At 61.1% G+C, this 55,290-nt stretch carries 57 protein-coding genes (2 of these 57 only partly in view); 28 read left to right on the top strand and 29 right to left on the bottom strand.

Annotation, left to right across the window (positions count from 1 at the left end; translation table 11 throughout):
• The 3 genes from FBY04_RS16575 to FBY04_RS16565 form a co-directional block, all read right to left on the bottom strand.
• Positions 1-839: the 5' portion of a GMC family oxidoreductase gene (locus FBY04_RS16575; protein ID WP_145315819.1), read on the bottom strand. 757 nt of this gene lie to the left of the window's left edge; only the first 839 of its 1,596 coding nucleotides appear in the window; the start codon lies at positions 837-839; the stop codon falls past the left edge of the window.
• 168 nt (positions 840-1,007) lie between these two features.
• Complete coding sequence (locus FBY04_RS16570; protein WP_145315818.1) at positions 1,008-1,553, bottom strand: twin-arginine translocation pathway signal protein; 546 nt, start codon at positions 1,551-1,553, stop codon at positions 1,008-1,010.
• Between the two features lie 28 nt (positions 1,554-1,581).
• The gene (locus FBY04_RS16565; RefSeq protein WP_084322455.1) at positions 1,582-3,012 is read right to left on the bottom strand and encodes a coniferyl aldehyde dehydrogenase; all 1,431 of its coding nucleotides are present in this window, start codon (positions 3,010-3,012) and stop codon (positions 1,582-1,584) included.
• A gap of 146 nt (positions 3,013-3,158) precedes the next feature.
• Between FBY04_RS16565 and FBY04_RS16560 the strand changes: the two genes are divergently transcribed.
• Positions 3,159-3,830 (top strand): TetR/AcrR family transcriptional regulator, encoded by a 672-nt coding sequence (locus FBY04_RS16560; protein WP_084322453.1) that lies wholly within the window; start codon positions 3,159-3,161, stop codon positions 3,828-3,830.
• A gap of 32 nt (positions 3,831-3,862) precedes the next feature.
• Positions 3,863-4,717: a sulfurtransferase gene (locus FBY04_RS16555; protein ID WP_084322451.1), complete on the top strand. Its 855-nt coding sequence runs from the start codon at positions 3,863-3,865 to the stop codon at positions 4,715-4,717.
• A gap of 92 nt (positions 4,718-4,809) precedes the next feature.
• On the opposite strand, the gene FBY04_RS16550 is transcribed toward FBY04_RS16555, so the two are convergent.
• From FBY04_RS16550 to FBY04_RS16530, 5 genes are read right to left on the bottom strand one after another with little or no spacing between them, the layout of a single operon-like run.
• Positions 4,810-5,637, bottom strand: coding sequence for an AraC family transcriptional regulator (locus FBY04_RS16550; RefSeq protein WP_145315817.1), 828 nt, complete (start codon positions 5,635-5,637; stop codon positions 4,810-4,812).
• A gap of 4 nt (positions 5,638-5,641) precedes the next feature.
• Positions 5,642-6,640 (bottom strand): hydrolase, encoded by a 999-nt coding sequence (locus FBY04_RS16545; protein ID WP_145315816.1) that lies wholly within the window; start codon positions 6,638-6,640, stop codon positions 5,642-5,644.
• Between the two features lie 55 nt (positions 6,641-6,695).
• Positions 6,696-7,307, bottom strand: a complete 612-nt coding sequence (gene rsmD, locus FBY04_RS16540) for a 16S rRNA (guanine(966)-N(2))-methyltransferase RsmD (RefSeq protein ID WP_084322447.1) — start codon at positions 7,305-7,307, stop codon at positions 6,696-6,698.
• Positions 7,307-8,797, bottom strand: coding sequence for a pitrilysin family protein (locus FBY04_RS16535; protein ID WP_084322445.1), 1,491 nt, complete (start codon positions 8,795-8,797; stop codon positions 7,307-7,309). The genes rsmD and FBY04_RS16535 overlap by 1 nt, the downstream gene beginning before the upstream one ends.
• Positions 8,790-10,145, bottom strand: a complete 1,356-nt coding sequence (locus tag FBY04_RS16530) for a pitrilysin family protein (protein ID WP_145315815.1) — start codon at positions 10,143-10,145, stop codon at positions 8,790-8,792. Before FBY04_RS16530 ends, FBY04_RS16535 begins: the two co-directional genes overlap by 8 nt.
• Positions 10,146-10,489: 344 nt before the next feature.
• Between FBY04_RS16530 and ftsY the strand changes: the two genes are divergently transcribed.
• The 4 genes from ftsY to rpoH all read left to right on the top strand — a co-directional run bounded on the left by ftsY (position 10,490) and on the right by rpoH (position 14,649).
• Positions 10,490-11,995, top strand: coding sequence for a signal recognition particle-docking protein FtsY (ftsY, locus tag FBY04_RS16525; protein ID WP_145315814.1), 1,506 nt, complete (start codon positions 10,490-10,492; stop codon positions 11,993-11,995).
• Positions 11,992-12,663, top strand: coding sequence for a cell division ATP-binding protein FtsE (ftsE, locus tag FBY04_RS16520; protein WP_020295825.1), 672 nt, complete (start codon positions 11,992-11,994; stop codon positions 12,661-12,663). Before ftsY ends, ftsE begins: the two co-directional genes overlap by 4 nt.
• A complete protein-coding gene (ftsX, locus tag FBY04_RS16515) occupies positions 12,660-13,682 on the top strand; it encodes a permease-like cell division protein FtsX (RefSeq protein ID WP_084322439.1) in 1,023 nt (340 codons plus the stop codon). Before ftsE ends, ftsX begins: the two co-directional genes overlap by 4 nt.
• A gap of 112 nt (positions 13,683-13,794) precedes the next feature.
• Positions 13,795-14,649: an RNA polymerase sigma factor RpoH gene (rpoH, locus tag FBY04_RS16510; protein ID WP_007897890.1), complete on the top strand. Its 855-nt coding sequence runs from the start codon at positions 13,795-13,797 to the stop codon at positions 14,647-14,649.
• A gap of 192 nt (positions 14,650-14,841) precedes the next feature.
• On the opposite strand, the gene mtgA is transcribed toward rpoH, so the two are convergent.
• Positions 14,842-15,564 (bottom strand): monofunctional biosynthetic peptidoglycan transglycosylase, encoded by a 723-nt coding sequence (mtgA, locus tag FBY04_RS16500; protein ID WP_084322437.1) that lies wholly within the window; start codon positions 15,562-15,564, stop codon positions 14,842-14,844.
• Between the two features lie 74 nt (positions 15,565-15,638).
• Between mtgA and FBY04_RS16495 the strand changes: the two genes are divergently transcribed.
• The 4 genes from FBY04_RS16495 to trmB all read left to right on the top strand — a co-directional run bounded on the left by FBY04_RS16495 (position 15,639) and on the right by trmB (position 18,015).
• Positions 15,639-16,010, top strand: coding sequence for a DUF423 domain-containing protein (locus tag FBY04_RS16495; protein ID WP_084322435.1), 372 nt, complete (start codon positions 15,639-15,641; stop codon positions 16,008-16,010).
• Positions 16,011-16,224: 214 nt separating this feature from the next.
• Entirely contained in the window at positions 16,225-16,425 is a 201-nt protein-coding gene (gene thiS / locus FBY04_RS16490) for a sulfur carrier protein ThiS (RefSeq protein ID WP_007897898.1), read from the top strand.
• A gap of 60 nt (positions 16,426-16,485) precedes the next feature.
• On the top strand, positions 16,486-17,280 hold the full coding sequence (locus tag FBY04_RS16485; protein ID WP_017341285.1) for a thiazole synthase: 795 nt from the start codon (positions 16,486-16,488) through the stop codon (positions 17,278-17,280).
• A 9-nt stretch (positions 17,281-17,289) separates the two neighbouring features.
• A complete protein-coding gene (gene trmB / locus FBY04_RS16480) occupies positions 17,290-18,015 on the top strand; it encodes a tRNA (guanosine(46)-N7)-methyltransferase TrmB (protein WP_084322431.1) in 726 nt (241 codons plus the stop codon).
• A 122-nt stretch (positions 18,016-18,137) separates the two neighbouring features.
• Here the strand turns inward: trmB and FBY04_RS16470 are convergent, their stop codons facing one another.
• The 9 genes from FBY04_RS16470 to FBY04_RS16430 all read right to left on the bottom strand — a co-directional run bounded on the left by FBY04_RS16470 (position 18,138) and on the right by FBY04_RS16430 (position 24,868).
• Positions 18,138-18,461 (bottom strand): DUF3392 domain-containing protein, encoded by a 324-nt coding sequence (locus FBY04_RS16470; protein WP_145315811.1) that lies wholly within the window; start codon positions 18,459-18,461, stop codon positions 18,138-18,140.
• Between the two features lie 22 nt (positions 18,462-18,483).
• Positions 18,484-19,689: a radical SAM family heme chaperone HemW gene (gene hemW / locus FBY04_RS16465; RefSeq protein WP_084322427.1), complete on the bottom strand. Its 1,206-nt coding sequence runs from the start codon at positions 19,687-19,689 to the stop codon at positions 18,484-18,486.
• Positions 19,686-20,282: an RdgB/HAM1 family non-canonical purine NTP pyrophosphatase gene (gene rdgB, locus FBY04_RS16460; protein ID WP_084322425.1), complete on the bottom strand. Its 597-nt coding sequence runs from the start codon at positions 20,280-20,282 to the stop codon at positions 19,686-19,688. Before rdgB ends, hemW begins: the two co-directional genes overlap by 4 nt.
• Positions 20,279-20,713 (bottom strand): DUF4426 domain-containing protein, encoded by a 435-nt coding sequence (locus FBY04_RS16455; RefSeq protein ID WP_084322423.1) that lies wholly within the window; start codon positions 20,711-20,713, stop codon positions 20,279-20,281. Before FBY04_RS16455 ends, rdgB begins: the two co-directional genes overlap by 4 nt.
• A 26-nt stretch (positions 20,714-20,739) precedes the next feature.
• A complete protein-coding gene (gene metW, locus FBY04_RS16450) occupies positions 20,740-21,360 on the bottom strand; it encodes a methionine biosynthesis protein MetW (RefSeq protein WP_027926558.1) in 621 nt (206 codons plus the stop codon).
• A 7-nt stretch (positions 21,361-21,367) separates the two neighbouring features.
• Positions 21,368-22,507: a homoserine O-acetyltransferase gene (locus tag FBY04_RS16445; RefSeq protein ID WP_084322421.1), complete on the bottom strand. Its 1,140-nt coding sequence runs from the start codon at positions 22,505-22,507 to the stop codon at positions 21,368-21,370.
• Between the two features lie 207 nt (positions 22,508-22,714).
• Positions 22,715-23,305, bottom strand: coding sequence for a YggT family protein (locus FBY04_RS16440; RefSeq protein ID WP_017341276.1), 591 nt, complete (start codon positions 23,303-23,305; stop codon positions 22,715-22,717).
• A 10-nt stretch (positions 23,306-23,315) separates the two neighbouring features.
• Positions 23,316-24,134 (bottom strand): pyrroline-5-carboxylate reductase, encoded by an 819-nt coding sequence (proC, locus tag FBY04_RS16435; protein WP_084322419.1) that lies wholly within the window; start codon positions 24,132-24,134, stop codon positions 23,316-23,318.
• Between the two features lie 35 nt (positions 24,135-24,169).
• A complete protein-coding gene (locus FBY04_RS16430; RefSeq protein ID WP_084322417.1) occupies positions 24,170-24,868 on the bottom strand; it encodes a YggS family pyridoxal phosphate-dependent enzyme in 699 nt (232 codons plus the stop codon).
• Positions 24,869-24,925: 57 nt separating this feature from the next.
• Here FBY04_RS16430 and FBY04_RS16425 point away from each other — a divergent pair, with 57 nt between their 5' ends.
• Positions 24,926-25,960: a type IV pilus twitching motility protein PilT gene (locus FBY04_RS16425; RefSeq protein WP_084322415.1), complete on the top strand. Its 1,035-nt coding sequence runs from the start codon at positions 24,926-24,928 to the stop codon at positions 25,958-25,960.
• Between the two features lie 103 nt (positions 25,961-26,063).
• Here FBY04_RS16425 and FBY04_RS16420 read toward each other — a convergent pair whose 3' ends face one another.
• Positions 26,064-26,681, bottom strand: coding sequence for a C40 family peptidase (locus FBY04_RS16420; protein WP_084322413.1), 618 nt, complete (start codon positions 26,679-26,681; stop codon positions 26,064-26,066).
• Between the two features lie 250 nt (positions 26,682-26,931).
• On the opposite strand from FBY04_RS16420, the gene FBY04_RS16415 reads away from it, so the two are divergent.
• Positions 26,932-27,363 carry a TM2 domain-containing protein gene (locus FBY04_RS16415; protein ID WP_084322411.1) on the top strand — a complete coding sequence of 144 codons (432 nt, stop codon included), beginning with the start codon at positions 26,932-26,934 and terminating at the stop codon, positions 27,361-27,363.
• 112 nt (positions 27,364-27,475) lie between these two features.
• On the opposite strand, the gene FBY04_RS16410 is transcribed toward FBY04_RS16415, so the two are convergent.
• The 7 genes from FBY04_RS16410 to gshB all read right to left on the bottom strand — a co-directional run bounded on the left by FBY04_RS16410 (position 27,476) and on the right by gshB (position 33,483).
• Positions 27,476-28,747: a dihydroorotase gene (locus FBY04_RS16410; RefSeq protein ID WP_084322409.1), complete on the bottom strand. Its 1,272-nt coding sequence runs from the start codon at positions 28,745-28,747 to the stop codon at positions 27,476-27,478.
• Positions 28,744-29,748, bottom strand: coding sequence for an aspartate carbamoyltransferase catalytic subunit (locus tag FBY04_RS16405; protein WP_077046050.1), 1,005 nt, complete (start codon positions 29,746-29,748; stop codon positions 28,744-28,746). The genes FBY04_RS16410 and FBY04_RS16405 overlap by 4 nt, the downstream gene beginning before the upstream one ends.
• Before the next feature lie 27 nt (positions 29,749-29,775).
• Positions 29,776-30,279: a bifunctional pyr operon transcriptional regulator/uracil phosphoribosyltransferase PyrR gene (pyrR, locus tag FBY04_RS16400; protein ID WP_145315810.1), complete on the bottom strand. Its 504-nt coding sequence runs from the start codon at positions 30,277-30,279 to the stop codon at positions 29,776-29,778.
• Positions 30,280-30,362: 83 nt separating this feature from the next.
• Positions 30,363-30,800, bottom strand: coding sequence for a Holliday junction resolvase RuvX (ruvX, locus tag FBY04_RS16395; RefSeq protein WP_003195067.1), 438 nt, complete (start codon positions 30,798-30,800; stop codon positions 30,363-30,365).
• A complete protein-coding gene (locus FBY04_RS16390; RefSeq protein WP_084322404.1) occupies positions 30,800-31,372 on the bottom strand; it encodes a YqgE/AlgH family protein in 573 nt (190 codons plus the stop codon). The genes ruvX and FBY04_RS16390 overlap by 1 nt, the downstream gene beginning before the upstream one ends.
• A gap of 183 nt (positions 31,373-31,555) precedes the next feature.
• Positions 31,556-32,452, bottom strand: a complete 897-nt coding sequence (locus FBY04_RS16385; protein WP_145315809.1) for an energy transducer TonB — start codon at positions 32,450-32,452, stop codon at positions 31,556-31,558.
• A gap of 77 nt (positions 32,453-32,529) precedes the next feature.
• A complete protein-coding gene (gene gshB, locus FBY04_RS16380; RefSeq protein ID WP_084322402.1) occupies positions 32,530-33,483 on the bottom strand; it encodes a glutathione synthase in 954 nt (317 codons plus the stop codon).
• A gap of 336 nt (positions 33,484-33,819) precedes the next feature.
• Here gshB and pilG point away from each other — a divergent pair, with 336 nt between their 5' ends.
• The 15 genes from pilG (at position 33,820) to madM (ending at position 51,272) form a co-directional block, all read left to right on the top strand.
• Positions 33,820-34,224, top strand: a complete 405-nt coding sequence (gene pilG, locus FBY04_RS16375; RefSeq protein ID WP_027926573.1) for a twitching motility response regulator PilG — start codon at positions 33,820-33,822, stop codon at positions 34,222-34,224.
• A 60-nt stretch (positions 34,225-34,284) separates the two neighbouring features.
• Entirely contained in the window at positions 34,285-34,650 is a 366-nt protein-coding gene (gene pilH / locus FBY04_RS16370) for a twitching motility response regulator PilH (RefSeq protein WP_008068134.1), read from the top strand.
• A gap of 10 nt (positions 34,651-34,660) precedes the next feature.
• Positions 34,661-35,209, top strand: a complete 549-nt coding sequence (locus FBY04_RS16365) for a chemotaxis protein CheW (RefSeq protein ID WP_084322401.1) — start codon at positions 34,661-34,663, stop codon at positions 35,207-35,209.
• A 155-nt stretch (positions 35,210-35,364) separates the two neighbouring features.
• Positions 35,365-37,422, top strand: a complete 2,058-nt coding sequence (locus tag FBY04_RS16360; protein ID WP_084322400.1) for a methyl-accepting chemotaxis protein — start codon at positions 35,365-35,367, stop codon at positions 37,420-37,422.
• A gap of 37 nt (positions 37,423-37,459) precedes the next feature.
• Positions 37,460-43,465 (top strand): Hpt domain-containing protein, encoded by a 6,006-nt coding sequence (locus FBY04_RS16355; protein WP_145315829.1) that lies wholly within the window; start codon positions 37,460-37,462, stop codon positions 43,463-43,465.
• On the top strand, positions 43,458-43,913 hold the full coding sequence (locus FBY04_RS16350; protein ID WP_084322398.1) for a chemotaxis protein CheW: 456 nt from the start codon (positions 43,458-43,460) through the stop codon (positions 43,911-43,913). The genes FBY04_RS16355 and FBY04_RS16350 overlap by 8 nt, the downstream gene beginning before the upstream one ends.
• A 147-nt stretch (positions 43,914-44,060) precedes the next feature.
• Positions 44,061-45,731 (top strand): malonate decarboxylase subunit alpha, encoded by a 1,671-nt coding sequence (mdcA, locus tag FBY04_RS16345; protein ID WP_145315808.1) that lies wholly within the window; start codon positions 44,061-44,063, stop codon positions 45,729-45,731.
• The gene (locus tag FBY04_RS16340; protein ID WP_145315807.1) at positions 45,731-46,588 is read left to right on the top strand and encodes a triphosphoribosyl-dephospho-CoA synthase; all 858 of its coding nucleotides are present in this window, start codon (positions 45,731-45,733) and stop codon (positions 46,586-46,588) included. The genes mdcA and FBY04_RS16340 overlap by 1 nt, the downstream gene beginning before the upstream one ends.
• The gene (locus FBY04_RS16335) at positions 46,588-46,887 is read left to right on the top strand and encodes a malonate decarboxylase subunit delta (protein ID WP_008026217.1); all 300 of its coding nucleotides are present in this window, start codon (positions 46,588-46,590) and stop codon (positions 46,885-46,887) included. Before FBY04_RS16340 ends, FBY04_RS16335 begins: the two co-directional genes overlap by 1 nt.
• Entirely contained in the window at positions 46,880-47,731 is an 852-nt protein-coding gene (locus tag FBY04_RS16330; RefSeq protein ID WP_084322396.1) for a biotin-independent malonate decarboxylase subunit beta, read from the top strand. Before FBY04_RS16335 ends, FBY04_RS16330 begins: the two co-directional genes overlap by 8 nt.
• The gene (mdcE, locus tag FBY04_RS16325; protein WP_084322395.1) at positions 47,728-48,531 is read left to right on the top strand and encodes a biotin-independent malonate decarboxylase subunit gamma; all 804 of its coding nucleotides are present in this window, start codon (positions 47,728-47,730) and stop codon (positions 48,529-48,531) included. The genes FBY04_RS16330 and mdcE overlap by 4 nt, the downstream gene beginning before the upstream one ends.
• A complete protein-coding gene (locus FBY04_RS16320; protein ID WP_145315806.1) occupies positions 48,525-49,136 on the top strand; it encodes a malonate decarboxylase holo-ACP synthase in 612 nt (203 codons plus the stop codon). The genes mdcE and FBY04_RS16320 overlap by 7 nt, the downstream gene beginning before the upstream one ends.
• Positions 49,133-50,044 (top strand): malonate decarboxylase subunit epsilon, encoded by a 912-nt coding sequence (gene mdcH, locus FBY04_RS16315; RefSeq protein WP_145315805.1) that lies wholly within the window; start codon positions 49,133-49,135, stop codon positions 50,042-50,044. Before FBY04_RS16320 ends, mdcH begins: the two co-directional genes overlap by 4 nt.
• Before the next feature lie 65 nt (positions 50,045-50,109).
• Positions 50,110-50,502, top strand: a complete 393-nt coding sequence (gene madL / locus FBY04_RS16310; RefSeq protein WP_145315804.1) for a malonate transporter subunit MadL — start codon at positions 50,110-50,112, stop codon at positions 50,500-50,502.
• Between the two features lie 5 nt (positions 50,503-50,507).
• Complete coding sequence (gene madM / locus FBY04_RS16305; RefSeq protein ID WP_145315803.1) at positions 50,508-51,272, top strand: malonate transporter subunit MadM; 765 nt, start codon at positions 50,508-50,510, stop codon at positions 51,270-51,272.
• 88 nt (positions 51,273-51,360) lie between these two features.
• Here the strand turns inward: madM and FBY04_RS16300 are convergent, their stop codons facing one another.
• The gene (locus FBY04_RS16300) at positions 51,361-52,275 is read right to left on the bottom strand and encodes a LysR substrate-binding domain-containing protein (protein WP_145315802.1); all 915 of its coding nucleotides are present in this window, start codon (positions 52,273-52,275) and stop codon (positions 51,361-51,363) included.
• Between the two features lie 244 nt (positions 52,276-52,519).
• On the opposite strand from FBY04_RS16300, the gene FBY04_RS16295 reads away from it, so the two are divergent.
• Positions 52,520-53,137, top strand: coding sequence for a hemolysin III family protein (locus FBY04_RS16295; protein ID WP_084318553.1), 618 nt, complete (start codon positions 52,520-52,522; stop codon positions 53,135-53,137).
• 110 nt (positions 53,138-53,247) lie between these two features.
• Here the strand turns inward: FBY04_RS16295 and FBY04_RS16290 are convergent, their stop codons facing one another.
• Positions 53,248-53,967, bottom strand: a complete 720-nt coding sequence (locus FBY04_RS16290) for a 16S rRNA (uracil(1498)-N(3))-methyltransferase (RefSeq protein WP_084318550.1) — start codon at positions 53,965-53,967, stop codon at positions 53,248-53,250.
• 191 nt (positions 53,968-54,158) lie between these two features.
• Positions 54,159-55,290, bottom strand: the 3' portion of a protein-coding gene (locus tag FBY04_RS16285) for an adenosylmethionine--8-amino-7-oxononanoate transaminase (RefSeq protein ID WP_145315801.1). 275 nt of this gene lie beyond the right edge of the window; the window shows 1,132 of its 1,407 coding nt (coding positions 276-1,407); the start codon falls outside the window, past its right edge — the gene reads right to left on this strand; its stop codon occupies positions 54,159-54,161.

Here is a 55,290-nt window from a genome sequence, read left to right as displayed (position 1 = left end):
TCCGAGCGCAACAGTAGTGCTGGGCTGTTGATCCCGCCGCCGGCCAGCACGTAATGCCGCGCCTTGACCGTGATCGTCTTGCCCGTGGGGGCGACGCAACGGTCGTCCATCGCCACACACTGCAGGCTCGTCACCTTGCCGTCCTTGATCACCAGTTGTTCAGCGCGGGTCAGGTAAATCAGCTCGCCGCCCTTTTCCAGGGTCGCCGGAATCGTCGTCACCATCATCGATTGCTTGGCGTTGGTCGGGCAGCCCATGCCGCAATAACCGAGGTTCCAGCAGCCACGCACGTTGCGCGGGATGACGTGCCAGGTGTAACCGAGCTTCTCGCAGCCCTTGCGGATCACGTCGTTGTTGGCATTGGGCGGAACCATCCACGGTGCGACGCCGAGACGCTGTTCCACTTTCTCGAACCATGGCGCCATCTCCGCCGGGCTGTGGCCTTTGACGTTGTGCTCCCGGGCCCAGTGTTCGAGCGTCGGGTCCGGGGTGCGAAAGCTCGATGTCCAGTTGATCAGTGTGGTGCCGCCCACGGCCCGACCTTGAAGGATAGTGATCGCGCCGTCCTTGCTCATGCGGCCGATGCCTTCCTGATAGAGGCTGGTGTAGGCCTGGTCTTCGAGCATTTTGAAATCGCTGCTGGTCTTGAGCGGGCCTTCTTCGATCAGCAACACCTTGTAGCCGGCGGCGCTGAGGATTTCGGCCGTCGTCCCGCCACCGGCGCCGCTGCCGATGATCGCTACATCCGCTTCGAGGGTCAGGTCCTCGGTCAGTTGCGCGCCGTTGTGGGTTTTCCAGCCGCGGGCCATGCCTTCGCGGAACGGATCGGGTACGGGCATGTTCGGGTTCTCTTATTGTTTTTGGGTTTTGTGGTGATGCGGCTGGCGCTTTCGTCGGAATGCCGCCCAGACCAAGCCCGCTCCCACAGGTTTTGAGTCGTTCACAAAAGGGTGGCCCACCTCGGATCCTGTTGGAGCGGACTTGCCCGCGAAGGGGGCGACTCGGTCTCAAACCGTGGGAGGCCCGGGATACCCGCAATGCGCCCACGATTCCGTCCGGCTGTACCACGCCATCATCACCAGTTGCAGCAGCGAGCTGTGCCCCATGCGCAACAGGCTCAGCGAGCTGTTTTCCCAGCGATCAAGAAAATGCCGGATCTCGTCGGCACTGGCGTTTTCCCAACTGCCCCAGATCCCGGTCAGCGGCCCACGCGTCACGGCCATCCCCAGCACATCGAACAATTGCCGGGTCAGCTTGAGCATTTCCGGCGACAGGTGATTCAGGCTGTTATCCAGGCAGTGCAAGGTCTGGTCGACCGCCATCGGAATTTTTCCGGCGAACACGGCGCCATCGAGCATCACCGGAATCAGCGCCCGCAAAAACAGTAGATCGCCGCTGCGCAGCATCGTGAAACCGTCGGCCGGAATGCTCGACGAACAACCGCTGAGGCTCGCGCCCAACCCGGCCGTGGCCAGGAAAGCACTCGCGCCGAGGCTGAATTTAAGCAGGCCGCGCCGTGACAGCGCGGGTGTAGCGGACAGGCCTGGGCTCATTATTGTTATTACCCGATGGATTTGATCGTTAGCGGATAAACAGCTTCTGGATCAGTTTCTGGATGGATTTGCCGTACGGCGGGTAGATCAGCTTCGCCGCGTTGAAACGCTGTTTGATCAGTACACCTTTGGCCTTGCTGAAGGTCAGGAAGCCTTCGTGGCCGTGGTAATGACCCATGCCCGAGGCGCCGATGCCGCCGAACGGCATGTCGTCCTGGGCAACATGCAGCAACGTGTCGTTCAGGCACACGCCACCGGAATGGGTCTCGTGCAGGACGCGGTTTTGTTCGCGCTTGTCGTAGCCGAAGTAATACAGCGCCAACGGACGAGGTCGCTGGCTGATGTAGGCAAACGCTTCATCCAGGTCCTTGTACGGAACGATCGGCAGCAAAGGGCCGAAGATTTCATCCTGCATCACCATCATCTCGTCCGTGACGTTGAGCAGCAGGCTATGGCTCATTCGGCGGCCCTGACCCTGGTCGAACAGCGGGATCAGCAGCGCGCCTTTGCTGGTGGCATCGCTGATGTAGCCGTTGAGCCGGGCCAGTTGTCGGTCATTGATGATGGCGGTGTAGTCCGGGTTGTCAGCCAGTGTCGGATAAAATCCGCGAACCGCCTGGCGATAGGCTTCGATGAAAGAGCCTACGCGGTCTTCCGGCACCAGCACGTAGTCCGGGGCCACGCAGGTTTGTCCGGCGTTGAGCGTCTTGCCGAACGCGATGCGTTCGGCGGCATCTTTCAAGGGCACGTCGCGGGAAACGATGGCCGGGGATTTTCCGCCGAGTTCCAGCGTCACCGGCGTCAGGTTTTCGGCCGCTGCGCGCATCACATGCTTGCCGATGCTGGTGGCACCGGTGAACAACAAGTGATCGAAACGCAGGCGAGAGAACGCCACGCCGATATCGGCCTCGCCGAGCACCACGCACACCAGGTCTTCGGGAAAGATCCGGCCCAGCAATGCCTTGAGCAGCAAGCCGGTGGCGGGGGTCGACTCGCTGAGTTTTAGCATCACCCGGTTGCCCGCCGACAATGCGCCCACCAAAGGGCCGATGGCCAGGTACAGCGGGTAGTTCCAAGGGACGATCACCCCGACCACGCCCAACGGCTGATAAACGACTTTGGCCGAGGCGGGCTGAAAGGCAACGCCGACTTTGCGCCGTGAAGGCTTCATCCAGCCATTGAGGTGCTGACTGGCGTAATGAATGCCGTGCAGGCTCGGCATCAGTTCGGCGAGCAGGGTTTCATCGGCGCTGCGATGGCTGAAGTCCTGACTGATGGCGTCAATCAGCGCCTGGCGTTCAGTGCTCAGCAAATCCCGCAAAGCCTTGAGCCATTGCTGGCGCTGCGCCGCGGGCGGCATCGGGTTGGCGGCATAGGCTGCGCGCTGGGCGTCGAACAGGGTTTGGAGCTCTTCCAGTGGCTGCTGCAGATTCTGGAGGTAGGCAATTTCAGCAGTCATGGTCATCTCCGGATTTATCGTTGTGACGAGCTTTTTAGAGTCTATACTCTATAAAGTCAAATACCATCCTGGCGCCGTGTTGTTTTATCCACGGGCGGATAGGTCGTAAGATGCCCGTCAACGCCCTCTGAATTAAAGCTCAAGCCATGGCCCCACGGATCAAAACCAGCGAGCGCATCGTGCAGAACAGCCTGGAGCTGTTCAATCAGCAGGGCGAACGCAGCGTCAGCACCAACCACATTGCTGCCCATATGGAAATTTCCCCGGGCAACCTGTACTACCACTTCCCCAACAAGCAGGCGATCATCGCCGTGTTGTTCAGTGAGTACGAAAGCCTGGTCGACAGCTTCCTGCGCCCGCCCCAGGGGCGCGCCGCGACAGTGGAGGACAAGCGTTACTACCTCCAGGAGTTGCTGGCAGCCATGTGGCGCTACCGGTTTTTGCACCGCGACCTCGAGCACCTGCTCGACAGCGATCCGGAACTGGCCGCCCGTTATCGGCGTTTTTCCCAGCGCTGCGTGATCCAGGGCACGGCGATCTACAAAGGGTTCGTCGAGGCCGGCATCCTGGAAATGGACCGGGTGCAGATCGAGTCCCTGACGCTCAATGCCTGGATCATCCTGACGTCCTGGGTGCGTTTCCTGTGCACCACGCGGGAGAACTCCAATCACCTGAGCGAACAGGCGATAAAGCGTGGGGTGTACCAGGTGCTGGTACTGGAAGCAGGGTTTGTCACGGATCAATCCCGCGATGCGGTAAACGCCTTGTTCGAGGAGTTTTACGTGCCGTTGGCGCAAGCCCTGGAAGAAGTACAGTAGGATCAGACATCGCCTAATTACTGGAGCCCGTTATGCCCATTGCGCAATTGATCAGCCCGCAAGCACTGGACCTGAAAAAGGAGCAGCCGGGGCTGGTGATTCTGGATTGTCGTTTTGCCCTCGACGACCCGGATTACGGCCAGCGCAGCTATGCCGAAGGGCATATCGCCGGGTCGAGTTTTGCCGATCTTGAGCGCGACTTGAGCGGGGCAGTGATCAAAGGGGTGACCGGGCGCCATCCGTTGCCCGAGCCTGAAGACTTGATCGAGCGTTTGCAGACCTGGGGCATCAATGCCGACAGCGATGTGGTCTTGTATGACGACGGTCCAGGCGCCTACGCGGCGCGGGCCTGGTGGTTGCTGGCCTGGCTGGGCAAGCGCGATGGCGTGTTCATCCTCGATGGCGGGCTCAAGGCCTGGCACGCGGCGGGTTTGCCCCTGAGCCTCGATGCTCCCGGTGTTGAACGTGGCACCTTTACCGGGACGCCGGACAATGCGCTGGTCCTGAGCGCCGAACAGCTTCAGCAGCGTCTCGGCCAACCCGAGCTGACCTTGCTCGATGCCCGGGCCTTGCCGCGTTTCAAGGGCGAAGTGGAACCCATCGACCCGATTGCCGGACACATTCCCGGGGCGCAATGCGCGGCGTTCACCGACAACCTGGGCAGCGACGGGCATTTCCTGCCGGCCGATCAGCTCAAGCAGCGGTTTGCCGCGAAACTCGGCAATCGCTCACCGACTGATCTGGTCGCGTACTGCGGCTCCGGCGTGACGGCGTGCCATAACCTGTTCGCCTTGTGCCTCGCGGGTTATCCGTTGGGTTCGTTGTATGCCGGGTCGTGGAGCGAGTGGATCAACGAGCCTGCGCGAGGCATCGCCACCGGCGAATAACACAATCCCCTGTAGGAGCCGGCTTGCTGGCGATAAGGACGCTGCGGTGTTTCAGACAGACCGGGTTGTCCCAATCGCCAGCAAGCCGGCTCCTACAATAGAGCTCTGCGATACGCCCCCGGCCCCACCCCGTAAACCTGCTTGAACTGGCGATTCAGGTGACTCTGGTCGGCAAACCCCAATTGCGTAGCCACTTCCAGCGGTAAACATCCACTCTGCAATAACCTTCGTGCCCGGGCGATGCGTTGCTGTATCAGCCAGGTGTGCGGTGGCATGCCTGTGGCGCGGCGGAATACCCGGGCGAAGTGGAACGGCGACAGGTTCACCGCTGCCGCGAGTTCTTCCAGCGACGGCGGTGCCGCCAATTGCGCCTGCAGCAGTTCCTTGGCCAAGCTCACCGCCCGGTGTTCCTTGCCAGGTTTACCGGCGTTCGGGACGGCGGCGTGACGTTGCAGCAACGACAGCATCATTTCCCGCCAGGCGGTCTGCTGTTGCAGGGCGGTGGACGGCGTTTCGAGCAGGCGATGCAGTTGGCAGAAACCCTTCACCAGATCGGGATCGCGATACAGCGTTGCGCCAAATGCGGGCAAGGTGTGGGTCGGCAGTTCCAGCTCGGTCAGCAGCGAGAGAATCTGCTCGCTGTCGGGATAAAACGCCCGGTACAGCCAGCCGTCCTCCGTACCCTTGTGACCGGTGTGCAATTCATCCGGGTTGATCAACACCAGCGTGCCGCTGCCCGCCAGGTGTTCGGCGCCGCGATAGCGATAACGCTGGGCGCCGGCCATGATCATGCCGATCACGTAACCGTCATGCACATGGGGGGCGAAACGGTGTTCGATGTAGCGCGCGGACAACAACTCGACCCCGGCCAACGGTGCCGTTTGCCAGAAACGGATCGACTCGCCCTGATCGGTATCCATCGGTTTACCCGCGACCCACGGCGGCCAGCCACTGCGGGATGCGCCGTTCCAGGTAGTAACCCGGTTGCCGGAACGTGCCATCGACGAAGCCGACATGCCCGCCCTTGGCTTGCAGCTCGAACTGGGTGCAGGCGGACAATTCCTCAGCGGACGGCAGGCTGTGAGGAAACACAAACGGGTCGTCGGCAGCATGGATGATCAGCGTCGGCGTACGAATTTCCCCAAGGAAATAGCGGCTCGAGGCGCGGCGATAGTAATCCTGTGCATCGGTGAAGCCATGCAGCGGCGCGGTGACCCGGCCATCGAAATCCCAGAAGGTGCGCATGTTTTCCAGCGAGCCCAGGGCGGCCAGCTTCACCAGGCCATCCTCGCGTCCGTCATGCTGGAATTGCCGTTGCTTGTTCTTGATGTAGGTGACCATCTCGCGCATGAAGTGCGCCTGATACACCTTCGAGAACCCCTGGCCGATACGGTCGGCGCATTGATCGAGCCGAAACGGCACCGACACCGCCACAGCGCCGAGCACGCCGCTGTCGCTGCCGGTCTCACCCAGGTGTTTGAGCAAAACGTTGCCACCGAGGGAATAACCGACCGCGTACAGCGGCGCGAGCGGCCGTTTGGCCCGCAGGTGTCTGATGGTTTCGGCGAGGTCTTCACTGGCGCCGGAATGGTAGCTGCGAGGCAACAGATTGGGTTCGCCCGAACAGCCGCGCCAGTTCAGCGCAACACTGGCCCAGCCCAGGGTGCCCAGCGCCTTCTGCACACCGGCCACGTAAGGCGAATTGGAAGAACCGGTCAGGCCGTGCAACACCAGCACCAGCGGTGTATCGGCGCTGTGCGGGCCGTGCCAGTCCAGGTCAAGAAAGTCGCCATCCTCGAGCCACAAGCGTTCGCGCTCGCGTTCGATGTGCGTGGTTTTGCGCCATAGCGGTCCCCACAAGGTTTGCAAGTGCGGGTTGCCAAGGCCGAAGGCAGGGGTGAAGCGTTCTGGCGGAAAAGACACGATGGCTCTCGATACAGCGGTGCGCAACCTGTGCGCACCTTTTCAGGCCGGTCGGTTAACCGGCGATCTCTGTCATACGTTGCCACAACGAGTAGTAGACGCGCCCGGATTTTTGCTCGCGGTGCAGGCGCCAGTTGGCCGGCAAACCGAGTGTTGAGGGGGCTGTTTCGCTTTCGGTGTACACCCAGGCGTCGTTCGCCAGCCATTGGCGCTCTTCGAGCAGGGTGCAGACGGTAGGCAACAGGTTCTGGTTGAACGGCGGATCGAGGAACACCAGGTCGTAAGCGACCGCTGGCTGGGTTTCCAGGTAGCGCAGGGCATCGGCCGTCTGAATCTGGCCGGTGGTGCAGCGCAGGGTGCCCAGATGTTCCTTGATGCTTGAGACCGCGATGTTGCTGGCGTCCAGCGCCTGGCCCATCGCCGCACCACGGGACAGTGCCTCGAGGAACAACGCGCCGCTACCGGCGAATGGGTCAAAGACCTTGGCCCCGGGCACATACGGTGCGAGCCAGTTGAACAAGGTTTCACGCACGCGATCTGGCGTGGGGCGCAGGCCCGGTGCATCGGGGAAGCTCAGCTTTCGGCTGCCCCATTCACCGCCGATGATGCGCAGTTGGTTCACGCCGTTGTGCACGTTGTGAACAGGTTTTTTAGGACGAGTGGCCATTAATGCTCCGGAACCCCGAGCGGCTGCTCGGCAGGTTTATCAGTAGGGGCCGGTAACGGCTTTTGCGGCACGGTCGGGCCAGCGCTGACGATGACCATTTTGTCCGTACTCAGGTGTTTGTTCAGTGCGGTTTTGACTTGCTCGACGGTCAGGCTCTGGGACTGCTGCATGAAGTCCTCCAGATGGCTCAACGGCAGGTTGTAGAAACCCATCGCGCCGAGCTGGCCGACGATATCGGCATTGCTGGCGGTGGACAGCGGGAAGCTGCCGGCCAGTTCACGCTTGGCGTCGTCGAGCTCTTTCTCGGTCGGTCCGGTTTTAAGGTAGTCGGCGAGTACGTCCTGCACCAGTTTCAGCGTGCCTTCGCTCATCTCGGCGCGGGTTTGCAGGTTGATCATGAACGGGCCGCGCGCCTGCATCGGCGTAAAGCCCGAATACACGCCGTACGTCAGGCCGCGCTTCTCGCGCACTTCGCTCATCAAACGGGTGCCGAAGCCCCCGCCGCCGAGGATCTGGTTGCCCATGGACAGCGCGGCGTAATCCGGGTCGTCACGGTCGATGCCCAGTTGCGCGAGCATCAGGTTGGTCTGCTTGGACGGAAACTCGATGTGGCCAATGCTGGCTTTCGGCTCGACCGGTTGCGGCAGTTTCGCCAATGCAGGGCCTTTTGGCAGCGCGCCGGAGACTTGCGCAGCAATCGCCTCGGCCTCGGCGCGAGAAAGGTCACCCACCAGCGCAATCACCACGTTGCCCGCGGCGTAGGCTTTCTCATGGAAAGCCTTCAGCTGAGCCAGGGTAATCGCTGGAACGGTTTTCGCCGTGCCATCGCTGGAATGCGCATACGGGTGGTCGCCGTACAAGCGGTTCATCAGCTCGATGCTGGCCAGTTTGCCGGGGTTCTGTTTCTGGTATTCGAAGCCGGCGAGCATCTGGTTCTTGATGCGCGCAAATGAATCGGCGGGGAAGGTCGGTTTGCCGACAACTTCAGAGAACAGTTTCAGCGCAGGCTCGCGTTTGTCGGCGGCACTGAGGCTGCGCAACGAGGCCAGTGCCATGTCCTTGAACGCGCCGTTGCCGAAGTCGGCACCCAGACCTTCGAAGCCCTGAGCGATAGCGCCGACATCTTTGCCGGCCACGCCTTCGTTGAGCATCGCGTTGGTCAGCACGGACAGTCCCGGCGCATCGCCGTCCTGGCTGCTGCCGGCAGCGAAGATCAGACGCATGTCGAACATCGGCAACTCGCGGGCTTCAACGAACAGCACCTTGGCGCCTTCGGCGGTGTTCCAGGTTTGCACGTTGAGCGAACGGCGGCTCGGTGCCTTGCCGTTGAGTTCGGCCAGCGATTGCAGTTTCTGGCTGGACTTGGCCTTGTCAAAGGCTTCGCTGGCGTTGGAGTGGTCGGTCTTCAGGAAATAGAAGGCCGCGGAGCCAATCAATGCGACAGCGACCAGGCCGATCAGGGCCAGGCGTGGTTTTTTACGCTCACTCATGAGTCGTCTCCAGTGGCAGGACATGGGCGACGCTGAGACGTTCGCGGGTGAAATACAGCTTGGCGGCTTTCTGGATGTCTTCTGGCGTGACGCTTTCCAGTTCGGCCAGTTCGGTGTCCATCAGTTTCCAGGACAGGCCGACGGTTTCCAGTTGGCCGATGGCGGTGGCCTGGCTGGTGATCGAATCACGCTCGTAGACCAGACCGGCAATCACTTGAGCCCGCACACGTTCCAGTTCTTCGGCGGACGGCGCGGTGGTTTTCAGCTGTTCGAGCAACTTCCACAGGCCTGCTTCGGCCTGGGCCATGGTTTTCTTTTTCTGAGTGTTGGGCGTCGCCGACAAGGTGAACAGGCTGTCGCCGCGGGTGTAGGCGTCGTAGCTCGACGAGCCGCCGGACACCAGTTCTTCGCCGCGTTCCAGTTGCGTCGGGATGCGGCCGCTGTAGCCGCCGTCGAGCAAGGCCGAGATCAGGCGCAAGGCGTGGACCGAACGCTTGTCTTCGGCGGTGGCGATGCTCGGTACGTTGAAGCCCAGCATCAGGCTCGGCAGTTGCGTCTGCACATGCAGAGTGATCTGGCGTTCGCCGGGCTCGGCCAGTTCGACCGGTTTTTTCGCCGGCGGTACATCACGCTTGGCGATCGGACCGAAGTAGCGCTGTGCCAGGGTTTTCACTTCGTCCGGGGTCACGTCACCGACGACCACCAGCGTGGCGTTGTTCGGCACGTACCAGGATTGGTACCAGTGGCGCAGCTCTTCGACCTTCATGCGGTCGAGGTCCGCCATCCAGCCGATGGTCGGCGTGTGATAGCCGCTGGCCGGGTAGGCCATGGCCTTGAAGCGTTCGTAGGCCTTGGACATCGGCTTGTCGTCAGTGCGCAAGCGGCGTTCTTCTTTAATAACCTCGATCTCGCGGGCGAACTCGTCGGCCGGCAGGCGCAGGCTGGCCATGCGGTCGGCTTCGAGCTCGAAGGCCACGCCCAGACGGTCGCGGGCCAACACTTGATAGTAGGCAGTGAAGTCGTCGCTGGTGAAGGCGTTCTCTTCCGCGCCGAGGTCGCGCAGGATCAGCGAGGCTTCGCCGGGGCCGACTTTCTCGCTGCCCTTGAACATCATGTGTTCCAGCGCGTGGGACAAACCGGTTTGCCCCGGTGTCTCGTAGCTCGAACCGACCTTGTACCAGACTTGGGAAACCACCACCGGCGCACGATGGTCTTCGCGCACGACGACCTTCAGGCCATTGTCGAGGGTGAATTCGTGGGTGGGTTGCGGATCGGCAGCGAGGGCTGAGAGTGGCAGACAAACTGTGCTGAGCAGCAGGCCTGCAGCGCGGCGGGCTAGAGCATTCATTCGTTTTTTAAACCTGTTGAGCTGCCCGCTTGGTCTTAGCGTCGGCGGGCGAGAGGGTGCTAGGATACTGATCCGTTTTACTGGCGGCCACGCCTATCAGGCCATAGCGTTTGATCAGGTTGTATGGGTTTGCGGCAGAAGGCTACGTTTTATCAACTAAACTCCACCTTTTCGCCGATTTTGCCGCATCAGTCCTTCGTGAAATCGTTTTTGTAAGGCGCCATTTGCACCTCTACAAAATGTTGCGCGTGAACAAGCTGGGTCAATCGCAGTCTGTTCTGCATCGAATATTTATTTGCCGAGGCGCCCTTTGGCGCGTCGCTACCGTGAGATAGCCGTCCTCCATGTTTGGTTCCAACGACGACAAGAAAGCACCAGCTGCGGCTGGCGAGAAGAAAAGCCTGTTCGGATGGCTGCGCAAAAAGCCGCAGGAAACCGTCGTCGAACAGCCACAGTCACATCCTGAGCCAACGCCGGCGCCTGTCATAGAACAAGAGCTGGCGCCGATCGTCATGCCGAATGCCGAGCCGGTGCTGCAGCCGGTGGTTGAGGCACAGGCTGAGGCCCTGGTCGAACAGCCGCTGACGCCAGCCGCCGAGCCGTGGCTGACATTGCCGGTGGCGGAAGAGCCGGTGGCATTGGTCGAAGACGAATTGGCACCGCACATTACGCCGCCGATTCCAGCGCCGACTGCGTTCGCGCCTGAGCCGATTCAGGCGCCGGTGGTTGAACCGATTGTCGAGCCGGTTAGTGTGGCCGCCGAGCTTGCGCCGGTTGTTCCAGAGCCTGTGACTCCTGCATTCGTTGCTCCGGCTGCTCCTGTTGTTCAAGCGCCTGTGCCGGTCGTCGCTCCCGTTGCCGCCGCGCCTGTCGTGCCGGTCGAAACGCCCGCACAGCCTGCGCGCACCGAGGAAACCAAGGCCGGGTTCTTCGCCCGCCTCAAGCAAGGCCTGTCCAAGACCAGCGCCACCATCGGCGAAGGCATGGCTGCCCTGTTCCTGGGCAAGAAGATCATCGATGACGAGCTGCTCGAAGACATCGAAACCCGTTTGCTGACCGCCGACGTGGGCGTCGAAGCCACTTCGGTGATTATCCAGCGCCTGACCCAAAAGGTTGCGCGTAAAGAGCTGGCGGACGCCGACGCTCTGTACAAATCCCTTCAGGCTGAACTGGCTGCAATGCTCAAACCGGTCGAGCAGCCGCTGAAAATCACCTCGCAGAACAAGCCGTTCGTGATTCTGGTCGTCGGCGTCAACGGCGCCGGCAAGACCACCACCATCGGCAAACTGGCGAAGAAACTGCAACTCGAAGGCAAGAAAGTCATGCTCGCGGCGGGCGATACCTTCCGTGCCGCGGCGGTCGAGCAATTGCAGGTCTGGGGCGAGCGCAACAAGATTCCTGTGATCGCCCAGCACACTGGCGCCGACTCGGCTTCGGTAATCTTCGATGCGGTGCAGGCCGCCAAGGCCCGTGGCATTGACGTGTTGATCGCCGACACTGCCGGTCGTCTGCACACCAAAGACAACTTGATGGAAGAGTTGAAGAAGGTTCGCCGGGTTATCAGCAAGCTCGACGCTGACGCACCGCATGAAGTGCTGCTGGTGCTCGATGCCGGCACCGGGCAGAACGCGATCAACCAGGCTAAACAATTCAACCAGACCGTCGAACTGACAGGCCTGGCGCTGACCAAGCTCGATGGCACCGCCAAGGGCGGAGTGATTTTCGCCCTGGCCAAGCAGTTTGGCCTGCCGATTCGCTACATCGGCGTCGGTGAAGGCATCGATGACTTGCGAACTTTTGAAGCAGAACCCTTTGTCCAGGCACTGTTTGCCGAGCGGGAGCGTTCATGATTCGTTTCGAACAGGTCGGTAAACGCTACCCGAACGGTCACGTCGGCTTGCATGAGCTGAGCTTTCGAGTCCGTCGGGGCGAGTTCTTGTTTGTGACCGGCCACTCCGGCGCCGGTAAAAGCACCCTGTTGCGGCTGCTGCTGGCGATGGAACGTCCGACCACCGGCAAATTGCTGCTGGCTGGCCAGGACCTCGGCACCATCAGCAATGCGCAGATCCCTTATCTGCGTCGGCAGATTGGCGTGGTGTTCCAGAATCATCAGTTGCTGTTCGATCGCACGGTGTTCAACAACGTCGCGCTGCCGTTGCAGATTCTTGGTTTGTCCAAGGCCGAAATCGCCAAGCGTGTGGATTCGGCATTGGAGCGTGTGGCGCTGTCGGATAAAACCGACCTGTACCCCGGCGACCTGTCCACCGGCCAGCAACAGCGCGTCGGCATCGCCCGCGCCATCGTCCACCGTCCGGCATTGCTGCTGGCGGATGAGCCGACCGGTAACCTCGATCCGCGTCTGGCCGCCGAGATCATGGGCGTGTTCGAAGACATCAACCGTCTGGGCACCAGCGTGCTGATCGCCAGCCATGACCTGGCCCTGATTGCTCGCATGCGTCATCGCATGCTGACCCTGCAACGCGGCCGACTGATCGGCGACGGGGAGGCCGGCGTATGAGTGCAACACGCAGCCCCAAGGTTTCCGAGCGCGTGGCGCCGAAAGCCGCCGACCCGCAACCGCAGAAGAAAAAACGCGACGATGACGACGGTCCGGATTTCGCCACGTTGTTTCGCGCCTGGGTCGAAAGCCATCGCGCCAGTCTGCTGGACAGTTTGCGTCGCCTGGGCAAACAGCCCATCGGCAGTTTCTTCACCTGCATGGTGATGGCGGTGGCCCTGAGTTTGCCGATGGGCCTGTCACTTTTGCTAAGTAACGTGGAGCGTCTTGGCGGCTCCTGGCAGCGTGCGGCGCAGATTTCCCTTTACCTGCAACTTGAAGCCAGCACGGCTGAAGGCGAGTCGCTGCGTGACCAGATCAAAGGCATTCCGGGCGTAGCTGATGCTGAATATGTCGGCCGCGATCAGGCACTGGAAGAGTTTCAGCAGCAGTCCGGTCTGGGCGAGGCGCTGAAGGAATTGCCGGAAAACCCGTTGCCAGGCGTGGTATTGGTGACGCCGAACGAAGTCGACAAACCCGCGCTTGAAGCATTACGACAAAAACTTTCCGAGTTGCCGAAGGTACAACAGGCACAACTTGATCTAGTCTGGGTAGAGCGTCTGGCAGCCATTCTCAAGCTGGGTGACCGTTTCGTCTTCGGTCTGACCGTGCTTCTGGTTTCTGCATTACTTTTGGTGATAGGCAATACCATTCGTCTTCATATTGAAAACCGCCGCACAGAGATAGAAGTGATTAAACTCGTGGGCGGCACTGACAGCTATGTGCGCAGGCCCTTTCTGTATATGGGCGCGCTGTATGGCTTTGGTGCGGGGATACTTTCCTGGGGTGTATTGGCGTTCGGCCTGAACTGGCTGAACGATGCAGTTGTCGGGCTGGCCGGTTTGTATGGCAGTGATTTCGCACTGGCCGGGGTGCCGGTTGCCGACGGTCTGTCTCTCTTGCTTGGCGCGGTGCTGTTGGGGTATATCGGTGCATGGATTGCAGTCGCACGCCACCTGAGGGAGCTTGCGCCTAAGTAGTATCATTTTGCTCGTATTGACCTTTCAGCGTTTTTGGGAACTTGTCTTTCGGTTTCCGGTCAATTTTCGCAGTGCTGAACTGCACGAGTTTGTAAGTCGGAGGTTTTTTCGTATGACCAATTCTTTGCAACCTGCATATGCTCTGGTCCCGGGTGCGAACCTGGAGGCCTATGTGCACACCGTCAACAGCATTCCTTTGCTGACGCCGGAGCAGGAGCGTGAACTGGCCGAGAGTCTCTATTATGAGCAGGATTTGGGGGCGGCTCGGCAGATGGTGCTCGCCCACCTGCGTTTTGTCGTACATATCGCCCGTAGCTATTCCGGCTACGGCCTGGCTCAGGCTGACCTGATCCAGGAAGGCAACGTCGGCCTGATGAAGGCCGTGAAGCGCTTCAACCCGGAAATGGGTGTGCGTCTGGTCTCGTTCGCCGTGCACTGGATCAAGGCGGAAATCCACGAGTTCATCCTGCGTAACTGGCGCATTGTGAAAGTCGCGACCACCAAGGCCCAGCGCAAGTTGTTCTTCAACCTGCGCAGCCAGAAGAAACGTCTGGCGTGGCTGAACAACGAGGAAGTCCACCGTGTGGCGGAAAGCCTCGGCGTAGAGCCGCGGGAAGTGCGCGAAATGGAAAGTCGCCTGACCGGTCATGACATGGCTTTCGACCCGGCCGCAGAAGCGGACGACGACAGTGCTTTCCAGTCGCCGGCCAACTATCTGGAAGACCACCGGTACGACCCGGCCCGTCAACTGGAAGATGCCGACTGGAGCGACAACTCCAATCACAACCTGCACGAAGCGCTGGAAGTGCTGGACGACCGCAGCCGTGACATCCTCTATCAGCGCTGGTTGGCTGAAGAGAAAGCTACGCTGCACGACCTGGCGCAGAAGTACAACGTGTCGGCCGAGCGTATTCGTCAGCTTGAAAAGAGCGCGATGAACAAGCTCAAGTTGTCGATCGCTGCGTAACCTGCGCGCCCGGCAATAAAAAACGCCCCGATCATTGATCGGGGCGTTTTTGTTGGTGGCCGACTATTCCGACTCACCAACAATCTAATGTGGGAGCGGGCTTGCTCGCGATTGCGGTGCATCAGTCGACATCTATGCTGAATGACACACTGCAATCGCGAGCAAGCCCGCTCCCACATTGGTTTTGTGGTGTTACTGAGCCCAAGGCGCCCGGCGTGAATCGTTGAGCCCCAGCAGATAGCTATCACCACCAAGCTGACTCATCTGCTGCCGAATCCACCCAGCCCGCCGCGCGACGTAGTTGGTTGGATGACTCGCGCTCCACACCCTTGGGTTGGGTAGAACGGCAGCCAGCAAACTCGCTTGCTGGCGCGACAAAGAACGAGCGCCAACACCAAAGTGATGCCGAGCCGCCGCTTCCGCGCCGAACACGCCGTCATCCCACTCGACGCTGTTCAAGTAAACCTCAAGAATCCGCTGCTTGGGCCAGAGCACTTCGATCAACCCGGTAAACCAGGCTTCCAGCCCTTTGCGCAACCAGCTGCGCCCAGACCACAAAAACAGGTTCTTCGACACTTGCTGGCTCAATGTACTGGCGCCGCGCACCGAACCGCCCAGCTCGTTGTGGGCCAGTGCGGCCCGGATTGCACCCAGGTCAAAACCCCAATGCTCCGGGAATTTCTGATCTTCGCCAGCAATCACTGCGACTTTAAGGTCGTCAGAGATTTCATCCCAGGGTTTCCAGGTGCGTTGCAGGTCAATCGGCTCGCCGTCGAACCAGGATTCGATCTTGCGCTCGACCATCAGCGCCGTGCCCGGCGGTGGTACCACGCGAAAAACAAGCACCAGCAATACGCTACCACCCGCGAACCAGAGCAGGGCCTTCGTGAATCGTCGTAAAAATAAACGCAGCATAGAGATGGCTTGGCCGAACCCGTTGAGCGGGCCATTATACAGACCCTGCTGATCGAGTCTGACTGGAGTTCTTCATGCTGCGTGGCTTTCTGATGCTGGCCGCTTTCTTCGGCTTCACCGGTGTTGCCCTTGGCGCGTTTGCCGCCCATGGCCTGAAAAACCGGCTGACGCCTGAATACCTGGCGATCTTCCACACCGGCGTCACCTACCAGCTGGTGCACACCCTGGCGTTATTGGGTGTCGCGCTGCTGGCCACGCAGATTCCCGGGCGCTTGATCACCTGGGCCGGGGCGTCCTTTGCCATCGGCATTTTGCTGTTTTCCGGCAGCCTGTATGTGTTGACCCTGACCGGCGTCAGCAAGCTCGGAATCATCACACCCTTTGGCGGCCTTGCGTTTCTGGTGGGTTGGCTCTGCCTGGGCCTTGCCGCCTGGCGACTGACCTGACCCCGAATCGATCTTGACGTGACCTTGTAGGTACTGCCGAAGGCTGCGATCTTTTGATCTTAAAAGAGCAACATCAAAGGATCGCAGCCTTCGGCAGCTCCTGCAGGATCAGTAGAGCGCCGTGTGCGGGATCGTGTTTCAAGACGAATGGCTTGGGTCGCCAAGACTGATCGGGCTAGAATGCCTGCCCCTAAAAATGATGGCGGCATTCGGCATGCGCATTCAGTTGAACGGCGAATCCCTTGAACTGCCCGACGGTGAAACCGTTGCGGCCCTGCTGACCCGTCTGGAACTGACCGGACGCCGGGTGGCGGTCGAACTCAATCTGGATATCGTCCCGCGCAGCCAGCACGCAGAAACCACGCTGAACGACGGCGATTCCGTCGAAGTGGTGCACGCCATCGGCGGCGGCTAGTCGCCCGGCCCCTAAGGGCACAGAATTCTGCAAGAACCTCACCCCTACAGAGGATTTCCCATGAGCATCGTTCGTAGCGACAAGCCCTTCGTCCTGGCCGGTCGTACTTACCAGTCGCGTTTGCTGGTAGGCACCGGCAAGTACCGCGACATGGAAGAAACCCGCCTGGCCATCGAGGCCTCGGGTGCCGAGATCGTCACCTTCGCCGTGCGCCGGACCAACCTCGGCCAGAATGCGGGCGAACCGAACCTGCTCGAAGTCCTGTCGCCGGATCGCTACACCTTCCTGCCGAACACCGCTGGTTGCTTCGACGCTACCGAGGCCGTGCGCACCTGTCGTCTGGCCCGTGAGCTGCTTGGCGGTCACAACCTGGTGAAGCTGGAAGTGCTGGCGGACCAGAAAACCCTGTTCCCCAACGTGATCGAAACCCTCAAGGCCGCCGAAGTGCTGGTCAAGGAAGGCTTCGACGTGATGGTCTACACCAGCGATGACCCGATCATTGCCCGTCAACTGGCGGAAATCGGCGTTATCGCGGTCATGCCGCTGGCCGGTCTGATCGGCACAGGACTGGGGATCTGCAACCCGTACAACCTGCAGATCATCCTCGAAGAAGCCAAGATTCCGGTGTTGGTGGATGCCGGTGTCGGTACGGCTTCCGACGCCACCATCGCCATGGAGCTGGGTTGCGAAGCGGTGCTGATGAACTCGGCGATCGCCCATGCCCAGCAGCCGATCATGATGGCTGAAGCCATGAAACACGCCATCGTCGCGGGCCGCCTGGCCTACCTCGCCGGCCGCATGCCGAAAAAACTCTATGCCAGCGCCTCTTCGCCGCTGGATGGTCTGATCAAGTAAGAGCCATTGATGACTGAATCAAACGACACGCCTATCCAGACGGAAGAAGGCGACGAGCGCCAACACCGCCGCATCAAGAGTTTCGTGATGCGCGCCGGGCGCATGACCGAAGGCCAGCAGCGCGGCCTGGACCAGGGCACGCCGCTGTTTGTGCTGCCATTGGCTGACGCGCCGGTGGACTTCGACCAGGTGTTCGGTCGCTCGGCACCGCGCTCGCTGGAAATCGGTTTCGGCATGGGCCATTCGTTGCTGGAAATGGCTGCGGCCTCGCCAGAACAGGATTTCATTGGCGTGGAAGTGCATCGGCCGGGTGTCGGCGCGCTGCTCAATGGCGTGCTGACTCAAGGCCTGACCAACCTGCGCGTCTACGATTGCGACGCGATCGAAGTGCTCAACCGTTGCATCGCCGACAACAGCCTCGATCGCCTGATGCTGTTTTTCCCGGACCCATGGCACAAGAGCCGTCACCACAAGCGTCGCATCGTTCAGGCGTCGTTCGCTGAACTGGTGCGCAGCAAGTTGAAGGTCGGCGGTGTGCTGCACATGGCCACCGACTGGGAACCGTATGCCGAGTACATGCTGGAAGTGATGAACGTTGCGCCGGGTTATCGCAACCTGGCTGAAGACGGCAAGTGCGTTCCGCGCCCGGCTGAACGCCCGATCACCAAGTTCGAACGCCGTGGCGAACGTCTTGGGCATGGCGTGTGGGACCTGAAGTTCGAAAAACAGTCCTGAGCCCTACGCTATAAACCTGTAGGAGCCGGCTTGCTGGCGATGGAGTGTCAGACACATCGATGTTGACTGACACACCATCGCCAGCAACCCCGCTCCTACAGGTGTTTTGTGGTGTCCGGAAATCAGCGGCGGTCGGCTACTACGCCGATGAGCACCAACACCACCACCAACACCGGCGCCAGGCTGTAGTTGTTGAACTGGCTCAGGCCTTTGATGATCCACGGCGTGGCGTAGATCAGCGCGACGCCGCTGCCGACCATGCACAGCAGGGCCATCAGCGGGACGCGCAAGGCGCCAGCGATGCTGCCCAGACGCTGATCGACCCAGCCTTTGATGTCCGCGCCGAACAGCACCAGCAAACAGCCCACCAGCGCCAGCGAGATTTCCGACAGGTTGCTGCGGCTCCAGCGGGAGACGGTGGCGAGCAGGTCGAGTATCAAATCCATTCGTTTTCCCTTAAGGCTGAAATCAGCTCAGAAATTTTTGCAGCAAGTCATTGAGGAACAGTTGCCCGCGCTCGGTGGCCGCCAGGCGTGACGGTTCGACCTGCAACAAGCCGCTTTGTTCGGCCTCGAGACGGCGTTCGGCAAGACTATCCAGGCTCAGCCCGGTACGCTCCGGGTACAGTTTCGATTCCACGCCCTCGGTCAGGCGCAACGCATTCATCAGGAACTCGAACGGCAGTTCATCATTGGTCAGTGCCTTTTCGCCAGCCTTGAAACTTTTCGCCGGGTTCAGGTAGTCCTTCGGCAGGCGCGTCTTCCAGGTGCGCACGATGCGCCCGTCCGGGTGACTGAGCTTGCCGTGAGCGCCGGCGCCGATGCCGATGAAGTCGCCAAAACTCCAGTAGTTGAGGTTGTGCCGCGCCGGACGACCGGGCTGGGCATAAGCGGAGACTTCGTATTGCGCGTAACCGTGTTCGGCGAGCAGCGCCTGACCCGCTTCCTGAATATCCCACAGCATGTCGTCTTCCGGCAGCGTCGGCGGCTGGTTCCAGAACACTGTGTTCGGCTCCAGCGTCAGTTGATACCAGGACAAGTGGGTCGGTTTCAAGGCGATGGCCTGGCGCAAATCGCTCAGGGCATCGTCCAGCGATTGGTCGGGCAAACCGTGCATCAGGTCCAGGTTGAAGTTATCGAACCCGGCCTGACGGGCCATGCCGGCGGCCCTTACCGCTTCGTCACCGTTGTGAATCCGCCCCAGTGCCTTGAGTTTCTCTTCCTGGAAGCTCTGGATGCCGATCGACAAGCGATTGATGCCCAATGCGCGGTAAGCGACGAACTTCTCTTGCTCGAATGTCCCCGGATTGGCTTCCAGGGTGATTTCGATGTCACTGGCAAACGGAATGCGCTGCTCGACACCTTTGAGTAGGCGGCCCAAGGCTTCGGCGCTGAACAGGCTCGGCGTGCCGCCACCAAAGAAGATCGAGCTCAACTCACGACCGTAGACCGCGTGCAGGTCCTGATCGAGATCGGCCAGCAAGGCGTCGACGTATTCCTGCTCCGGCAGCACCGGGCTGGCGGTGTGGGAGTTGAAGTCGCAATAAGGGCATTTGCGCACACACCACGGGATGTGGATGTACAGCGCCAGGGGCGGCAGTGTTGGCAGCGCGGCCCGAGGCGATTGTGCGGCACCGCCGAAAATCAGCGGCGACGCGGATGATTCATGGGTCATATCAGGCCTAGACGCTGGCGCAGCAGATCCATTGCACGGGCACGGTGGCTGATGAGGTTCTTTTCGCTCGGGCTCAGCTCGGCGCTGGAGCAATCGCGTGACGGCACCCAGAACAGCGGGTCGTAACCAAAACCGTGTGCACCGCTGGCCTGGGTCAGGATGCGCCCGTGCCACAAGCCTTCGCAGAGGATCGGCAATGGATCGTCGGCGTGACGCACCAGTGCCAGCACACAGACGAACTGCGCGCCGCGCTCGGCTTCCGGCACGTCTTTCAAGGCATCAAGCAGTTTGGCGTTGTTCGCCGCATCGCCCTGGCCATCGGCATAACGAGCCGAGTAGATCCCCGGTGCACCACCCAGGAAGTCCACCGCCAGCCCGGAATCGTCGGCCAGTGCCGGCAGGCCGGAAATGCGCGCGGCATTGCGGGCCTTGAGGATGGCGTTCTCGACGAACGACAGGCCGGTTTCTTCAGGCTCGACGCTGCTGAACTCGCCGATCGAGCGCAGTTGCACCGAGCCGCCGAGCATCGCCTGGAGTTCCTTGAGTTTGCCGGCGTTGTGGCTGGCCAGTACGAGTTGCGTGAAGTTGATCATTGGCCAGGGAAGAGCTCTTGGTTGAAATTGATGGTGTTGATTTTGTCACCGGTCTGCACCTTGATGTCGAAGGTGCGGATTTCCTGCTGATCGACCGGGTATTGCGCGATGTAGTAGATCGCGCCTTGTTCGGTGATCTGTTTGAATTTGAGCGGCACACTCTGGCTGGTCAGGTCTTTCACCGTACCGCTCACTTGGGCCATCAGCGGCTTGCCATCCTTGAGCACCGAAATGTTGATCACGCCTTGGTTCTTGCTGCGGGTCAGTTCCGCGGCTTTGGCGATCTCGGGCGTCAGGAAGGTGGAGTTGAAGGTGTTGTAATGCACCGTCACATCGCCAAATTTTTCCTGACGGTCGCCTTTGATGACGTCGGCGGCCATGGCGGTGACGCTCAGGCAGGCAGTAAGTACGAACAGCGCTAAACGACCCATCATCGTTCTCCTCGAAATGTCGTGTTTCAGACCGCGACCTTGTGGTCTTGCAGCCCGGGGCTGCTGACGCGGTAAATACCAATCTCACCTAACAGATTAGGCCATAGCTTACTGGCCCACCCGTGCCTGTGCTGTTGATCCACGGCAAGCCGATCAATGACCTTGGCTTCACGTTCGCGACATAACGCTTCAAAGTCTTCGAAGGTGCAGAAGTGGATGTTCGGCGTGTTGTACCAGGTGTACGGCAGAAACTCGGACACCGGCATCCGGCCCTTGCTCGCCAGGTACCAGCGGCAGCGCCAGTGACCGAAGTTGGGGAAGGTGATGATGCACTGGCGACCGACCCGCAGCATTTCGTCGAGGATCTTGTCCGGGTAGTGCACGGCTTGCAGCGCCTGGGTCATGACCACGATGTCGAAACTGTTGCTGGCAAAGTTGCCCAGGCCCTTGTCCAGGTCCTGCTCGATGACGTTGATGCCCTTGGCCACGCACTCGGCGATGTTGTCCGGGTCGTTTTCCAGGCCGTAGCCGGTGACTTGCTTGTTGTCGCGCAGCCACGTCAGCAGCTCGCCGTCACCGCAACCGAGGTCGAGCACGCGGCTGCCGGCGGGGATCCATTCCTGGATGATTTCCAGATCAGCTCTCATGGCTTTCTCACAGCGTAATGCGGTTCATGTAATTGCCGAACGCCTGCAGGTAGCGCGGGATCGGAATCAGGAAGGCGTCGTGGCCTTGCGGAGCGTCGATCTCGAGGTAGCAAACGTCTTTCTTGGCCGCCATCAGTGCATCCACCAGTTCCCGCGAGCGGGCAGGGGAGAAGCGCCAGTCGGTGGTGAAGGACATCACGCAGAACTTGGCCGAGGCGCCGGCGAAGGTTTTCGCCAGGTCATCGTCGAAGTTAGCCGCCGGGTCGAAGTAGTCCAGCGCCTTGGTCATCAGCAGGTAGGTGTTGGCGTCGAAACGCCCGGAGAACTCTTCGCCCTGATAACGCAGATAGCTTTCGACCTGGAACTCGACGCTGTGGAAGTCGTAGTTGAGCTTCTCGCTCTTGAGGCCACGGCCGAATTTTTCGCCCATCGAGTCATCCGACAGGTAGGTGATGTGCCCGACCATCCGCGCCAGCATCAAGCCGCGCTTGGGGATCACGCCCGCCTCCTGGAACGAACCGCCGTGGAAGTCGGGGTCGGTGAGGATCGCCTGGCGCGCCACTTCGTTGAACGCAATGTTCTGCGCCGACAGCTTCGGTGCCGAGGCGATGGCCAGGCAGTGACGAATGCGATCGGGGTAGGTGATGCTCCACTGCATCGCCTGCATGCCACCGAGACTGCCGCCGATCACGGCGGCCCATTGGCTGATGCCGAGCAGGTCGGCGAGGCGCGCCTGGCTGTGCACCCAGTCTTCCACGGTCAGCACCGGAAAATCGGCGCCGAACGGCTTGCCGGTTTCCGGGTTGATGCTGCTCGGGCCGGTGGAGCCGTTGCAACCGCCGAGGTTGTTCAGGCTGACCACGAAGAACTTGTTGGTGTCGATCGGCTTGCCGGGGCCGATGCAGCTGTCCCACCAACCGGGCTTGCGGTCGTCGGGGCTGTGGAAACCGGCAGCGTGGTGGTGACCGGACAAGGCGTGGCAGATCAGCACGGCGTTGCTCGCCGTGGCGTTCAGCGTGCCGTAGGTTTCGTAGATCAGGTCATACGCTGGAAGCGAACGGCCGCAGGCCAAGGCCAGGGGTTCGCTGAAGTGCGCCACTTGCGGCGTCACCAGACCAACAGAATCGGGGGGAAAGGCAGTTGGCATCGACCCTGCTCTCGTTGAAATGAGGCGTAAGTCTAAAGACCGGTGGGGTTAGCGGCAAGCAAAGGCCGGGCCTGATTTCATTCAGTCAGACCGCGTCATCGTTCTTCGCGAGCAAGCCCGCTCCTGCATTGGAATGCGTACCCCTGTGGGAGCGGGCTTGCTCGCGAAGGCAGCGCCTCGGTCAACCGCCGGGCGCTGAAGGCCGGGTCAGATCAGCAAGCGCAGGATTTCCGGCATCATCGTCATCGCGGCGAGGTTGTTGATCACCAGCATGTCGATCAGCTTCAACACCATGAATGCCAGGATTGGCGAGATATCCAGGCCACCAAGGTTGGGCAGGATCTTGCGGAACGGTGCCAGGGCTGGTTCACAGATCTGGTTCACCAGCTCGGCGCCAGGGTTGTGGCTGCCCGGTGCGACCCAAGACAGGATCACGCTGATGATCAGTGCGAAGAAGAAAATCTTCAGGAACAACGCGGTCACGCCGATCAGCGACCAGATCAGCAGTTGCAGCGGGTTGCCGGTGGTGCCGTAGGTCAGCAGCAGGGTGAGGGCCATGAGCGCCAGCTGCACGAGGATCGCCAGCACCAGCGAGGACATGTCCAGGCCGAACATGCTCGGGATGATCCGGCGCAGCGGCTTGAGCAGCGGCTGAGTTGCCTTGACGGCGAACTGGCACAGCGGGTTGTAGAAGTTCGCGCGCACCAGTTGCAGCACGAAACGCAGCAGCACGATCAGCAGGTACAGGCTGCCGAGGGTTTGCAGCACGTAGACCGCTGCAGTGTTCAATCCAATCATGTAAGGCTCCTTATTGACCCAATTGTTCGGCCATCTCGGCCGAGCGGTGCGCAGCGGCGCCGAGTGCTTTTTCTACCAGAGCTTCGAAGCCACCCGCCTGGAACGATTTGATTGCAGCTTCTGTGGTGCCCGCAGGCGAAGTCACGCGGCGACGCAATTCAGCGGCGTCGACATCGCTGGCAACTGCCATGTGCGCGGCGCCCAGCGCTGTTTGCAAGGTCAGTTGCGCGGCGATGTCCGCCGGCAGGCCCAGCTTCACGCCAGCGGCGGTCATGGCTTCGATCAGCAGGAAGAAATACGCAGGGCCCGAGCCGGACACGGCGGTGACGGCATCCAGTTGCTGTTCTTCGTTCAACCACAAGGCGATGCCGACGGCTGACAGCAGCTCCTGGGCCTGTTGCCGTTGTTCTGCGGTGACTTCGGCGGTGGCGAACAAACCGCTCACGCCCTGACGCAGCAGCGCCGGAGTGTTAGGCATGCAGCGCACGATCGGTTGGGCGCCGAGCCAGTTGTTCATGCTGGCGCAGGTGATGCCGGCAGCGATGGACACCACCAGTTGATTCGGTTTCAAGCTTGGGCGAATCGCTTCGCACACGGCTTTCATCGCCTGGGGTTTGACCGCCAGCACGACCACGTCCGCGCCTTGAATGGCCTCGGCGTTGTCTGCGAATACGTCGATGCCGTGTTCGGCGTTCACTTTGGCGCGGGTTTCAGCGCCCGGATCGCTGGCGCGGATCTGTGCGGCGTCCAGACCTTTGGCGCGCAGGCCGCCGATCAGGCTGGCGGCCATGTTGCCGGCACCGATAAAGGCAATACGAGTCTTGCTCATGTCAGGTCCTTATAAAGAGAGGAGTCAGCCATTGTTCAAGGCTGACCATGCACTTGTTGAGAGCCGCGAGCACCAAACAGGGCCGTACCAATGCGGACCCAGGTGGCGCCCATGGCGATGGCCGACTCGAGGTCGTGGCTCATGCCCATGGAAAGTGTGTCTAGCGGCAGGTTCAGGCTGGCTTGCAGGCTTTGCACGGCAGCAAAAGCGGCGTCCTGGGCTGCGCGATCTTCAGTTGGCTCGGGAATGGCCATCAACCCGCGCAACTTGAGGCGCGGCAGTTCGCTGATGGCGTGGGCCAGGGCGGGCAGGTCGGCCGGGGTGCAGCCGGACTTGCTGGCTTCACCGCTGACGTTGACCTGGATGCAGATGTTCAGTGGCGGCAGATCGGCAGGACGTTGTTCGGACAGGCGTTGTGCGATTTTCAAACGATCCACGGAGTGCACCCAGGCGAAGTGCTCGGCGATAGCGCGAGTCTTGTTCGACTGAATGGGGCCGATGAAGTGCCAGATCAAGGGCAGGTCGGTCAATTCGAGCTGTTTGCCCAAGGCCTCCTGCAGATAGTTCTCGCCAAAGTCGCGCAGGCCGGCGGCGTAGGCTTCGCGCACGGCGTCAGCGGGCTTGGTCTTGCTCACGGCCAAAAGCTGGACGCTGTCTCCGTCACGGTGGGCGGCAAGGGCGGCAGCCCGGATGCGTGAACTAACCAGGGCAATGTTGTCTGCTATCGTGGACATTCAAGAGGCGCCAGCGGGTCTGAGGTTGGCGGCATTCTACTGGAATTGAGGAGTGCTATGGATATCACTGAGCTGCTGGCGTTCAGCGCCAAACAAGGAGCCTCCGACTTGCACCTGTCGGCAGGCCTGCCACCGATGATTCGCGTCGACGGCGATGTGCGGCGCATCAACCTGCCCGCTCTGGACCACAAGGAGGTGCATGAGCTGATCTACGACATCATGAACGACCTCCAGCGGGTGGACTTCGAGAAGCACCTTGAAACCGACTTTTCCTTCGAAGTCCCCGGCGTGGCGCGCTTTCGGGTCAACGCCTTCAACCAGAACCGTGGTGCTGGCGCCGTATTCCGGACCATTCCGTCCAAGGTCCTGAGCATGGACGACCTGGGCATGGGGGACGTGTTTCGCAAGATTACCGAAGCGCCCCGCGGTCTGGTGCTGGTGACCGGTCCGACCGGTTCCGGCAAGTCCACCACTCTGGCGGCAATGATCGACCACCTGAACAACAATCGCCATCACCACATTCTGACCATCGAAGATCCGATCGAATTCGTCCACGAATCGCGCAAATGCCTGATCAATCAGCGCGAAGTCCATCGCGATACCCGCAGTTTCGCCACCGCCTTGCGGTCGGCCCTTCGGGAAGACCCGGATGTGATTCTGGTGGGGGAGATGCGGGATCTGGAGACCATTCGTCTGGCGCTGACCGCTGCCGAGACCGGTCACCTGGTGTTCGGCACGCTGCACACCACGTCGGCGGCGAAAACCATCGACCGGGTGGTGGATGTGTTTCCGGGGGATGAGAAGTCGATGGTGCGTTCTATGCTGTCCGAATCATTGCTGGCGGTGGTTTCGCAAACGTTGGTGAAGAAGATCGGCGGTGGGCGCATCGCGGCGCACGAGATCATGCTGGGGACATCGGCGATCCGTAACCTGATTCGCGAAGACAAGGTCGCGCAGATGTATTCATCGATTCAGACTGGCGGGAATCTGGGGATGCAGACGCTGGATATGTGCTTGAAGGATCTGGTGACCAAAGGCTTGATCAGTCGCGAGCATGCGCGGGAGAAGGCACGGTCGCCGGATAATTTCTGAGACTCAAAAGCAAAAGATCGCAGCCTGCGGCAGCTCCTGCAGGGGAACGCGATTCCCGGTGTAGGAGCTGCCGCAGGCTGCGATCTTTTGATCTTGCTTCAAATCAGCGCTGAACGACCTGCAGAGTGTTTTTCTCTTTCGGCAGAACCCGCTTGGCAACCACGTAGTGGCTTTCCCAGTATGGTTTCTTCAAGGTGTCGATGGTCACCGACTTGCCACGGCGTGGTGCGTGGATGAAGCGGTCGTTGCCCAGGTAGATGGCAACGTGATTGACCCGGCGGCTCTTGATGTTGAAGAAAATCAGGTCGCCCGGCTTCAGGTCGTTGCGATCGACTTTCTCGCCATGACCGCTGGCCATGGCATTCGAGGTGCGCGGCAGGTCGAACGTGGCGTCGTTGAACGCGTATTTCACCAGGCCGCTGCAATCGAACCCTTTGCTTGGGCTGCTGCCGCCCCAACGGTAAGGTGTACCGAGGACGTTCACGGCGCGGCTCAGCACGTTGCTGCTTTCCTTGCTCGCCATCGGCGGTACAAGGTTGCTTTTGCTGGCCAGCTGCGGGGCGCGTTTTACGGCTTGTTTGTTTTTGCTCGAAGGAGCAGAAACATGGGATTTGGGGGTGTAACCATTAACGTTAGGAAGACGTTGCTCACGATTGGTGGCGTGGGCGGCCAGTGGCATCAAAAGGCAAATGGTTAGCCATGTCTTGAAAAATGGACGCATTAGGCAGGGCTCATATAGGTTAGCGCGCAACTTTATAACAGCTTTTTTGAGCCTTCCGAGGCCGTTGGTCGATTCAAACGGAGGGCAACGGAACCAAATAAGCGTTTAAATGGACGCAATTGTCGGACAGAACTCAGTTGTTACAAGGGTTTGACGGCAGACAAGGTAGCACCTGCCATACGTCGGCTACTCGTAAAAAAGTCACAAAGATTTAAAGAATATTTATCTATCGTGTGAATTGAGGTCATCCATGAACACCTATCAACACCCCGTTCAGCATCAGGACACCCACAGCAAAGTGATCGGTTACCTGCTGTGGATTTTCGGTTTTACCGGAGCGCACCGCTTCTATTACGGCAAGCCGGTGACCGGGACGATCTGGTTCTTCACCTTTGGTTTGCTGGGCATTGGCTGGCTGATCGACCTCTTCCTGATCCCGGCCATGGACCGTGAAGCGGACCTGCGTTTCACCGCCGGGCCGATCGAGTACAACGTTGCGTGGATTCTGCTGACGTTTCTGGGCGTGTTCGGCGTACACCGGATGTATCAGGGGAAGTGGATCAGCGGGTTGCTGTACCTGGTGACGGGCGGGTTGTTCTTTCTGGGGGTCTTGTACGACTTCTGGACGTTGAATGATCAGGTTTCGGTGCGCAACGCTCAGAATCGCGGCACCTTCCAGTAAGTCATCGCGAGCAAGCCCGCTCCCACATATGATCTCCGGTGAACGCAAATGCTGTGTACACCCCAGAACTAATGTGGGAGCGGGCTTGCTCGCGAATGCAGGCGACGCGGTGTTACGCCTGGTGGCTGATCCGCCCATCCACCAGGGTGTAACGCACCACACCCGGCAGGGTATGCCCAATGAACGGGCAGTTCTCGCCCTTGGACAGCCACGTCTCACCGGCCACGGTCGAAGCCGCAGGGTCGAACAGCACGATATCCGCCGCTCCACCCACTGCCAGTTTCCCCGCCGGCAAGCGCAAGGCTTCGGCAGGTCCGGCACTCAAGCGCGCCAGCAACGTCGGCAGATCCAGCAAACCATCCTCCACCAGCGTCATCGCCAGCGGCAACAGCAGTTCGACACTGCTGATCCCCGGCTCGGTCGCACCGAACGGTGCCAGTTTGGCGTCCCGCTCATGTGGCTGGTGATGGCTGGAAATAGCCGAAACCACCCCCGACTTCACCGCTTCACGCAAGCCATCGCGGTCGGCGCGGGTGCGCAATGGCGGCTGCACGTGATAGAGGCTGCTGAAGTCGATCAGCGCTTCGTCGGTCAGTATCAGCTGATACAACGCGACATCAGCCGTCACCGGCAACCCACGGGCCTGAGCCTGAGCAATCAGAGCCACGCCGCGAGCGCTGGTCAGCTGGCTGAAGTGCGCGCGCACGCCACTTTGCTCGACCAGCAGCAGATCCCGGGCCAATGCCACGGTTTCGGCGGTCTCCGGAATGCCCGGCAGACCGAGGAAACTGGCGGTCGGGCCTTCATGCGCCAGGCCACCTTCGGCCAGATCATGGTCCTGGGAGTTGAAAATCACCGTCAGGTCGAAGGTCGCCGCGTACTCCAGCGCACGGCACAGCGTGCGGGTGTTGCGGAAGCTTTCCAGACCGTTGCCGAAGGCCACGCAACCGGCATCGCGCAAGGCAACGAGCTCGGCCAGTTGCTCACCGTCCAGACCTTTGCTCAGCGCGCCAATCGGGAACACCTTGGTGTTGCCGGCCTCCCGGGCACGGTCGAGGATCAGTTCGGCCACGGCCGAGGTGTCCAGCACCGGTTTGGTTTTCGGCGGGCAGCACAGGCTGGTCACGCCACCGGCCGCGGCCGCGCGGGTTTCGCTGACGATCGAACCTTTGCGGCTGTAACCCGGCTCGCGCAGGGCGACGTTCAGGTCAACCAGGCCAGGGGCGGCGACCAGGCCTTGGGCGTCGAGGGTGTCGACGGCGACGAAACCGGCCGGTGCGGCGCCAATGGCGACGATCTTGCAGGCTTCGATGTGGATATCAGTCACTTGATCCAGCCCGCTGACTGGATCGATTACGCGGGCGCCGAGAATGCTGAGCTTCACTGAACGTTCTCCTGCTCGAATTGGCGCTGGGCAGTCTGCCCGCTCATGGCCATGGACAGCACGGCCATACGAATCGCGATGCCGTAGGTTACCTGGTTGAGAATCACCGAATGCGGACCATCGGCCACCGCCGATTCAATCTCAACGCCCCGGTTGATCGGCCCTGGGTGCATGACGATGCAATCCGGTTTGGCCCCGGCCAGGCGTGCGGTGGTCAGGCCGAACAGGCGGTAGAACTCGCCTTCGCTCGGCAGCAGGCCGCCGGTCATGCGTTCGCGTTGCAGGCGCAACATGATCACCACGTCGACGTCTTTCAGGCCTTCGGTCATGTCGGTGTAGACCTTCACGCCGTATTGCTCGATGCCGATCGGCAGCAGGGTTTTCGGCGCGATGACGCGGATGTCCGGGCAGCCGAGGGTTTTCAGCGCCAGCATGTTCGAGCGCGCGACCCGCGAGTGCAGGATGTCGCCGACGATGGCCACGGAAAGGTTTTCGAAACCGCCCTTGTGCCGACGGATCGTCAGCATGTCGAGCATGCCTTGGGTCGGGTGGGCGTGACGGCCATCGCCGCCGTTGATGATCGCCACTTGCGGGCACACGTGTTCGGCGATGAAGTGCGCGGCGCCGGAATCACCGTGACGCACGACGAACATGTCGGCGGCCATGGCTTCCAGGTTGCGCAGGGTGTCGAGCAGGGTTTCGCCCTTGCTCGCCGACGAGGTGGACACGTTCAACGTGATCACGTCCGCCGACAGCCGCTGGGCCGCCAGTTCAAAGGTGGTGCGGGTGCGGGTGGAGTTCTCGAAGAACACGTTGCACACGGTCTTGCCGCGCAGCAACGGGACTTTCTTCACGGCCCGGGCGCCGACTTCGAGGAACGAGTCGGCGGTGTCGAGGATTTCCGTCAGCAGCTCGCGGCGCAAACCGTCGAGCGAGAGGAAGTGGCGCAGCTGGCCCTGATCATTGAGCTGCAGCGGGCGCTTGGTTTCTAGAGGCGTCATCGCGAGGGGGACTCTCAATAGGGCGAATTAAAGGGCGAGGTCTTGCAGTTCGAGCTTGAGTTCCGGGCCGGACAGTTTCACGCGTTCGTGAGCGGCGAGAGCCAGCGTCGCACCGACGACGTTCGGGCGGATCGGCAGTTCGCCGGCGTCCAGGTCCAGCAGGCACACCAGCGTCACGCTGGCCGGGCGGCCGTAGTCGAAGAGTTCGTTCATCGCAGCGCGGATGGTGCGGCCGCTCATCAGTACGTCGTCGATCAGCACCAGGTCCTGGCCTTCGATCTCGAACGGCAGCGCCGAGGGGCGCACTTGCGGGTGCAGGCCGTTCTGGCTGAAATCGTCGCGGTAGAAGGACACGTCCAGCGTGCCGAGCGGCGCATCGCTGCCCAGTTCCTCGAGCAATGCCTGGGCGACCCAGACGCCACCGGTACGAATACCGATGTACCGCGGTTCGCTGATGCCACGGTGTTCCAGATATGCCTTGAGACGGATCGCCATCTGGCTGATCAGTTCGGCGGGATTGGGCAGGCTCATGGTTGCTCCTTCTTGGGCCCGAGCCGGGTGGTGCTGGAGGTGGCTCGGGTTGTCGCTATAGAAGAGTCGCTTGTTACGGCTCTTCAGGATTCGAACAGTGCGGTGTTTTCGTCGAGCCAGCCTTGCAGCAGCAGGGCGGCGGCGATGGCGTCGACCGGGTTGTCGCGGTAACTGCCTTTTTGCCCGCCACGATCACGCCGCTCGCCCTTGGCTTCGAAAGTGGTCAGGCGTTCATCGTGGGTATAGAAGGGCAGGTTGTAGCGGCCGTTGAGGCGTCGGGCGAACTTTTCGGCGCGCAGGCACATGTCGCTCGGCGTGCCGTCCATGTTCAGCGGCAGGCCGACGACGACCGCGTCAGGTTTCCACTCTTTAATGAGGGCTTCGACCTGGTTCCAGTCGGGCACACCGTTTTGTGCCTTCAAGGTGCACAGCTCGCGGGCCTGGCCGGTAATCACCTGGCCGACTGCCACGCCGATCTGTTTGGTGCCGTAGTCGAACCCCAGGATCAGGCGCAGGGCCATCAGGCGTGCCCCGCTTGGCTGGTGAGCAGGCTGAGGTTGACGCCGAGGTGTTTGGCCGCCGCTTCGAGGCGCAGTTCGCTGCTGGTGTTGAACAGGATATCGGCGTCGAACGGGCAGGTGAGCCAGGCGTTCTGCGCCAGTTCGGCCTCAAGCTGCCCGGCTTCCCAGCCGGCATAACCCAGGGTGATCACACTCTTGGCCGGGCCCACGCCATCGGCGATGGCGAACAGCACATCCTGGGACGTGGAGAGGGACAGGTCGCCTTCCAGATCAACGGTCGCCTGAAACTTCTTGCCCGACGGATGCAGGACAAAACCGCGATCAGTCTGCACCGGCCCCCCGATGAAAATCGGCACATGCTGGCAGAGCAGCGGTGGTTCGATATCGGGGCGCAATTGCTCGAGGATATCGGCCAGGTTGAGGTCTTGCGGACGGTTGACCACCAGCCCCATGGCACCATTGGCCGTGTGCTCGACGATGTAGGTCAAGGTGTGCGCAAAGTTCGGGTCGGCCATGTGAGGCATGGCGATCAGGAAATGATGCTTGAGGTAGCTGGGGCTGACGTTCTTCATGAGCGCTAGTGTGGCGTTGGAGGGGCGAACTGACAAGCTGGGGAATCAATGTTTGCTTGAGATTGATCGATGGCTTGCAGGATCAAACAGAGGCAATACAGTCCTGTAGGAGCCGGCTTGCTGGCGATGGCGCCCCTGAGATAGCTATCGCCAGCAAGCCGGCTCCTACAGGTCTTGTGCCTGTCAGTTGCTGGAGAGCCTATCCCCGCGCGCAAACTTCCACGTCCTGATGATCTCCAGTCGGTCGATGTCGGACAAATCCCCGGTAAACGGCGAAAAAGGCGCCGCCAGCCTTACGATCCGCTGTGCTGCCTGATCCAGCAGCGGTTGCCCGGACGACTCCAGCACCAGCACTTCATACAGCGAACCGTCGCGGTTGATCGAAACCATCAAGCGCAAATTGCCGTAGATCTGCTTGCGCCGCGCTTCGTCGGGGTAATTGAGGTTGCCGATGCGCTCGACCTTCTTGCGCCATTCGTCCTTGTACCAGGCGCCCTTGTCTCTCATGGTCGAGGCGGCGCTCAGGCGGTGGATACGCGGGCGCTTGGCGTACAACTGTTGTTCGTTGGCCAGTTCCGCTTCCAGGCTGGCGATGTCGCTGGACAGCTGTTCACTGTCGAACGTGGGCGCCGCGACAGCGGGTTTGGTCACGGGCTTGGGTTCTTCGGTCTTGGCCGCGGCTTTTTTCGGTTTCGGTGCGACAGTGGTCACGGCAGCCTTGGGCGGCGCCTGCACTTCAGGCTTGGCCGCCGGCGGAGGCGTGACTTTCTGCACCTTGTTGTCCTGGAACGGCGCGACCTCGGTGGTCTTGGGAATCGCCTTTTTATCCAGGGTGCCGCTGCCTTCCTGATTTTCCTGGGCGAGGAAATCGGCCTTCGTTGGCTTCTTTTCGCTTTTGAAGGTGGCGAGGGTGATTTCCAGGGTTTTGCTGATTTGCTTGGGTTCGACCATCGTGAAGCCGACGCCCAACAGCAAGGCCAAGTGGATCAGCGCCGCGAGAAACAGGGTAAATCCGAGGCGATCGGCCGGGCGCACGCCACGGTGGGCGAGTTCTGCGGGCAGATCGGACGGAAGTGTCATGACAAGAAAACCAACATCGCGTTTTTCACAGGCCGCGCATGATAACGCAATGTTGGTCGTACCTTGGCTGTTCTATATCAACGAGCCTTGAGCTTCTGATCGATGGCATCCATCAGCATCCCGCCGATGTCCGTGCCGAACGCATTATCAATCTCGCGAATGCAGGTCGGGCTGGTGACGTTGATTTCCGTCAGGTGCTCGCCAATCACGTCCAGGCCTACGAACAGCAAGCCTTTCTCGCGCAGGGTCGGGCCGACTTGCGCGGCGATCCAGCGGTCTTTCTCGGTCAGCGGACGGGCTTCGCCACGACCACCGGCCGCGAGGTTGCCACGGGTTTCGCCGGCCGCCGGAATCCGCGCCAGGCAATAATCCACTGGCTCGCCGTCGATCATCAGGATGCGCTTGTCGCCATCGATGATCGCCGGCAGGTAACCCTGGATCATGATCTGCTGCTTGCCGTGCAAGGTCAGGGTTTCGAGAATCACCGACAGGTTCGGGTGGCCGGCGGTGTGACGGAAGATCGAAGAGCCGCCCATGCCGTCCAGCGGCTTGAGGATCACGTCGCCGTGATGATCGGCGAACTCGCGCAACACGTCCGGGCGACGGCTGACGATGGTCGGCGGCGTGCACTGCGGGAACAGCGTGGCGAACAGTTTCTCGTTGCAGTCACGCAGGCTCTGCGGCTTGTTGACCACCAGCACGCCGGCGCGCTCAGCCTGCTCCAGCAGGTAAGTGGAGTAGACGAATTCCATGTCGAAAGGCGGATCCTTGCGCATCAGGATCACGTCCAGATCGCTCAGCAGCGCGTCGGTCTCGGCTTCGAGTTCGAACCATTTTTCCGGGTTGGCGAAGACTTTCAGCGGCCGCATCCGCGCGCGCGCTTCACCTTCGGCCTGATACAAATCGCCCTGTTCCATATAGAACAGTTCCCAGCCGCGCTTCTGTGCGGCCAGCAGCATGGCCAGCGAGCTATCCTTTTTATAGGAGATGCTGGCGATAGGATCCATGACAATCCCGACGCGAACGCTCATGGGTTTTTCCTCGAAATTTGGAGAGATTATGCAGGAGCGAGCTTGCTCGCGATGGACTTCAAGGCATCGCGGTTATCCAGCGAATACGCGTCACCGTTGACGACCATCGCGAGCGGGCCTGGCTCCTGCAAGGGACCGTATAAAAGTGGCGTCAGAGTGGCGCCGAGTGTGTTCCCGGTCAAGGAAAAACCACCGCGCCAGTCCCCCGATAGATTGCATTTGGAGACTGTGCTAAAAAGGCTGCCATATCGTTCTGGCCCTTAAACATCAAGGGTTTCGAGCCTCCGGTTATCGCAAACGGACAATTTGATTCGCAAAGGCGACGGTAGAGCATTTATGGACCAGCATTCCAGCGCCTTGAAGGTCATGGTGATCGACGATTCGAAGACGATTCGCCGCACCGCCGAAACGCTGCTGAAGAACGTGGGGTGTGAGGTCATCACGGCCATCGACGGTTTCGATGCCCTGGCCAAGATTGCCGACAATCATCCCGGCATCATTTTCGTCGACATCATGATGCCGCGTCTGGATGGCTATCAGACCTGCGCCTTGATCAAGAACAACAGTGCGTTCAAGTCCACGCCGGTGATCATGCTGTCGTCCAAGGACGGGCTGTTCGACAAGGCCAAGGGGCGCATCGTCGGTTCCGACCAGTTTTTGACCAAACCTTTCAGCAAGGAAGAACTGCTGAACGCGATCCAGGCCCATGTACCGGGCTTCGCCGCCGTTCTGCCGCAGTAGGACACGCACAGTGACGCTCGGCCAGCGGGCCCGGCGTCGACAAGAAGAATGGGGAAAACCATGGCACGAATTCTGATCGTCGATGATTCGCCGACTGAAATGTACAAACTGACCGGCATGCTGGAAAAGCACGGTCATGAAGTATTGAAAGCCGAAAACGGTGCCGACGGCGTGGCGCTCGCCCGCCAGGAAAAACCCGACGCCGTGCTGATGGACATCGTCATGCCTGGCCTCAACGGTTTCCAGGCGACCCGCCAGCTGACCAAAGACCCGGAAACCGGGCACATCCCGGTGATCATCATCACCACCAAGGATCAGGAAACCGACAAGGTCTGGGGCACGCGCCAGGGCGCGAAGGATTACCTGACCAAACCGGTCGACGAAGAGACCCTGATCAAAACCTTGAACAACGTGCTGGCCGGTTGATCGTCCTGCCATGACCGAGTCGCTGACGGCTTTCGAACTGCTGCTGCAGATCGACCAGCGCTGTCGCCTGCTGGCGGCGGATCTGCCCTCCCAGCCGACCCGGCAGCATGGCTGGAGCGGCATCGGTTTTCGCCTGGGCGAGCACTGGTACGTCGCCCCCATGGGCGAGGTCAGCGAAGTCCTGCACGAACCGCGGTTCACGCAGCTGCCGGGGGTCAAACCCTGGGTCAAGGGTGTGGCCAACCTGCGCGGGCGCTTGCTGCCGATGATGGATTTGTGCGCCTTCTTTTCAGATAAAGAGCTTGCTCACGAGTTGTCGGCGGTGCGCAAACAGCGGCGGGTGCTGGTGGTGGAGCATAACGACGTGTTTGCCGGGTTGATGGTCGATGAAGTTTTCGGCCTTCAGCACTTTGCCCAGGACAGCCTGGAACCGGCAGAGGCGTTGAGTGGCCCGATTGCACCGTTCATCAAAGGCCGGTTTCGGCGTGAGCAGAGTTGGCAGGTGTTCAGCCCGTTTGCGTTGGCGCAGTCACAAAGCTTTATGCACGTAGCGCTGTAGCTGGTTCGACACCAACCGAATGTGGGAGCGGGCTTGCTCGCGATAGCGGTGGGTCAGTCAGCATCAATGTTGAATGAATGACCGCATTCGCGAGCAAGCCCGCTCCCGCAAGGGATTATGGTGGGTTCTAAAGGTGCGATAACAGGCGAGGACCGATGATAAAAGCAAAAACAGGCAAGCCAGAAGGGTCGCGCAGCCGGTCGCAGATCATCGCGCTGTTCATCGCGTTGATTGTTTTCATCATGCTGCTGTTCGCCAACTTCGCTTACCTCAACACTCAAGCCACGTACGATAAACAGTACATCGGCCACGCCGGCGAGCTGCGCGTGCTGTCCCAGCGTATTGCCAAGAACGCCACCGAAGCCGCCGCCGGCAAGGCTGCCGCGTTCAAGTTGCTCAGCGATGCGCGCAACGATTTCGCCCAGCGCTGGGGCTATCTGAAGAAAGGCGACCCTTCCACCGGCCTGCCGCCAGCCCCGGCCACCGTGCGCCCGGAAATGCGCGCCGTGCAGATGGACTGGGAACGCCTGCTGAAAAACACCGACGCCATCCTCTCCAGTGAACAGACGGTGTTGTCGCTGCATCAAGTCGCTGCCACCCTCGCTGAAACCGTGCCGCAATTGCAGGTCGAGTACGAAAAAGTCGTCGAAATCCTTCTGCAACGAGGGGCGCCGGCCGCTCAGGTCGCGATGGCCCAGCGTCAGTCGCTGTTGGCCGAGCGGATTCTCGGCGCAGTCAACACCGTGCTGTCCGGTGACGAAAGTTCGCAACAGGCCGCCGACGCTTTTGGTCGCGACGCTGCGCGTTTCGGCCAGGTGCTCACAGGCATGCTGCAGGGCAATCCGGCGCTGAAAGTCAGCCAGGTCGAAGACCACGATGCCCGCGCCCGGTTGGTCGAGATTTCCGAGCTGTTCGAATTCGTCTCCGGTTCGGTGGATGAAATCCTCGAAACCTCACCGGAGCTGTTCAAGGTCCGCGAATCGGCGACCAACATTTTTAGCTTGTCGCAAACCCTGCTCGATGAAGCCTCGCACCTGGCCACTGGGTTCGAAAACCTCGCGGGCGGGCGCGATACGGACACCATTGGCGGCTACGTGCTGGGGCTGGCGGCGCTGATGTCGATCATCCTGATTGGCCTGGTGATGGTTCGCGAAACCAATCGCCAGTTGCGCGAGACCGCTGAAAAGAACGAGCGCAACCAGAACGCGATCATGCGCCTGCTCGATGAAATCGAAGACCTGGCGGACGGCGACCTGACCGTGACGGCGTCGGTAACCGAAGACTTCACCGGGACCATCGCCGATTCGATCAACTATTCCGTGGATCAACTGCGCGATCTGGTAGCCACGATCAACCTCACCGCCGGCCAGGTCGCCGCCGCCGTGCAGGAAACACAAGCCACCGCCATGCACCTGGCGCAGGCCTCGGAACATCAGGCGCAGCAGATCAGCGAAGCCTCCACCGCGATCAACGACATGGCGCAGTCCATCGATCAGGTCTCGGCCAACGCCGCCGAATCTTCGGCAGTCGCCGAGCGCTCCGTGGAAATCGCCAACAAGGGCAATGAAGTGGTGCACAACACCATCCACGGCATGGACAATATCCGCGAGCAGATTCAGGACACCGCCAAACGCATCAAGCGCCTGGGTGAGTCTTCGCAGGAAATCGGCGACATTGTCAGCCTTATTGATGACATTGCCGACCAGACCAACATCCTCGCGCTCAACGCGGCAATCCAGGCTTCCATGGCCGGTGACGCCGGGCGCGGTTTTGCGGTGGTGGCCGACGAGGTGCAACGGCTGGCAGAACGCTCGTCCGCCGCGACCCGGCAGATCGAAACCCTGGTGCGGGCGATTCAGGCCGACACCAACGAAGCGGTCATTTCCATGGAGCAGACCACCACCGAGGTCGTGCGTGGCGCGCGTCTGGCGCAGGATGCCGGTGTGGCCCTGGAAGAAATCGAAGGCGTATCGAAAACCCTCGCGGCGCTGATCCAGAGCATCTCCAACGCCGCCCAGCAACAGACGTCTTCGGCCGGGCAGATTTCCCTGACGATGAACGTGATCCAGCAGATCACCACGCAAACGTCGTCCGGCTCCACGGCCACTGCCGAGAGCATCGGCAACCTGGCGAAGATGGCCAGCCAGTTGCGGCGCTCGGTGTCCGGTTTCACCTTGCCGGCCGCCAAGGCGCAAACTGTAGATAAAGTGTGAAGTGCCCACGGGCGTTCGAACGATGAACGGAGCAGTTATGGGTGATCGGCACGACTATGTGGCCCTGGAGTGGGTCAAAGGCGAGATTGCCGAAACGCTGAAAGTGGCTCACCAGGCGATTGAAACGTTGCTTGATGACCCTCAGGCAACGCACGCCCTCAGTGAATGCCTGGCGTGCATCCATCAGGTTCACGGCAGTTTGCAGATGGTCGAGTTTTACGGCGCGGCACTGCTCGCCGAAGAAATGGAGCAACTGACCGCCGCCTTGCAGCAAAACCGCGTCATTCATCGCGACGAGGCCATTCACCTGTTGCTGCAAGCGATCGGTCAGCTGCCGATCTATCTCGACCGCGTGCAAGGCGCGCGCCGCGACCTGCCGCTGGTGGTGCTGCCGTTGATCAACGATCTGCGCAGCGCCCGTGGCGAAAGCCTGTTGTCGGAAACCAGCCTGTTCACCCCGCAATTGCCGGACCTGCCACCGCTCAATGAAGAATCACTGGCGCTGCTGGAACCGGCGGACCTGCCGAATGTGCTGCGCAAATTGCGCCAGATGTTGCAGATGGCCCTGCTCGGATTGCTGCGCGAACAGGATGACGACACCCACCTCGGTTACCTGGCCAAGGTGTTTTCACGCCTCGAAGGGCTGTGTGGCAACGCGCCCCTGAGCCCGTTGTGGCAAGTCGCTTCGGCGCTGGTCGAAGGCATGCGCGGCGGCTCGATCGCCAACAGCCCGGCCCTGCGCAGCTTGTTCAAGGACGCCGACAAAGAGCTCAAGCGCCTGCTCGAACAGGGCATGTCCGCGATCAATCAGCCGGCGCCGCCGGAGTTGCTCAAGAGTTTGCTGTTCTACATTGCCAAGACCGAACACCCCACCGGGCAGATGCTGACCATGAAAGATCGCTATGGATTGGACGACGCGCTGCCTGACAGCGCGATGGTCGACGAAGAACCGGTGCGGCTGGCGGGTCCTGACCGCGACGCCATGCGTTCGGTACTGGCGGCGCTGTGCGAAGAGCTGGTGCGGGTCAAGGAACGCCTGGACCTGTTCGTGCGCAGCGACCGTCAGCACACCTCGGACCTCGAAAGCCTGCTCGCGCCGCTGCGACAGATCGCCGATACCCTGGCGGTGCTCGGATTCGGCCAGCCGCGCAAAGTCATCATCGATCAATTGGCGGTGGTGCTGAGCCTTGCCCAAGGCCAGCGCGAACCCAACGATGCGATCCTCATGGACGTCGCCGGGGCGTTGCTTTACGTCGAGGCGACGCTGGCCGGCATGGTCGGCACCGTGGAGCCGGAAAGCCAGGAAGACAGCCGACTGCCGACCACCGACCTGACGCAGATCCACCAGATCGTGATCAAGGAAGCGCGCATCTGCCTGCAGCAGGCCAAGGACATGATTGTCGATTACATCGACGCCGATTGGGACCGCCAGCACTTGCAACCGTTGCCGGACTTGCTGACCCAGGTGCGCGGTGCGCTGGCGATGATTCCGCTGAGCCGGGCAGCGAGCCTGATCGATGCCTGCAACCATTTCATCCGCGAGCATTTGCTGCTGGATCCGGACCAGCCTGGCTGGCAGGAACTGGACAGCCTGGCCGACGTCATCACCAGCATCGAGTATTACCTTGAGCGCCTCAGCGACGATCCCGAAGCGGCCGGCGAACAGCTGCTCGATGTCGCGGAAAAAAGCCTGGCGTCACTGGGGTTTTTTCCCAGCGAACACAATGTGCCGGTGCTTGAAGACGTGCTCACCCCGAGTGAAGCGCAGGTCATGCAGGGTCTGCAGGAACTGGACGATCCGGAGGTCGTCCAGACCTTGGCCGATGTGCTGGCCAACCCGGTATCTGCCGTGAACCCGCCCGCGCTGAACACCCCGGGCAGCCTGTTGCCGCCGCCGGTGGGCGAAGCGCCGGTGGACGACGAGCTGCGCGAAGTCTTCCTTGAAGAAACCGATGAAGTCCTGGACATCCTTCGCGAATACCTGCCGCGCTGGTTGGCCTATCCCGACAACACGGCGGCCTTGAGCGAGTTGCGCCGGGCGTTCCACACGCTCAAGGGCAGTGGTCGCATGGTTCGCGCCTTGGTGCTGGGTGAGTTGGCGTGGGCCATGGAAAACCTGCTCAACCGCGTGCTGGAGCACAGCGTCGAGCCCGGCCAGGCCGTGCAACAATTGCTCGGCGACGTGCTGAACCTGCTGCCGGAACTGGTGGCCGAATTTGCCGACAATGCCCAGCGCCAGCGCAACGATGTCGACCAATTGGCCGCACGCGCCCATGCCCTCGCCAAGGGTGACGAGCCTTTGTCCGATGAAGACGTGCAAGACGTCGCGGCCCTCGATCCGCTGTTGCTGGAGATCTTCCGCAACGAAGCCGAAACCCATCTGGCCAGCCTCAATCGCTTCCTCGAACAGGCCGCCGAACATGTGCCGTTGCAGGCCAGCGACGAGTTGCAACGGGCGCTGCACACCCTCAAGGGCAGCGCGTCGATGGCCGGCGTCTTGCCGATTGCCGAGCTGGCGACGCCGCTGGATCACCTGGCCCGTGAGTACAAGGCACACCTGATTGCCCTGGACCTCGACGAGGTCGAACTGCTGCTGGAAGCCGAAGGCGTGTTCCGCGTCGGGCTGCGTCAGCTCAAGGCCGATCCGCTGGCCGAGATTCCCGGCGCCCGTTCATTGATCGAGAGAACCCAGGCGCTGCTGGCCGAGCGTCTGGACGCGCTGTCGAGCACGCCGAGCGCGGCACTTCGAACCAAGCGCGATCCGCAGTTGATCAACAACTTTCTGGCCCAGGGCATGGACATCCTGCTGGACGCCGAAAGCCTGTTGCAGCGCTGGCAGCAGCACCCCGGCGAACGTCAGGAACTCAGTGCGCTGCTGGACGAATTGACCACCCTTGGCGAAGGGGCGCATCTGGCGGATCTGCATCCGGTGGATGAGTTGTGCGAAGCCTTGCTGGATCTTTATGGTGCCGTGGAAGAAAGTAGCCTCGCCGTCAGCGACCGGTTTTTCCACGAGGCGCAAAGTGCTCACGAAGCGCTGATCAACATGCTCGACGAACTGGCAGCCGGTCAGGAAGTGAGCCCGCAACCGGAGCGCATCCGGGCCTTGCGCGGCTTGCTCGACGAGAGCCTCGACCCGGCCGCCATGGGCCTGATTCGCAGTGACGGCAGCCGCACCCTGAGCATCCGCGAACTGGGTGATGCCACCGCCGAATTGGCACAGACCGTTGTAGGAGCCGGCTTACTGGCGATGGACTCACAGGCGCCGCGTTTATCCGATGAAAACGCGTCATCGTTAACGACCATCGCAAGCAAGCCCGCTCCTGCAGAGGACCGTGTTGTTGAGCTGGACGACGAGATCGTATCGATCTTCCTCGAAGAGGCGGTGGACATCCTCGAGAGCGCCGGCCAGGCCTTGCAACGCTGGCTGAATGACCCGGAAAACGCCGCGCCGCTGTTGTCGTTGCAGCGGGATTTGCACACGCTCAAGGGCGGTGCGCGGATGGCCGAGGTCGAGCCGGTCGGTGACCTCGCCCATGAGTTGGAAAACCTTTACGAAGGCCTTGTCGATCGGCGTTACAGCCACAGCGAAGCGCTGGCGCACCTGCTGCAACAAAGCCATGAGCGACTGGCTCAACTGCTTGAACAGTTGCAGAACCAGAAACCGCTGGGTGATCCGGGCGAACTGATCGAGGCCATTCGCGAGTTCCGCCAGGGCAACGCCAACGCGCCTGAAGCCGCTGAAGCTGCACGGGCCGAGGATTCGCCGGGGCATGATCCGGAACTACTGGAAATCTTCCTCGAGGAAGGTTTCGACATCATCGAAAACTCCGGCGCGGCGCTGGTGCGTTGGCAGGCCGAACCGTCCAATCGGCAGGAAATGGAAACCCTGCTGCGCGACCTGCACACCCTCAAGGGCGGTGCGCGGATGGTGGAAATCGGCCCGATCGGCGACCTCGCCCATGAACTGGAATTTCTCTACGAAGGTTTGTCCGCCGGCTCGCTGAAACCGACGGCGGCGCTGTTCGGGCTGTTGCAAAGCAGCCATGACCGACTGGCGCAAATGCTCGACGCCACCCGCGCCGGTCAACCGTTGCCGCCGGCCGATCGGTTGATCGACGCGATCCGCAACTTCAGCCATCCGCAGGTGCTGGAAGCGCCGGTTGCCGCACCGGTTGCACCCAAGGCCGAGCCGCTTGCGCCACAAGTCGATGCCGGTGCCGACATGGTCAAGGTCTCGGCAGAACTGCTCGACGACCTGGTCAACCTGGCCGGGGAAACCTCGATCTTCCGTGGCCGCATCGAACAGCAGGTCAACGATGCGCGCGTAGCCTTGAACGAGATGGAAACCACCATCGAGCGTATGCGCGATCAATTGCGCCGGCTTGATACCGAAACCCAGGGCCGGATTCTCAGCCGTCAGCAAGTCGACGCCGAGCGTTCGGGCTACGAAGAATTCGACCCGTTGGAGATGGATCGCCACTCGCAGTTGCAGCAACTGTCGCGGGCGCTGTTCGAATCCGCCTCTGACTTGCTCGACCTCAAGGAAACCCTCGACCGGCGCAACCAGGACGCGGAGAACCTGCTGCAACAGCAGGGGCGCATCAACACCGAATTGCAGGAAGGCCTGATGCGTACGCGCATGGTGCCGTTCGAGCGGATGTTGCCGCGCTTGAAGCGCATTGTCCGTCAGGTCTCCAGCGAGTTGGGCAAGGACGTGGAATTCGTCGTCGGCAACGCCGAAGGCGAGATGGATCGCAACGTCCTTGAGCGCATGGCCGCGCCGCTGGAGCACATGCTGCGCAACGCCGTCGACCATGGCCTGGAATCGGCAGAAGTGCGCATCGCAGCGGGTAAACCGGCGCAAGGGCGGATCACCCTCGACCTGTTGCGCGAGGGTGGCGACATCATTTTCGACATCCGCGACGACGGCGCCGGCGTGCCGCTGGACGCGGTGCGGCGCAAGGCGATCAAGCGCGGTTTGCTGGCCCCGGACAGCGACATCAGCGACCGCGACGTGCTGCAATTCATCCTGCAACCGGGGTTCTCCACGGCCGAAAAAATCACTCAGATTTCCGGGCGCGGTGTGGGCATGGACGTGGTTCATGAAGAAGTCCGGCAACTCGGTGGCACGATGAGCATCGACTCTGTGCCGGGGCAGGGCGTGCATTTTCGCATTCGCCTGCCGTTCACCGTGTCGGTCAACCGGGCGCTGATGGTGCAGTGCTTTGATGACCAGTATGCGATCCCGCTGAACACCATCGACGGTATCGTGCGGGTGCTGCCCAACGAACTCGAAGGGCATTACCGACTCGATCCGCCGACCTACAAATACGCCGGGCAGGTCTATGAGTTGTGCTACCTCGGCGAACTGCTGAAAACCAGCACCCGCCCGAAACTGCTGGGCCAAAGCCTGCCGCTGCCGGTGTTGCTGGTGCAATGCAACGAACGGCACATCGCGGTGCAGGTCGATTCGATGGCCGGCACCCGGGAGATCGTGGTGAAAAGCCTCGGCCCGCAATTTGCGGCAGTGCAGGGCTTGTCCGGCGCGACGATCCTCGGCGATGGCCGGGTGGTGCTGATTCTCGATTTGCTGGCGCCGATCCGCGCGATGCAGGCGCGGGTGCCGCAACAACCGCTGAGGCAGGACGCAGAATCCGAGCCGCACAAGCCGTTACTGGTGATGGTGGTCGACGACTCGGTCACCGTGCGCAAGGTCACCAGCCGTTTGCTCGAACGCCACGGCATGAACGTGCTGACGGCCAAGGACGGTGTCGATGCCATGTTGCTGCTGGAAGAACACATGCCGGACCTGATGCTGCTGGACATTGAAATGCCGCGCATGGACGGTTTCGAAGTAGCGACTCAAGTGCGTGCGGACGAACGTTTGCAGCACTTGCCGATCATCATGATCACCTCGCGTACCGGCCAGAAACACCGCGACCGCGCCATGGCCATCGGCGTCAACGACTACCTCGGCAAGCCGTACCAGGAGTCGGTGCTGCTTGAAAGCATCGCTTTGTGGAGCAAAACCCATGCTTGAGCATCGCACCAGCAACCTCACCGGGCTGCTGCTGCCCCTGGCTGACCGCAATCTGATTTTGCCCAATGTGGCGGTTGCGGAGCTGATCGACTATCAGCCGGGAGCCTTCGACCTCGACACGCCGCCCTGGTATCTCGGGCGGGTGACGTGGCGGGAGCGGCAGATTCCGTTGCTGAGTTTTGAGTCGGCGTGCGGCAACAAAATCGTGATTGGCGAGCGGGCGAGGATTGTCATTCTCAATGCGTTGGGCGGCCGGCCGGAGCTGAAGTTTATTGCGTTGCTGGTGCAGGGGATTCCGCGGTCGTACAAGCTCGACAGTCAATTGAGCTATGTCGATGTGCCGTTGTGTGCGCTGGAAAAGGCAGCGGTGCAAGTGGGGGACCAAGTGGCCAAAGTGCCGGATTTGCTGGCGCTGGAGGAGTTGCTTGTGAGTGCCGCGCTAGTCTGACGGGCCCTTGTGGTGAGGGGGCAGCCCCCTCGCCACAGGGGTAATCAACCATTACCCTGACCGTAACGATCCGTCTCTCTGCTTGATTGATGCTCCCACCCAACACTCCTAAGGTGACCCCCACGACAGCGAACCCGTGGAGTGGTCATGACAACAACAATATCCCCCGACTCGCGATGGACGCGGCGGCGCAGCGAAAAGCAGCGGCGTCTCGAGTTGGTCAAGGGCCTGGCCGACGGTGTGGTCCTGCCCACCGACAACATCGTGGCGGCGCTCGAAGCGTTGATCCTGCCCGGCGACCGTGTGGTGCTGGAGGGCAACAACCAGAAGCAGGCGGATTTCCTTTCCCGCTCACTGGCAAAAGCCGATCCGACAAAGCTCCACGACCTGCACATGATCATGCCCAGCGTCGGGCGTTCCGAACACCTGGACCTGTTTGAGCGCGGCATCGCCCGCAAGCTCGACTTTTCCTTCGCCGGCACCCAGAGCCTGCGCATCAGCCAGTTGCTGGAAGATGGCCTGCTGGAAATCGGCGCGATCCACACCTACATCGAGCTCTACGCACGGCTGGTGGTGGACCTGATTCCCAACGTCGTGCTCTCGGCCGGTTTCATGGCCGACCGCGCCGGCAACATCTACACCGGCCCCAGCACCGAAGACACGCCGGCGCTGATCGAACCGGCGGCGTTCAGCGACGGCATCGTCATTGTTCAGGTCAATCAGTTGGTGGACGACGTCACTGACCTGCCACGCGTCGACATCCCCGCCTCCTGGGTCGATTTCGTGGTGGTGGCCGACAAGCCGTTCTACATCGAACCGCTGTTCACCCGCGACCCGCGCCACATCAAACCTGTGCACGTGTTGATGGCGATGATGGCGATCCGCGGGATCTACGAAAAACACAACGTCCAGTCGCTGAACCACGGCATCGGCTTCAATACCGCCGCTATCGAACTGATCCTGCCGACCTACGGCGAATCCCTCGGCCTCAAAGGCAAGATCTGCCGCAACTGGACGCTCAATCCGCACCCGACCCTGATTCCTGCCATCGAAAGCGGCTGGGTTGAAAGCGTGCATTGCTTCGGCACCGAACTGGGCATGGAAAACTACATCGCCGCGCGGCCGGACGTGTTCTTCACCGGGCGCGACGGCTCGCTGCGCTCCAACCGAATGTTCAGCCAACTGGCCGGGCAATACGCGGTGGACCTGTTCATCGGTGCGACCCTGCAAGTCGATGGCGACAGCCATTCCTCCACCGTGACCCGCGGACGCCTGGCCGGTTTCGGTGGCGCGCCGAACATGGGCCACGACCCGCGTGGTCGCCGCCACGGCACCCCGGCCTGGCTCGACATGCGCCACGGCGACGCGCCGGAGCCCTTGCTTGAACGCGGCAAAAAACTCGTGGTGCAAATGGTCGAGACCTTCCAGGAGGGCGGCAAACCGACCTTCGTCGAAACCCTCGACGCGATTGAAGTGGCGAAGAAAAGTGGCATGCCGCTGGCGCCGATCATGATCTACGGCGACGACGTTACCCACCTGCTGACCGAAGAAGGCATCGCCTATCTGTACAAGGCGCGTTCGCTCGAAGAACGCCAGGCAATGATCGCCGCGGTCGCCGGCGTGACCGTCATCGGCTTGCGTCACAACCCGAAAGACACCGCACGCATGCGCCGCGAAGGGTTGATTGCCTTGCCCGAAGACCTCGGTATCCGTCGCACCGACGCCACCCGCGAATTGCTCGCCGCCAAAAGCGTGGCTGATCTGGTCGAGTGGTCCGGTGGCCTCTACAACCCGCCCGCCAAATTCAGGAGCTGGTAATGCACGCCTTCAACCTGCAACCGAAAACCTTAACCCTGGCCGAACGGCTGGCGGACCTGGCGGTGGACGCGCTGATCGACGAAGCGGATTTGTCGCCGAAACCGGCGCTGGTCGATCGTCGCGGTAATGGCGCGCATACCGATTTGCACCTTGGGCTGATGCACGCTTCGGCGTTGTCGTTGTGGCCGGCGTTCAAGGAAATGGCGCAAGCGGCCATTGAGTTTGGCGAGGTCGGCGTGCCGCTGCGTGAAGCCATCGGGCGGATGGGGCGAGAAGGGGAGCAAGCGATGTTCGCCACGACTGGTGGTGTGAACACCCATCGCGGGGCGATCTGGGCCTTGGGGCTTTTGGTCACGGCCTGCGCGCTTGAGCCAGAATCCAGTGAGGCAGGCTCGATTGCTTTGCGCGCTGCACGCCTCGCGTTACTCGAAGACCGTTACGCGCCACGTCCACTCAGCCACGGCGCCCAAGTCGCCCAACGCTACGGCGCCCGCGGTGCCCGTGAAGAAGCGCAGTCGGGCTTTCCTTCAGTGGTGCAACGGGCGTTGCCACAACTCAAGCGCAGCCGTGCCGTTGGCCATGGCGAGCAGAACGCCCGGCTCGATGCCTTGCTGGCGATCATGACGACCCTGGCTGACACCTGCGTGCTCTACCGCGCTGGCGAACACGGCTTGCACACCATGCAACTCGGCGCCCAAGCGGTCCTCGACGCTGGCGGCAGTGCCAGCCTCGCCGGTCGCCGCCGTTTGCACGAGCTGGACGAACAATTAATCGCGTTGAATGCGTCGCCCGGCGGTGCAGCGGATTTGCTCGCCGCCTGCCTGTTTATCGACCGCATCGAGTCCGGAGCCTTCTGATGGAAACCTTATCCTTTGAATTCCCCGCCGGGCAGCCGCCACGTGGCCGTACCCTGGTGGGCTGTGTCGGTTCTGGCGATCTGGAAGTGCTGATCGAACCAGGTCAGGCCGGCAAATTGACGATCAAGGTACAGACCTCGGTCAATGGTGCCGAGCAACGCTGGCAGCATCTGTTTGCGCGGATGTTCGACGGCCAGACTCCGCCAGCGATGGCCATTGATATCCACGATTTCGGCGCGACACCGGGTGTGGTGCGCTTGCGTCTGGAACAAGGCTTCGAGGAAATCGGCCATGACTGACAGTGCACAGCTCCTCCACAAACATAGCTTCGTCGAACTCGGCGCCCGGCAACGGGCAAAAGCCTTGCTTGACGCCGGCACCTTCCGCGAATTGCTCGACCCGTTTCAACGCGTCATGTCGCCATGGCTGTCGCGCCAGGGCGTGGTGCCGCAAGCCGATGACGGCGTGGTGATTGCCAAGGGCAGCATCGGCGGTTTGCCGGTGGTCATTGCCGCCATCGAAGGCGCGTTTCAGGGTGGCAGCCTCGGTGAAGTCGGTGGGGCGAAGATCGCTGGCGCACTGGAACTGGCCGCCGAAGACAACCGCAACGGCACTCCAACCCGCGCCGTATTGCTGCTGGAAACCGGTGGCGTGCGGTTGCAGGAAGCCAACCTCGGGCTGGCGGCGATTGCCGATATTCATGCAGCGATTGTCGATCTGCGCCAGTACCAACCGGTTGTTGGTGTAGTAGCCGGCAGCGTTGGCTGTTTTGGCGGGATGTCGATCGCCGCCGGGTTATGCAGCTATTTGCTGGTGACCCAGGAAGCGCGCCTTGGCCTGAACGGGCCACAAGTGATCGAACAGGAAGCCGGGCTTGAGGAGTACGACTCCCGCGACCGTCCTTTCATCTGGAGCCTGACCGGTGGCGAGCAACGTTTTGCCAGCGGTTTGGTGGATCGCTTTGTCGCTGACGACGTGGCGCAGATTCAGCAGCAGGTCAGTGAATTGCTGCAACAGGGCTTGCCGGCGCAACAACGCAGTCGTCAGGCCGACCTGTTCCTGCAACGGCTGGCCCGACTGGATGCCGAACCGCAAATCGATCCGGCGACGGTTCGCGAACTGTATCAAGGAGAGCGCTCATGAGTTCGTATTCCCTGAGAGGTTTGAGCTGGTTCAACGCCTTGAGCGATGGCGCGAAACCGGTCGAGGGTTTGCCCGCTTCGTTGAAGGTGGCCGACGGTGTGTTGGGTGATCAGCCTGTCCGGTTCATTGCGGTGGTGGCTGATCCCGACAACCGTTTTGTCCGCGCCCGCAATGGCGAGGTCGGTCTGCTTGAGGGCTGGGGCTTGGCCAAGGCGGTGGATGACGTGATCACGGCTGACGTTGATAAACCGCACAAGCGCGCCTTGATCGCGATCATCGATGTGCCGAGTCAGGCCTACGGTCGGCGCGAAGAAGCACTCGGTATTCATCAGGCTTTGGCGGGTGCGGCGGACAGCTATGCCCGTGCCCGATTGGCTGGCCACGCGGTGATCGGTTTGCTGGTGGGCAAGGCGATGTCCGGGGCGTTTCTGGCGCACGGGTATCAGGCCAATCGCCTGATTGCCCTGCGTGATCCCGGCGTGATGGTGCATGCGATGGGCAAGGCTTCAGCGGCGCGGGTGACGTTGCGCAGCGTCGAAGAGCTGGAAGCACTGGCCGCCAGCGTGCCACCGATGGCGTATGACATCGACAGCTATGCCAGCCTGGGTTTGCTTTGGGAAACCTTGCCGGTGGAGCAGATCGAGCAGCCAACATCAGCGGATCTGGCGCGGGTGACTGAATGCCTGGGCCTGGCGATTGGCGATGTTGGCGCAAGCGGCCGCGATTTGAGCAGTCGCTTGGGCGCGAGCAATCGCGCAGCATCGAGCAAGGTGCGCGAACTGCTGAGAGCGCAGTGGTGAATACGTTTCTGGCCCACGACCTGCTGTGGGGGATGACCCCGGAGCAGTTGCCTGTGGATGCGCCTGCATGGGTCTCTGAGTCGATCAGCGCGGGGCAGCCAGTGGTGGTTCGGCGCGCGCTGAGTGCGCCGGATCACATCGCGGTCGGGGTGCGTGGGCGGCTGCGTGAGCAGCGCTTTGCAACGGTGATGTCGATCGATGTGATCTCGCGTCGGGTTAAACCGGAAGACCTTTGCCATGTTTCGATTGATCGGGATGTGCCGGCCGTTCACGCCCTCAATCAACTGCGGCCAATGCTGGATGATTGTGGTTGGGTGTGGGGTGTCAGCGGCAGTGCCGGGTTTGAATTGGCCAGTGGCTTTCAGGCTTTGCATGAGCGCAGCGACCTCGACTTGATCCTGCGCGCGCCACAACCGCTCGACCGGTTAAAGGCGCAGGCGCTGGTGAGGATTCTGGACACGGCTGCGTGCCAGGTAGACATGCAGCTGCAGACACCTTTCGGCGCCATCGCCCTTCGCGAATGGGCCGGTCCTGCCCGCCGGGTTTTGCTGAAAAACGCCCGTGAAGCTTGCCTGGTCATTGATCCGTGGGAGCAGGCAGCATGAGCAGCTTGCTGGTGTTCCCGGGCCAAGGCGCGCAGCAGCCGGGCATGCTCCATCGTTTGCCTCGCGAAGCGGTAGTCGAGGCGAGTGACGTGCTTGGCGAAGACGCGTTGCTGCTGGATTCGGTCGAGGCATTGAAGTCGACACGGGCCGTTCAGCTTTGTCTGTTGATTGCCGGCGTCGCAGCTTCACGCCAGTTATCAATGGCGCCGGATTACGTGGCGGGATTGTCCATCGGCGCCTACCCGGCAGCGGTGGTAGCGGGTGCCTTGAGTTTCAGCGATGCGCTGCATCTGGTCAGCCTGCGCGGTGAGCTGATGCAGCAGGCTTATCCACAGGGCTACGGCATGACCGCGATCATCGGTCTCGATTTGTCCACAGTGGAAAGTTTGCTGGCGCAGGTTCATAGCGCCGATACGCCGGTTTACCTGGCCAATATCAATGCTGATAACCAGGTGGTCATTGCCGGAAGCGATGCTGCAATGAAGTCGGTTGCCGAATTGGCGAAAGGTCGCGGTGCCGGTCTGACCAAACGCCTGGCCGTCAGCGTGCCGTCGCACTGTCCTTTATTGGACGCGCCCGCTGAAACCCTGGCAGAAGCCTTCGCCAGCGTGCAATTGAAAATCCCGACAGTGGGCTATCTGAGCGGCAGCCGCGCTCGGCCCGTCACTAACATTGAAGCCTTGCGCGAGGACCTGGCCTTCAACATGTGCCGTGTGGTGGATTGGCGCGGCACGGTACAAAGCGCCTACGAGCGCGGCGTACGTCTACAGATCGAACTGCCACCCGGAGCGGTGCTGACCGGGCTGGCGCGCCGGGTGTTCGAGCAGGGCACCGTCATTGCCTTCGACGGTGCGCGACTCGATACCTTGCAGGCGCTGTTGCGTGAGGAGGGAAGCCGCCAACTTTAGACCTCCGACTCAGGCCTTCGAACAACAAAAACAACATTCGACGATGCACTTTGAGGACAACAACAATGATTATTTATGGTGTGGCGTTTCTCGCCTTTTGTACCCTGGTGGGTATTTTTGTCGGCGAACTGCTCGGCAAGCTGATTGGCGTACCGGCCAACGTTGGCGGTGTAGGTATTGCGATGCTGCTGTTGATCGGCCTCGGCAGTTACCTGAATAAAAGTGGTTGGTTCAAAGGCAAGACAGAGCAGGGCGTGGAGTTCTGGAGCGCAATTTACATCCCGATCGTCGTCGCGATGGCGGCGCAACAAAACGTCTATGGCGCACTCAAGGGTGGGCCGATGGCAATTGTGGCGGGGACGGCAGCGGTGGTTATCGCCTTTGCCTTGGTGCCGGTGCTGGTACGCATCGGCAACAAGGAGCCCGCCTCGGTCATTCCTCCGAAGACGGTAGGGTGATCGCCATGTACGAATCGATGATGAATGTAATTACCGGTTACGGCCTGATCAGCGGCTTTCTGATTGTCGGCGTGACCATGTGGGTGTCCTACTGGATTTCCAATACATTCACAAAAGGTCGCCTGCACGGCTCGGCCATCGCCATTCTGCTTGGGTTGTTGTTGTCTTATATCGGGGGCGCGCTGACCGGTGGCCAGAAAGGCGTGGTGGACATTCCGTTGTTGTCGGGCATCGGCCTGCTGGGCGGCGCCATGTTGCGTGATTTCGCGATTGTCGCCACGGCGTTCGGTGTCAGTGTCGATGAGCTCAAGCGTGCCGGTTTTGTCGGGGTGCTGGCGTTGTTCGTCGGCGTCGGGACATCGTTCATAGCCGGTGTCGCGGTGGCGATGGCGTTCGGTTACACCGATGCGGTGAGCTTGACTACCATCGGCGCGGGCGCGGTGACGTACATCGTCGGTCCGGTAACCGGGGCAGCGATTGGTGCGAGTTCCGAGGTCATGGCGCTGTCGATTGCGGCGGGGTTGATCAAAGCCATTCTGGTGATGGTGATGACGCCGTTCGTGGCACCGATGATCGGGCTGAACAACCCGCGCAGTGCGGTGATTTTCGGCGGTTTGATGGGCACCTCGAGCGGTGTGGCCGGCGGTTTGGCCGCCACAGATCCGAAACTGGTGCCGTATGGTTGCCTGACGGCGGCGTTCTACACCGCGTTAGGGTGTTTGCTTGGGCCATCGCTGTTGTATCTGATCATGCGCGGGTTGATGGGCTGACATTTTCTGACACCTTCGCGGACAAGCCCCACACATTGGAATGCATTCTCCTGTGTGCGGGCTTGCTCGCGAAATCCGCGATGCGACCTCAAGTCTGCCGATTGGCATACATCCGACACTCTGCCAACAACGCCAGCAAATTCGGATCACGCTCCTTGGCTTTCAAAAACACCACCCCAATGTACTGCTGCAACCGATACTTTTCCTGCAACGGGATCAGCTTCACCCGGTTCTCATACACCGCTGCAATCCGCCCCGGCAGCAACGCATAACCCACCCCCGAGCTGACCATGCTCAACAGGGTGAAGATGTCGTTGACCTGCATCGCCACCTTCGGCTCGAACCCCGCCTGCTTGAACACCCGATTGCCATCCTGGTGCGTGGCGAAGCCTTGGGTCAGGGTGATGAATGTCTCGTCGCGGACTTCGGCCAGATCGACTTCAGTGCGCTGGGCAAACCTGGAATCCGCCGGTGTCGCCAGGAAGATGTCATCGGAGAACAACGCAATCTGCTCGCAATCCGGGTCGTTCACGCTGTCGTCCAAAGACACCAGGATCGCGTCGACTTCCATGTTCTTGAGCTTGTACAACAGGTCGAAATTCGAACCGAGGATCAAGTCGATGTTGAGTTCGCTGCGGCGGAGTTTCAGGCCCATGATCAGTTGCGGCACGGTCTTCACCGTCAGCGAATACAACGAGCCCAGCTTGAAGCGCTCCGCGGAGAAACCGGCGGCTTCGCGGGTCAGGCGCACGGTTTCAACCACGTCCTGGATCAGCTTCTGCGCCCGTTCTTCCAGCACATACGCGCTTTCCAGCGGCGTCAGGTTGCGGCCTTCATGTTTGAACAGCGGGCAGCGCAGCGCGCTTTCCAGGGAATGAATGGCGCGGTGCACGCTGACGTTGCTGGTCTGCAACTCGGCGGCCGCCCGGGCCAGGTTGCCGGTTCGCATGAAGGCCAGGAACGCCTCGAGTTTTTTCAGGGTCAACTCTTCGTCGATCAGCATGGGCATGACTCTTGGTCGAATGGCTCGATTGTGCCCAATTACTGAAAGTGACGCAGGTCTTTGTAGGAGCGGCCGGGCGGCGTTCCGTTTGCTGGCGATTGGCCCTCAAATTTACATTGATCTTGAGGCCGCCATCGCCAGCAAGCCGGCTCCTACAGGGGGTGTGTGCTTTGAAACATTGCGCTTTTACGCTTGAAGCCTGAGCCTTGCGCAATGCTGTAACGAATGTCGAGGTGAGCAACACATGTATCACGGGGAAAGATTGAACGCCTGGACGCATCTGGTCGGGGCGGTGGCGGCAACGGTTGGGGTGGTGTGGATGCTGGTGATTGCCGGCATGGACGGCAGCCCGTGGAAGATTGTCAGCGTGGCGATTTACGGTTTCACGTTGATGGTGCTCTACAGCGCATCGACCGTTTACCACAGTGTGCGCGGGCGCAAGAAAGCGATCATGCAGAAGGTCGATCACTTTTCCATCTACCTGTTGATTGCCGGCAGCTACACGCCGTTTTGCCTGGTGACCTTGCGCGGGCCGTGGGGCTGGACGTTGTTCGGGATTGTCTGGGGGCTGGCGTTGATCGGCATCCTGCAAGAGATCAAACCGCGTTCGGAAGCGCGGATCCTGTCGATCGTGATTTACGCGGTGATGGGCTGGATCGTGCTGGTGGCGGTCAAGCCGTTGCTGGCGGCGCTGGGCACGGCCGGGTTCGCCTGGCTGGCGTCGGGCGGGATTTTGTACACCGTGGGGATTGTTTTCTTTGCCCTGGATCATCGGTTGCGGCATGCGCACGGGATCTGGCATTTGTTCGTGATCGCGGGGAGTTTGCTGCACTTTGTGGCGATTCTGGTGTACGTCCTGTAGACCGCATTGTGGCCATCGCCAGCAAGCCGGCTCCTGCAGGTCATGTGTTGCCCATGATATGTGCGGCAACCACGATGCCTTGTAGGAGCCGGCTTGTTGGCGAAGCCGTACTAGAAGTCGCCCCAAAGCTGCTGGGCCACCGCCAACGCCACCACCGGCGCGGTCTCTGTGCGCAACACCCGAGGTCCAAGGCGAGCAGCATGGAAACCAGCGCCCTTGGCCTGATCAACCTCCGCATCCGACAACCCACCCTCCGGCCCGATCAAGAACGCCAGCGTTGCCGGCTTGGCATGACTCACCAACGGCTCAGCCACCGGATGCAGGACCAGTTTCAATTCAGCCTCGGTCTGTTTCAACCAGTCTGCCAACAACAGCGGCGGATGAATCACCGGCACCCGTGAACGCCCGCATTGCTCGCACGCGCTGATCGCCACCTGACGCCAATGCAGCAGGCGTTTGTCGGCGCGTTCGTCCTTCAGACGGACTTCGCAGCGGTCACTGAAGATCGGGGTGATTTCGGTGACGCCCAGTTCCGTGGCTTTCTGAATCGCCCAATCCATTCGCTCGCCACGGGACAAGCCCTGGCCGAGATGGATCTGCAACGGTGATTCGACCTGACCGGCGAAGCTTTCATCGATCTGCACCACGACGCGCTTCTTGCCGACCTCCACCAGCGTGGCGCGAAACTCATGGCCCGAGCCGTCGAACAATTGCAACGCATCGCCCTCGGCCATGCGCAGCACGCGGCTGATGTAATGGGCCTGGGCCTCGGGCAACTCGTGCTCGCCGGTGCTCAGGGGGGCGTCGATAAAGAAGCGGGACAGTCTCATGCTGGGTCTCTGAAAATTGGCTTTTGTGGCGAGGGGGCTTGCCCCCGTTCGGCTGCGAAACAGTCGTAATTCTGGCGATGCGTTTTAGCTGGACAGACGCGGTTGTCGGTTTTTGGGCTGCTTCGCAACCCAACGGGGGCAAGCCCCCTCGCCACAGATAAATCCACTCACCACGGGAACTGCGTTGGTCTTTAGCCCGGATCGCGGAAGCCGGGGTGGAAGTCTTTCGGCACCGACACGCTGACGCTGTCGCGAGTCGCGATGTCGATCCCTTCACTGGCCACTTCCGCCAGAAAGTCGATCTGCTCCGGCGTGATCACGTAAGGCGGCAGGAAATACACCACGCTGCCCAACGGTCGAAGTAAAGCACCTCGCTCCAGTGCATGCTGGAACACCTTCAAGCCGCGACGCTCTTGCCACGGGTAAGCTTCCTTGGTCGCCTTGTCCTTGACCATCTCGATGGCCAGCACCATGCCGGTCTGGCGCACTTCCGAGACGTTCGGGTGATCGGCCAGATGTGCGGTAGACGAGGCCATGCGCTGTGCCAACGCCTTGTTGTTTTCGATGACGTTGTCTTCTTCGAAGATGTCCAGCGTCGCCAATGCCGCCGCGCACGCCAGCGGGTTGCCGGTGTAGCTGTGGGAATGCAGGAAGGCGCGCAGGGTCGGATAGTCGTCGTAGAACGCGCTGTAGACGTCTTCGGTCGTCACGCAGGCCGCCAACGGCAGGTAACCGCCAGTCAGGGCCTTGGACAGGCAAAGGAAGTCCGGGCGGATGCCGGCCTGTTCACAGGCGAACATCGTCCCGGTGCGGCCGAAGCCGACGGCGATTTCGTCGTGGATCAGGTGCACGCCATAACGGTCGCAAGCTTCACGCAGCAGCTTCAAATAAACCGGGTGATACATGCGCATGCCGCCAGCGCCCTGGATCAGCGGCTCGACGATCACCGCCGCGACGGTGTCGTGGTTCTCGGCCAGCGTCTGCTCCATCGCGGCAAACATGTTCCGGGAATGTTCTTCCCAACTCATGCCTTCCGGGCGCAGGTAGCAATCGGGGCTTGGCACCTTGATGGTGTCCAGCAGCAGCGCCTTGTAAGTCTCGGTGAACAGTGGCACGTCGCCCACCGACATCGCCGCCATGGTCTCGCCATGGTAGCTGTTGGTCAGGGTAACGAAGCGCTTCTTGGCAGGCGCGCCGCGGTTGAGCCAGTAGTGAAAACTCATTTTCAGCGCGACTTCGATGCAGGACGAACCGTTATCGGCGTAGAAGCACCGGGTCAGGCCTTCCGGCGTCATCTTCACCAGGCGCTCGGACAGCTCGATG

This window comes from Pseudomonas sp. SJZ080 (genome assembly GCF_007828295.1).
Lineage (GTDB): Bacteria > Pseudomonadota > Gammaproteobacteria > Pseudomonadales > Pseudomonadaceae > Aquipseudomonas > Aquipseudomonas migulae_A.
This window is presented reverse-complemented; position numbering and strand designations above follow the sequence as displayed.

Coding starts and splice junctions, on each gene's coding strand:
- FBY04_RS16570 (WP_145315818.1), bottom strand. CDS start 1,553: ATGAGCCCAGGCCTGTCCGCTACACCCGCGCTGTCACGGCGCGGCCTG.
- FBY04_RS16565 (WP_084322455.1), bottom strand. CDS start 3,012: ATGACTGCTGAAATTGCCTACCTCCAGAATCTGCAGCAGCCACTGGAA.
- FBY04_RS16560 (WP_084322453.1), top strand. CDS start 3,159: ATGGCCCCACGGATCAAAACCAGCGAGCGCATCGTGCAGAACAGCCTG.
- FBY04_RS16555 (WP_084322451.1), top strand. CDS start 3,863: ATGCCCATTGCGCAATTGATCAGCCCGCAAGCACTGGACCTGAAAAAG.
- FBY04_RS16550 (WP_145315817.1), bottom strand. CDS start 5,637: ATGGATACCGATCAGGGCGAGTCGATCCGTTTCTGGCAAACGGCACCG.
- rsmD (WP_084322447.1), bottom strand. CDS start 7,307: ATGGCCACTCGTCCTAAAAAACCTGTTCACAACGTGCACAACGGCGTG.
- FBY04_RS16535 (WP_084322445.1), bottom strand. CDS start 8,797: ATGAGTGAGCGTAAAAAACCACGCCTGGCCCTGATCGGCCTGGTCGCT.
- FBY04_RS16530 (WP_145315815.1), bottom strand. CDS start 10,145: ATGAATGCTCTAGCCCGCCGCGCTGCAGGCCTGCTGCTCAGCACAGTT.
- ftsY (WP_145315814.1), top strand. CDS start 10,490: ATGTTTGGTTCCAACGACGACAAGAAAGCACCAGCTGCGGCTGGCGAG.
- ftsE (WP_020295825.1), top strand. CDS start 11,992: ATGATTCGTTTCGAACAGGTCGGTAAACGCTACCCGAACGGTCACGTC.
- ftsX (WP_084322439.1), top strand. CDS start 12,660: ATGAGTGCAACACGCAGCCCCAAGGTTTCCGAGCGCGTGGCGCCGAAA.
- rpoH (WP_007897890.1), top strand. CDS start 13,795: ATGACCAATTCTTTGCAACCTGCATATGCTCTGGTCCCGGGTGCGAAC.
- mtgA (WP_084322437.1), bottom strand. CDS start 15,564: ATGCTGCGTTTATTTTTACGACGATTCACGAAGGCCCTGCTCTGGTTC.
- FBY04_RS16495 (WP_084322435.1), top strand. CDS start 15,639: ATGCTGCGTGGCTTTCTGATGCTGGCCGCTTTCTTCGGCTTCACCGGT.
- thiS (WP_007897898.1), top strand. CDS start 16,225: ATGCGCATTCAGTTGAACGGCGAATCCCTTGAACTGCCCGACGGTGAA.
- FBY04_RS16485 (WP_017341285.1), top strand. CDS start 16,486: ATGAGCATCGTTCGTAGCGACAAGCCCTTCGTCCTGGCCGGTCGTACT.
- trmB (WP_084322431.1), top strand. CDS start 17,290: ATGACTGAATCAAACGACACGCCTATCCAGACGGAAGAAGGCGACGAG.
- FBY04_RS16470 (WP_145315811.1), bottom strand. CDS start 18,461: ATGGATTTGATACTCGACCTGCTCGCCACCGTCTCCCGCTGGAGCCGC.
- hemW (WP_084322427.1), bottom strand. CDS start 19,689: ATGACCCATGAATCATCCGCGTCGCCGCTGATTTTCGGCGGTGCCGCA.
- rdgB (WP_084322425.1), bottom strand. CDS start 20,282: ATGATCAACTTCACGCAACTCGTACTGGCCAGCCACAACGCCGGCAAA.
- FBY04_RS16455 (WP_084322423.1), bottom strand. CDS start 20,713: ATGGGTCGTTTAGCGCTGTTCGTACTTACTGCCTGCCTGAGCGTCACC.
- metW (WP_027926558.1), bottom strand. CDS start 21,360: ATGAGAGCTGATCTGGAAATCATCCAGGAATGGATCCCCGCCGGCAGC.
- FBY04_RS16445 (WP_084322421.1), bottom strand. CDS start 22,507: ATGCCAACTGCCTTTCCCCCCGATTCTGTTGGTCTGGTGACGCCGCAA.
- FBY04_RS16440 (WP_017341276.1), bottom strand. CDS start 23,305: ATGATTGGATTGAACACTGCAGCGGTCTACGTGCTGCAAACCCTCGGC.
- proC (WP_084322419.1), bottom strand. CDS start 24,134: ATGAGCAAGACTCGTATTGCCTTTATCGGTGCCGGCAACATGGCCGCC.
- FBY04_RS16430 (WP_084322417.1), bottom strand. CDS start 24,868: ATGTCCACGATAGCAGACAACATTGCCCTGGTTAGTTCACGCATCCGG.
- FBY04_RS16425 (WP_084322415.1), top strand. CDS start 24,926: ATGGATATCACTGAGCTGCTGGCGTTCAGCGCCAAACAAGGAGCCTCC.
- FBY04_RS16420 (WP_084322413.1), bottom strand. CDS start 26,681: ATGCGTCCATTTTTCAAGACATGGCTAACCATTTGCCTTTTGATGCCA.
- FBY04_RS16415 (WP_084322411.1), top strand. CDS start 26,932: ATGAACACCTATCAACACCCCGTTCAGCATCAGGACACCCACAGCAAA.
- FBY04_RS16405 (WP_077046050.1), bottom strand. CDS start 29,748: ATGACGCCTCTAGAAACCAAGCGCCCGCTGCAGCTCAATGATCAGGGC.
- pyrR (WP_145315810.1), bottom strand. CDS start 30,279: ATGAGCCTGCCCAATCCCGCCGAACTGATCAGCCAGATGGCGATCCGT.
- ruvX (WP_003195067.1), bottom strand. CDS start 30,800: ATGGCCCTGCGCCTGATCCTGGGGTTCGACTACGGCACCAAACAGATC.
- FBY04_RS16390 (WP_084322404.1), bottom strand. CDS start 31,372: ATGAAGAACGTCAGCCCCAGCTACCTCAAGCATCATTTCCTGATCGCC.
- FBY04_RS16385 (WP_145315809.1), bottom strand. CDS start 32,452: ATGACACTTCCGTCCGATCTGCCCGCAGAACTCGCCCACCGTGGCGTG.
- gshB (WP_084322402.1), bottom strand. CDS start 33,483: ATGAGCGTTCGCGTCGGGATTGTCATGGATCCTATCGCCAGCATCTCC.
- pilG (WP_027926573.1), top strand. CDS start 33,820: ATGGACCAGCATTCCAGCGCCTTGAAGGTCATGGTGATCGACGATTCG.
- pilH (WP_008068134.1), top strand. CDS start 34,285: ATGGCACGAATTCTGATCGTCGATGATTCGCCGACTGAAATGTACAAA.
- FBY04_RS16365 (WP_084322401.1), top strand. CDS start 34,661: ATGACCGAGTCGCTGACGGCTTTCGAACTGCTGCTGCAGATCGACCAG.
- FBY04_RS16360 (WP_084322400.1), top strand. CDS start 35,365: ATGATAAAAGCAAAAACAGGCAAGCCAGAAGGGTCGCGCAGCCGGTCG.
- FBY04_RS16355 (WP_145315829.1), top strand. CDS start 37,460: ATGGGTGATCGGCACGACTATGTGGCCCTGGAGTGGGTCAAAGGCGAG.
- FBY04_RS16350 (WP_084322398.1), top strand. CDS start 43,458: ATGCTTGAGCATCGCACCAGCAACCTCACCGGGCTGCTGCTGCCCCTG.
- mdcA (WP_145315808.1), top strand. CDS start 44,061: ATGACAACAACAATATCCCCCGACTCGCGATGGACGCGGCGGCGCAGC.
- FBY04_RS16340 (WP_145315807.1), top strand. CDS start 45,731: ATGCACGCCTTCAACCTGCAACCGAAAACCTTAACCCTGGCCGAACGG.
- FBY04_RS16335 (WP_008026217.1), top strand. CDS start 46,588: ATGGAAACCTTATCCTTTGAATTCCCCGCCGGGCAGCCGCCACGTGGC.
- FBY04_RS16330 (WP_084322396.1), top strand. CDS start 46,880: ATGACTGACAGTGCACAGCTCCTCCACAAACATAGCTTCGTCGAACTC.
- mdcE (WP_084322395.1), top strand. CDS start 47,728: ATGAGTTCGTATTCCCTGAGAGGTTTGAGCTGGTTCAACGCCTTGAGC.
- mdcH (WP_145315805.1), top strand. CDS start 49,133: ATGAGCAGCTTGCTGGTGTTCCCGGGCCAAGGCGCGCAGCAGCCGGGC.
- madL (WP_145315804.1), top strand. CDS start 50,110: ATGATTATTTATGGTGTGGCGTTTCTCGCCTTTTGTACCCTGGTGGGT.
- madM (WP_145315803.1), top strand. CDS start 50,508: ATGTACGAATCGATGATGAATGTAATTACCGGTTACGGCCTGATCAGC.
- FBY04_RS16300 (WP_145315802.1), bottom strand. CDS start 52,275: ATGCTGATCGACGAAGAGTTGACCCTGAAAAAACTCGAGGCGTTCCTG.
- FBY04_RS16295 (WP_084318553.1), top strand. CDS start 52,520: ATGTATCACGGGGAAAGATTGAACGCCTGGACGCATCTGGTCGGGGCG.
- FBY04_RS16290 (WP_084318550.1), bottom strand. CDS start 53,967: ATGAGACTGTCCCGCTTCTTTATCGACGCCCCCCTGAGCACCGGCGAG.